The sequence below is a fragment of the Streptomyces sp. TLI_053 genome, from assembly GCF_900105395.1.
Taxonomy (GTDB): domain Bacteria; phylum Actinomycetota; class Actinomycetes; order Streptomycetales; family Streptomycetaceae; genus Kitasatospora.
This window is the reverse complement of sequence record NZ_LT629775.1, coordinates 3143943-3200516: the sequence shown is the minus strand read 5'-3', so window position 1 is coordinate 3200516 and position 56574 is coordinate 3143943. Positions and strand designations below refer to the sequence as shown.

The window sequence follows — 56574 nt, the reverse complement described above, 5'->3', positions numbered from 1 at the left end:
CGATTACGGGGGCACCGCCCGGCCGGAGGCCGGCGGCGAGAACACCCCGGAGCTGGTGATCATCTCCGGCATGTCCGGGGCGGGCCGCTCCACCGCCGCCAAGTGCCTGGAGGACCTGGGCTGGTTCGTGGTGGACAACCTGCCGCCGGCCCTCATCCCGACCATGGTCGACCTCGGAGCCCGCTCCCAGGGCAACGTCGCCCGGATCGGCGCCGTCGTGGACGTCCGCGGCCGGCAGTTCTTCGACGACCTGCTGACCTCGCTGGACGAGCTGGAGAAGCGCGGCGTGCGGCTGCGCGTCGTCTTCCTCGACTCCTCCGACGACGCCCTGGTCCGCCGCTTCGAGAGCGTGCGCCGCCCGCACCCGCTCCAGGGCGACGGCCGGATCGTCGACGGCATCGCCCAGGAGCGCGAGCTGCTGCGCGAGCTCCGCGGCGAGGCCGATCTGGTGATCGACACCTCCAACCTCAACGTCCACCAGCTGCGGGCCAAGCTCGACGCCCAGTTCGCCGACCACGACGAGCCCGAGCTGCGCGCCACCGTGATGTCCTTCGGCTTCAAGTACGGCCTGCCGGTCGACGCCGACCTCGTGGTCGACTGCCGCTTCCTGCCGAACCCGCACTGGGTGCCCGAGCTGCGGGCCAGGACGGGCACCGACGCGGACGTCGCCGACTACGTGTTCCAGCAGCCCGGGGCCAACGAGTTCCTCAACGGCTACGCCGAGCTGCTGCGCATTGTCACCGAGGGCTATCGCCGCGAGGGGAAGCGTTACATGACCCTTGCCGTAGGCTGCACCGGTGGCAAGCACCGCAGCGTCGCGATGTCCGAGCGGCTGACGAAGCGTCTGATCGCGGACGGCGTGGAAACGGTGCTCGTCCACCGTGACATGGGACGGGAGTAGCCGCCGTACCCCCTGCCGGGCCGCCGGCGGAGGTCGGCGGCCCGGCAAGAGGAACGCGAGGTAGGTGTGACGGGATACGTGCCCGGGCGGCAGCTGCAGAACAAGACCGCCGACCGGAGCGGGAGCACGGTCAGGTCGATCCTGACCGGCCGGTCCCGCACCGGGGCGGCCCGCACCGGCCCGGCCCGTCCCCATCAGGCGCCCAGGAGCAATCAGGCTCCGCGGATCACCGCACTCGGCGGCGGTCAGGGCCTGTCGGCCTCGCTCTCCGCGCTGCGCCGGCTCACCACCGACCTCACCGCCGTGGTGACCGTCGCCGACGACGGCGGCTCCAGCGGCCGGCTCCGCGAGGAGCTCGGGGTGCTGCCCCCCGGCGACCTCCGCAAGGCGCTCGCCGCGCTCTGCGGCGACGACGACTGGGGCCGCACCTGGTCCGAGGTGATTCAGCAGCGTTTCACCGGCACCGGTGAGCTCGGCGGCCACGCGGTCGGCAACCTGCTGATCGTCGCGCTCTGGGAGAAGCTCGGGGACCCGGTGGCGGCGCTGGACTGGGTCGGCCGGCTGCTCAACGTCCAGGGCCGGGTGCTGCCGATGTCGGCGGTCCCGCTGGACATCGAGGCGATAGTCCGGGGGCACGACCCGGCCTTCCCCACCGAGCTGGGCGCCGTCCGCGGCCAGGCCAGCGTGGCGGTCACTCCCGGCACCGTGCAGTCCGTCCGGCTCGTTCCGGACGAGCCGCCCGCCGTGCCGGAGGCGGTCACCGCGGTGCGGGAGGCGGACTGGGTCGTGCTGGGCCCCGGGTCCTGGTTCACCAGCGTGCTGCCGCACCTGCTGGTGCCCGAGCTGGTGAAGGCCCTGGTGGAGACCCGCGCCCGCCGCCTGCTCACGCTGAACCTCGCCCCGCAGCCCGGCGAGACCGAGGGCTTCACCCCGCAGCGTCATCTGGACGTCATCGCCGACCACGCCCCCGCGCTCGCGGTGGATGCGATCCTGGTGGACGAGCGCGCCGTCACCGGCGGCGCCTTCGGCCAGGCCGACCTGGCCGGTCTGGAGAAGGCCGCCGAGCGGATGGGCGCCGCACTGGTGCTCGGCCGGGTCGCCCGTACCGACGGCACGCCGCGACACGACCCGGAGCTCTTGGCGGCCGCGTACGACCGGATTTTCCGGACACATGGAAGGATCGGGCCATGGCGATGACTCCAGCGGTGAAGGACGAAATCAGCCGGCTCCCGGTCACCCGGGCCTGCTGCCGCAAGGCGGAGGTGTCGGCGATCCTGCGTTTCGCGGGCGGGCTGCACATCGTGAGCGGCCGCATCGTGATCGAGGCGGAGCTCGACACCGGAGCCGCCGCCCGGCGCCTGCGCAAGGACCTGCTGGAGATCTTCGGACACTCCTCGGACCTGGTCGTGATGGCCCCCGGCGGCCTGCGGCGCGGCAGCCGCTACGTGGTCCGGGTGGTCAAGGACGGCGAGCTGCTCGCGCGCCAGACCGGCCTGGTGGACGGCCGCGGCCGTCCGATCCGGGGTCTGCCCCCGGCCGTGGTCTCCGGCGCCACCTGTGACGCCGAGGCGGCCTGGCGCGGCGCCTTCCTGGCCCACGGCTCGCTCACCGAGCCCGGCCGCTCGTCCTCGCTGGAGATCACCTGCCCCGGTTCGGAGGCCGCCCTCGCCCTGGTCGGCGCCGCCCGCCGGCTCGGCATCCCCGCCAAGGCCCGCGAGGTGCGCGGCGTGGACCGGGTGGTGATCCGCGACGGGGACGCCATCGGCGCACTGCTCACCCGGCTCGGCGCGCACGAGTCGGTGCTGGCCTGGGAGGAGCGCCGGATGCGGCGCGAGGTGCGGGCCACCGCCAACCGGCTGGCCAACTTCGACGACGCCAACCTGCGCCGCTCGGCCCGGGCCGCGGTCGCGGCCGGCGCCCGGGTGGCCCGCGCGCTGGAGATCCTCGGCGAGGAGGTGCCCGAGCACCTGGCCGCCGCCGGCCAGCTGCGGATGCAGCACAAGCAGGCCTCGCTGGAGGAGCTGGGCGCGCTCGCCGACCCGCCGCTCACCAAGGACGCGGTGGCCGGCCGGATCCGCCGGCTGCTGGCGATGGCCGACAAGCGCGCCTCCGAGCTCGGACTGCCGAGCACCGAGGCCAACCTCACCGACGAGATGGCGCTCAGCTGACGCCGCTCCCCGACCGGATCCGGCCGGGGTCTTGACGATCGGACCCGGAGATGATCCACGCGCCGGTGCCCGCCAACGCGGGCACCGGCGCGGTCGTGTCCGGGTGCTGGGACGGGCCGCTGCCGCGGGCCTCGCGCGGGTCGGGACCAACTGCCCGGACGGGCACGGCCGGACGGCCCGAAAACGGTGGGAACACGCGCCACGCCAGGGGTTGCGCAAACGCCTGATGTGCTCCATCCGGCCTCGGAGGGGTAGGGTCATAGGCGGTCGGGGACATCCCAAAATTCCACCCCGTCGGCATAGCGTCCGGCGTACCTAACGAGGAGATCGGTTCGTGACGATCCGGGTAGGCATCAACGGATTCGGCCGCATCGGCCGCAACTTCTTCCGTGCGGTTAAGTCCCAGGGCGCGGACATCGAGATCGTCGGCGTCAATGACCTGACCGACACCAAGACCCTGGCGCACCTGCTCAAGTACGACTCGATCCTGGGCACCTTCCCGGGCGAGGTGTCCCACACCGCGGACAGCATCACCGTCGACGGCACGACCTTCAAGGTCATCGCCGAGCGCGACCCGGCGAACCTCCCCTGGGGCGAGCTGGGCGTCGACATCGTCATCGAGTCGACCGGCATCTTCACCAAGGCCGAGGCGGCGAAGAAGCACGTCACGGCCGGCGCGAAGAAGGTCATCATCTCGGCGCCCGCCACCGACGAGGACATCACCATCGTCATGGGCGTCAACGACGAGAAGTACGACGGCGCCAAGCACACCGTCATCTCCAACGCCTCCTGCACCACCAACTGCGTGGCGCCGCTGGCCAAGGTGCTGAACGAGAACTTCGGCATCGTCAAGGGTCTGATGACCACGGTGCACGCGTACACCAACGACCAGGTCACCCTGGACTTCCCGCACAAGGACCTGCGTCGCGCCCGCGCCGCGGCCCTCAACATCATCCCGACCTCGACGGGTGCCGCCAAGGCCACCGCCCTGGTCCTCCCGGAGCTCAAGGGCAAGCTGGACGGCACCTCGCTGCGCGTCCCGGTCCCGACCGGCTCGATCACCGACCTGGTGGTCACCCTGGAGCGCGACGTCACCGTCGCGGAGGTCAACGAGGCTTTCCAGAAGGCCTCCGAGACCACCCTCAAGGGCATCCTGCAGTACACCGAGGACCCGATCGTCTCCTCCGACATCGTGAACTCGCCGTTCTCCACGATCTTCGACTCGCTGATGACCATGGTCCAGGGCAACCAGGTCAAGGTCTTCGGCTGGTACGACAACGAGTGGGGCTACTCGAACCGCCTCGTCAACCTGACCACCCTCGTCGGTGCCGGGCTCTGACGCAGCGGGAGCTGACGTGAAGTAGGGGGGAGGGCCCGGAAGGCATGTGCGAAGCCGACCGGGCCCTCCGTCTGCGCACCCTCAACTCCCCATGGACGGCACAGCGTTGTGCCGTCCCCTGCTCCACCATCTCGCCAGGAGACCGAAGACCGTGAAGACCATCGAAGATCTGGACGTCGCCGGTAGGCGCGTGTTCGTGCGTGCGGACCTGAACGTCCCGCTTTCCGACGGCACGATCACCGACGACGGCCGGATCCGCGCCGTCGCCCCGACCATCGCCAAGCTCGTCGAACGCGGCGCGAAGGTCGTCGTCGCCTCCCACCTCGGCCGTCCCAAGGGCGCGCCGGACCCGCAGTTCTCCCTCGCGCCGGTGGCCGCCCGCCTCGGCGAGATCCTCGGCCGTCCGGTCGCGTTCGCGACCGACACCGTGGGCGAGAGCGCGAAGGCCACCGTCGCCGCCCTGGCCGACGGCGAGGTCACGCTGCTCGAGAACCTGCGCTTCAACGCCGGTGAGACCAGCAAGGACGACGCCGAGCGCAAGGCCTTCGCCGAGCAGCTCGCCGCGCTGGCCGACCTGTACGTGGGCGACGGCTTCGGCGCGGTGCACCGCAAGCACGCGTCGGTGTTCGACCTGCCGGCCCTGCTGCCGCACGCGGTCGGCGACCTGATCGCCACCGAGGTCGGTGTCCTCAAGCGCCTCACCGAGGAGGTCGAGCGCCCGTACGTGGTGGTGCTCGGCGGTTCCAAGGTCTCGGACAAGGTCGGCGTGATCGACAACCTGCTCGGCAAGGCCGACCGCATCCTGATCGGCGGCGGCATGGCGTACACCTTCCTCAAGGCCAAGGGCCACGAGGTCGGCATCTCGCTGCTGCAGGAGGACCAGATCCCGACGGTGCTGGACTACCTGAAGCGCGGCGAGGAGAGCGGCGTCGAGTTCGTGCTGCCGGTGGACGTCGCGATCTCCGCGAAGTTCCCGGACACGAAGACGCACGCTCCGGTCGAGGACTTCGAGGTCGTCGACGCCGACGGCATCCCGGCGGACAAGGAGGGCCTCGACATCGGCCCGAAGACCCGGGAGCTGTTCGCGGCGAAGCTGGCCGACGCGAAGACGGTGTTCTGGAACGGCCCGGTGGGCGTCTTCGAGCACCCGGCCTTCGCCGAGGGCACCAGGGCGGTCGCGCAGGCCCTGGTCGACAGCGACGCGTTCACCGTGGTCGGTGGCGGCGACTCCGCCGCCGCCGTCCGCATCCTGGGCTTCGACGAGACGAAGTTCGGGCACATCTCGACCGGCGGTGGCGCGAGCCTCGAGTACCTGGAGGGCAAGACCCTCCCCGGTCTCGCCGCACTGGAAGGCTGAATCACGCATGACTGAGCGTCTCCCGCTGATGGCGGGCAACTGGAAGATGAACCTCAACCACCTCGAGGCCATCCAGCACACCCAGAAGCTGGCCTTCGCGCTGGCCGACAAGGACTACGAGGCGGTCGAGGTCGCCGTCCTCGTGCCGTTCACCGACCTGCGGTCGGTGCAGACCCTGGTCGACGGCGACAAGCTGAAGATCAAGTTCGGCTCGCAGGACATCTCGCAGCACGACGGCGGCGCCTACACCGGCGAGATCTCCGGCCCGATGCTGTCCAAGCTGAAGTGCACCTACGCGGTGATCGGCCACTCCGAGCGCCGCGAGTACCACAACGAGACCGACGAGCTGGTCAACGCCAAGGTCAAGGCCGCCTACCGGAACGGGATCACCCCGATCCTGTGCATCGGCGAGCCGCTGGAGATCCGCAAGGCCGGCACCCACGTCGAGTACACCCTGGCCCAGCTCGACGGCGGCCTGAAGGACGTCCCGGCCGACCAGGCCGAGTCGGTCGTCGTCGCCTACGAGCCGGTCTGGGCGATCGGCACCGGCGAGGTGGCGACCCCCGAGGACGCCCAGGAGGTCTGCGCCGCGATCCGCGCCCGGATCGCCGAGCTGTACTCCGCCGAGCTCGCGGACAAGGTCCGGGTGCTGTACGGCGGTTCGGTCAAGTCGTCGAGCGCGGCCGGCCTGATGGCCAAGCCGGACATCGACGGCGGCCTGGTCGGCGGTGCCTCGCTGGACGCCGAGGAGTTCGTCAAGATCGTGCGGTACCGTGAGCAGGCAGTAGGCTAACGCCGCCGCAGCAACGTAGGCTTTGGGGCCGGACCACCCGACGTGGTCCGGCCCCTTCGCCGAAGATACGAGAGAGTTGGTCCCGTCGTGGTTATCGGGTTCTCGATTGCCCTGATCGTCTTCAGCCTGCTGATGATCCTCCTGGTGCTGCTGCACAAGGGGAAGGGCGGCGGCCTGTCGGACATGTTCGGTGGTGGCGCGATGTCCACCGGCGGTGGCTCCGCGGTCGCCGAGCGCAACCTGGACCGCATCACGATCGTGGTCGGTCTGGCCTGGTTCGCCTCGCTGTTCGTGCTCAGCATGGTCCTGAAGTACAAGAGCTGACATACCTCTGACGCCCCGTCGCCCCGCGGCCTATCCTGGAAGGGTCCGGGGCGGAGCCGGTGGTGGCGCATCCTTAACTCCTGCTTACACTAGGACGACTTTCGCCACCGACGCGCATCGCGGCGCGTCGGCGCACCAGCACGCAGGGAGTCAGACCGTGGCAAGTGGCAACGCCATCCGTGGCAGCAGGGTCGGAGCCGGCCCGATGGGTGAGGCGGAGCGCGGCGAATCCGCCCCCCGCAACCGGATCTCCTTCTGGTGTGCCAACAAGCACGAGACCCGGCCGAGCTTCGCGGCCGAGGCGGTCATCCCGGACACCTGGGACTGCCCGCGCTGCGGCTTCCCGGCCGGGCAGGACGAGCACAACCCGCCCGCGCCCTCCCGCAACGAGCCGTACAAGACCCACCTGGCCTACGTCCGCGAGCGGCGCACCGACGCCGACGGCGAGGCGATCCTCGCCGAGGCGCTGGCCAAGCTCCGCGGCGAGATCTGAGCAGCAGGCGAACACCGAAGGGCGCCACCCGTGACGGGTGGCGCCCTTCGGTGTTCCCGAGCCTCAGGCCGAGGCCGGGGGGTACAGCTGGGGCGGCAGCCGGTCCGCGGCGGCGCGGTCCAGCAGCCACAGGGTGCGGCCGGTGCCGTGCGCGCCGGAGGCGGGTGCCTGGAGCTCGCCGGGGCCGGACAGGGCCAGCGCGACCGCGTCCGCCTTGTCCTCGCCGGCCGCCAGCAGCCAGACCTCGCGGGCGGCCCGGATCGCCGGCAGGGTGAGCGAGATCCGGGTCGGCGGAGGCTTCGGCGCGCCGCGCACGCCGACCACCGTCAGCTCGGTCTCCCGCACCCCGGGGTGCTCCGGGAACAGCGAGGCGACATGGGTGTCCGGGCCGACGCCGAGCAGCAGCACGTCGAAGGCGGGCACCCGGAGCCGGTCGGCGGGGCCGGCCGCCTTCGCGAGCTCCTCCGCGTAGCGGGCGGCCGCGGCGTCCACGTCCGAGCCGTCGACGCCGTCCGAGGCGGGCATCTCGTGCACCCGCGCCGGGTCGAGCGGGACGGCGTCCAGCAGCTCGGCGCGGGCCTGGACGGCGTTGCGCTCCGGGTCGGCGGAGGGCAGGAAGCGCTCGTCGCCCCACCAGAGGTCCAGCCGCGCCCAGTCGATCGCGTCGCGCGCCGGGGAGGCGGCGATCGCGGCCAGCAGGGCGTTGCCGTTGCGTCCGCCGGTGAGCACCACCGAGGCGGTGCCGCGGGCGGCCTGGGCGTCCACGATCCGGGTGATCAGCCGGGCCGCGGCCGCCTGGGCCATCAGCTCCTTGTCCCGGTGGACGACCAGCTGCGGGGTGGCCGCGGTCATGCGCCCGCCTTCTTGGCGGCGCGCTTGGCGGCGCCCTTGCGGGCCCCGCCCTCCGGGGCGGTGGCGGCGGCCGTCTCCTCGGCCACGGCCTCCTCGGCGGCCTGCTCGACGGCCGCGCCGGCGGCCTTCGCCGCGGCCGCCGGCTCGGTGGTGTCCGGCTCCTTGAGCCGCTCCACCGGGGTGCGGACGGCCACCGCGTAGATGTCGTCCGGGTCGAGCCGGCGCAGCTCCTCGGCGATCAGCTCCGAGGTCTCGCGCCGCTTGAGCGCCACCTGGCGGTCCGGCGAGCGGGGCATCGAGAGGGTGCCCAGCAGGCCGTCCGGGCGGTCCAGGGTGATGTCCCCGTCCGTGGTGCGCAGGTGCACCGCGGTGATGCCCGGGCCGTTGGTGACGACCCGCTCGACGGGCACGTGCAGCCGGTTGTGCAGCCACAGGCCGAGCAGTTCGACGCTGGGGTTGTAGGACTCGCCCTCGACCACCGCGGAGGTGATCGTGGACGGCCGCTGGTCCAGCGCGGCGGCCAGCATCGAGCGCCAGCCGGTGATCCGGGTCCAGGCCAGGTCGGTGTCGCCCGGGGTGTAGCTCTGGGCCCGCTGGGCGAGCTGGCCGACCGGGGACTCGGCGGTGACCGCGTCGGTGATCCGGCGCTGGGCGAGCGCGCCGAGCGGGTCCTGCGCCGGGTGCAGCGGCGCGTTCTCCGGCCACCAGACCACGACCGGGGCGTCCGGCAGCAGCAGCGGCAGGACGACCGACTGGGCGTGCGCGGCGAGTTCGCCGTGCATGCGCAGGACGACCGTTTCGCCGGAGCCGGCGTCGGAGCCGACCAGGATCTCGGCGTCCAGGCGGGTCTCGGCGCGGGCCCGGGGCGAGCGCCCGGCACGCTTGATGACCGCCAGGGTGCGCGAGGGGTGCTCGCGGGAGGCGTCGTTGGCGGCCCTGAGGGCGTCGTACGCGCTGCCCTCGTCGGTCACGATCACCAGGGTGAGCACCATGCCGGCGGCCGTCGAGCCGCTGGCCCGGCGCGCCTCCATGAGCGCTGCGTTGATCTTGCTGGACGTGGTGTCCGTGAGGTCGGTCTTCATGGCCGGCGCCAGCTCCTGCCGTCTCGTGCGAGCATCTCGTCCGCCTCGGCCGGGCCCCAGGTGCCGGCCGCGTACTCCGCGGGCTTGCCGTGGGCGTCCCAGTACTTCTCGATCGGGTCGAGGATCTGCCAGGAGAGCTCGACCTCCTGGTGGCGCGGGAAGAGGTTGGCGTCGCCGAGCAGCACATCGAGGATGAGCCGCTCGTACGCCTCCGGGGAGGACTCGGTGAAGGACTCGCCGTAGGCGAAGTCCATCGTGACGTCCCGGACCTCGAAGGAGGTGCCCGGCACCTTGGAGCCGAACCGCACGGTGACGCCCTCGTCCGGCTGCACCCGGATGACCAGGGCGTTCTGCCCCAGCTCCTCGGTCGCGTAGGAGTCGAACGGCAGGTACGGGGCGCGCTGGAAGACCACCGCGATCTCGGTGACCCGGCGGCCCAGCCGCTTGCCGGTGCGCAGGTAGAACGGCACCCCGGCCCAGCGGCGGTTGTTGATCTCCAGCTTGATGGCCGCGTAGGTGTCGGTCTTGGAGTCCGGGTTGATGCCGTCCTCGTCGAGGTAGCCGCCGACCTCCTCGCCGCCCTGCCAGCCGGCCGTGTACTGGGCGCGCACGGTGTGCTCGCCCAGGTCGGCCGGGAGCTTGACGGCGCTGAGCACCTTGAGCTTCTCGGCCACCAGCGCCTTCGGGTGGAAGGACGCCGGCTCCTCGATGGCGGTGAGCGCCATCAGCTGGAGCAGGTGGTTCTGGATGACGTCACGGGCGGAGCCGATGCCGTCGTAGTAGCCGGCCCGGCCGCCGATGCCGATGTCCTCGGCCATGGTGATCTGCACGTGGTCGACGTACGACCGGTTCCAGATCGGCTCGAACATCTGGTTGGCGAAGCGGAGCGCCAGGATGTTCTGGACGGTCTCCTTGCCCAGGTAGTGGTCGATCCGGAAGACCTCGTCCCGGGGGAAGACCTCGTGGACGATCCGGTTCAGCTCCTGGGCGGACTCCAGGTCGTGGCCGAAGGGCTTCTCGATGACGGCGCGGCGCCAGGATCCGCTCGGCGGGTCGGCCAGCCCGTGCTTCTTGAGCTGCTGGACGACGGTCGGGAAGAACTTCGGCGGCACGGACAGGTAGAAGGCGAAGTTGCCGCCGGTGCCCTGGGCCTGGTCCAGCTCCTCGATGGTCTCGCGGAGCTTGTCGAAGGCCTCGTCGTCGCCGAAGTCGCCCTGGACGAAACGCATGCCCTTGGCGAGCTGCTGCCAGACCTCCTCGCGGAAGGGGGTGCGGGCGTGCTCCTTGACCGCGTCGTGGACCTCCTTGGCGAAGTCCTCGTCCTCCCACTCGCGGCGGGCGAAGCCGACGAGCGAGAAGCCCGGCGGCAGCAGGCCGCGGTTGGCCAGGTCGTAGATGGCCGGCATGAGCTTCTTGCGGGAGAGGTCGCCGGTGACCCCGAAGATGACCAGGCCGGACGGCCCCGCGATGCGCGGGAGCCGCCGGTCCGAGGGGTCGCGAAGCGGGTTGACGGGTGCCGACGGGAGGTCGTCCGCGTCCTGCACCGGGGTCAACTCGGGGAAATCAGTGCTCACTTGATGGGCTCCGCTTTCGTGCGCCGTTCGCAGGGGGTCACTTCTCGTCGGCGAAGGAGGCGAGCGAGGCGGTGACGGTGTCGAGCAGCTCGTTCCAGGACTGCTCGAACTTCTCGACGCCCTCGTCCTCCAGCACCTGGACGACGTCGTCGTAGTCGACGCCCGCGGCGGCGATGGCGTCCATCACGGCCTTGGCGTCGGCGTAGTTGGGGACGATGGTCCCGCCGGTGACCACACCGTGGTCGTCGGTGGCGTCCAGGGTGGCCTCGGGCATCGTGTTCACGGTGCCGGGGGCGACCAGCTCGGTGACGTAGAGGGTGTCCGGCAGGGCCGGGTCCTTGACGCCGGTGGAGGCCCAGAGCGGACGCTGCGGCTTGGCGCCGGCGGCCTCCAGGGCGGCCCAGCGGGCGCTGCCGGCGCTCTTGCCGTCGACGCTGCCGAAGACCTCCTCGTACGCCTGGTAGGCGAGGCGGGCGTTGGCCAGCGCGGCCTTGGAGCGGAGGTCCTTGGCGTCGCCGCCGATCTTCTCCAGCCGCTTGTCGATCTCGGTGTCCACGCGGGACACGAAGAAGGAGGCGACCGACTCGATCTGGGAGAGGTCCAGGCCCTTGGCCTTGGCGGCCTCCAGGCCGGTCAGGTAGGCCTCCATGACGGCCTTGTAGCGCTCCAGCGAGAAGATCAGCGTGACGTTGACGCTGATGCCCTTGCCGATGACCTCGGCGATCGCGGGCAGACCGGCCTTGGTGGCGGGGATCTTGATGAACACGTTCGGGCGGTCGACCAGCCACCACAGCTGCTTGGCCTCGGCCACCGTGGCGGCGGTCTCGTGGGCGAGCCGCGGGTCGACCTCGATCGACACCCGGCCGTCGCGGCCGTTGGAGGCGTCGTAGACCGGGCGCAGCACGTCGGCGGCGTCACGGACGTCCGAGGTGGTGATCATGCGGACGGCCTCGTCCGTGGTGACCTTGCGGACGGCGAGGTCCTTCAGCTGGCCGTCGTAGGAGCTGTCGCCGCCGCCGATGGCCTTCTGGAAGATGGTCGGGTTGGTGGTCACGCCCACCACGTGCTTGTGCTGCACCAGCTCGGCGAGGTTGCCGCTGTTCAGCCGCTTGCGGCTGAGGTCGTCCAGCCAGATCGCCACGCCTTCGTCGCTGAGGCGCTTCAGTGCGTCGGTCATGGTGCTTCAGTCCTTACGTCTTTTGCTGCTGTGGGGTGTGTGGGGCGGGCCGGGGCGCCGATGTGCGGTCGGCGCCCCGGCCCGGGGGCCGCTAGCGGTTGACGGCCTCGAGCGAGCGGAGCGCGTTGTGGGCCTCGGCCACGACGCGCTCGGCGGTGATGCCGAACTCCTCGAACAGCACCTGGTAGTCGGCGGAGGCGCCGAAGTGCTCCAGCGAGACGATCCGGCCGTGGTCGCCGACCAGCTCGCGCCAGCCCTGGGCGATGCCGGCCTCGACCGAGACGCGGGCCTTGACCGACGGCGGCAGCACGCTGTCGCGGTAGGCCTGGTCCTGCTCCTGGAACCACTCGAAGGACGGGACCGAGACGACCCGGGTGGCGATGCCCTCGGCCTCCAGCACCTCGCGGGCGTCGACGGCCAGCTGGACCTCGGAGCCGGTGCCGAGCAGGATCACCTGCGGGGTGCCGCTGGAGGCCTCGGCCAGGATGTAGCCGCCCTTCGCGGTGCCCTCGGCGGAGCCGTACACCGTGCGGTCGAAGGTCGGGACGTTCTGGCGGGTGAGGGCCAGGCCGACCGGGCCGGGGTGGGTGGTCTGGCGCTCCAGAACGGTGCGCCAGGCGACGGCGGTCTCGTTGGCGTCGGCCGGACGGACCATGGCCAGACCCGGGATGGCGCGCAGCGAGGCCAGGTGCTCGACCGGCTGGTGGGTCGGGCCGTCCTCGCCGAGGCCGATGGAGTCGTGCGTCCACACGTAGGTGACCGGCAGCTTCATCAGGGCGGCCAGGCGGACGGCGGGGCGCATGTAGTCGGCGAAGACCAGGAAGGTGCCGCCGAACACGCGGGTCTTCCCGTGCAGCGCGATGCCGTTCATGGTGGAGCCCATGGCGTGCTCGCGGATGCCGAAGTGGATGGTCCGGCCGTAGGGGCTGGCGGACTTCAGCGGGTTGCCCTCGGGGAGGAAGGAGCTGTCCTCGTCGATGGTGGTGAGGTTGGACTCGGCGAGGTCGGCCGAGCCGCCCCACAGCTCCGGGATCACCTGGCCGAGGGCCTTGAGGGTCTCGCCGCTGGCCTTGCGGGTGGCGACGGCCTTGCCGGCCTCGAAGACCGGGACGGCCTTCTTCCAGCCCTCGGGCAGCTCGCCGGCCGTGATGCGCTCGAACTCGGCGGCGCGGTGCGGGTTGGCGGCGCGCCAGGCGTCGAAGGACTTCTCCCACTCGCCGCGGGCGGCCTTGCCGCGCTTGACGACCAGCCGGGCGTGCTCGATGACCTGGTCGCTGACCTCGAAGGTCTTCTCCGGGTCGAAGCCCAGGACCTTCTTGGTGGCGGCGATCTCGGCGGCGCCGAGCGCGGAGCCGTGCGCCTTGGCGGTGTTCTGGGCGTCCGGGGCCGGCCAGGCGATGATCGTGCGCATAGCGATCATCGACGGGCGGGAGGTCTCGGCCTTGGCGGCGGCGAGGGCGTCGGCGAGCGCGGCGACGTCGATGTCGCCGTTCGACTTCGGGGCGACGCGCTGGACGTGCCAGCCGTACGCCTCGTAGCGCTTGAGGACGTCCTCGGAGAAGGCCGTCTCGGTGTCGCCCTCGATCGAGATGTGGTTGTCGTCGTAGAGCGCGACCAGGTTGCCGAGCTTCTGGTGGCCGGCGAGCGAGGAGGCCTCGGCGGAGATGCCCTCCTCCAGGTCGCCGTCGGAGACGATGGCCCAGACGGTGTGGTCGAACGGCGACTCGCCGGCCGCGGCGTCCGGGTCGAACAGGCCGCGCTCGAAGCGGGCCGCCATCGCCATGCCCACGGCGTTGGCGATGCCCTGGCCGAGCGGGCCGGTGGTGGTCTCGACGCCGGCGGTGTGGCCGTGCTCCGGGTGACCGGGGGTGCGGCTGCCGGCGACCCGGAAGGCCTTGAGGTCGTCGAGCTCCAGGCCGTAGCCGGAGAAGTAGAGCTGGGTGTAGAGGGTCAGGCTGGTGTGCCCGGGGGAGAGGACGAACCGGTCACGGCCGGCCCAGGCCGGGTCGGTCGGGTCGTGGCGCAGGAAGCGCTGGAAGATCAGGTAGGCGGCGGGGGCCAGCGACATGGCCGTCCCCGGGTGTCCGTTGCCGACCTTCTGAACCGCGTCCATCGCCAGGACCCGGGCCGTGTCGACGGTCCGGTCGTCGAGGTCCGACCACTCGAATGCATTCGGCGTCGTGCTCACCCTGTCTCAGGGCTCCTTCCATTGTGAAGAGTGACCCCGTGAGGGACCGGGTCGGCCACGTCGCTGGGGCCGGACGCTGGGTGGTGCCGGTCACGGAGGGTAGATCCCGCTTCTGTGGGCGAGCCTACCGTCCGGCCCGGGGCTCACCCTCCGTGGTGGGAGAACCCTGGCATGTTGGCAGTCATTCCCCGGACATTTCGTGGACGACCGTGCGACCGGGGGCCCGGTCCCTTTGTCCACCCTCGCCCGGATCCGTCCGGTTCGCCTCTCCGGCGCGCGGGACGGGGGACCGGTGGTCCCGGCGGGCCCGGGAGCGGCTTCGCGGACAACGTTCCTGGTGGGGACCGCGGGGGTTCACCCGGGGGTGTGCGTTCCGCCCCGCCGGGGCACCCCGGGGCCGGTGGGGAGATATGGAGCGTCTAAGGTGGCGTGGTACGCGCAGAGCGGACGATTCGGGAACAACGTTCCGGTGGCCGCCTGTGAGGATTCATCTTCAGTTGGGGTGTTAGTGACCGCCGTCGAATCCCGTCCCGCCGGGGTCACCGGGGCGACGCCTGCGCACCGGCCGTTCGGGGCCCGTGTCGGCGCCTTCGTCGCACTGACCAAACCGCGGATCATCGAGCTGCTGCTGATCACCACGGTGCCGGTGATGTTCCTGGCGGAGCGCGGGGTGCCGAACCTCCTGCTGGTGCTGGAGGTGGTCATCGGCGGTTACCTCTCGGCGGGCGGCGCCAACGCCCTCAACATGTACATCGACCGGGACATCGACGCGGTGATGTCCCGCACCGAGCGCCGGCCCATCGTCACCGGCATGGTGTCACCGCGCGAGGCGCTGGTGTTCGGCATCGCGCTCGGTGTGCTGTCGACGCTCTGGCTGGGCCTCCTGGTCAACTGGCTGTCCTCCGCGCTGGCGCTCGGCGCGCTCCTCTTCTATGTGTTCGTCTACACGCTGGGGCTGAAGCGCCGCACCGCGCAGAACATCGTCTGGGGCGGCATCGCCGGCTGCATGCCGGTCTTCGTCGGCTGGGCGGCGATCACGAACTCGCTCTCCTGGTCGGCGCTGGTGCTGTTCCTGGTGATCTTCTTCTGGACGCCGCCGCACTACTGGCCGCTGTCGATGAAGGTCCGCGAGGACTACGCCCGGGCCGGGGTGCCGATGCTGCCGGTGCTCAAGGGCAACCTGGCGGTGGCCAAGCAGATCGTCGCCTACTCCTGGGTGATGGTGGCGGTCTCGCTGCTGCTGTGGCCGCTGGCCGACACCAGCTGGCTGTACCCGGCCGCCGCGGTGGTGCTGGGCGCCTTCTGGCTGAAGGAGGCGCACGCGCTGTACGGGCGGGCGAAGGCCGGTGTGGTCGGCGCCAAGCTGAAGGAGATGCGGCTGTTCCACTGGTCGATCACCTATCTGACGCTGCTGTTCGTGGTGATCGCGGTGGACCCGTTCGTGAAGTGACGCGGTGACGCAGGCGTGAGGAAGGGCCCCGGTCGAGTCGACCGGGGCCCTTCGCGTTCCTGGCGGTGCCGGCCGGGCCGGCGGGCGGCGCGGCGGGAATTGTCAGACAACCCCTAGCGGTCGGGCAGCTCGGAGGGGCCGACGTGGCCGTCCAGCCAGTCCTTGAGCGGCTGCGAGGCGCGCAGGAACCCGGTGATCCGCTCGTACGCGGCGCGGGTGCCCAGCCAGGGTTCGGGAGCCCACTCCTGCCAGGCGATCAGCCCCTTGTGGCGGAGCAGCCCGATCCGCGGGTGGTCCTTGGGGTAGCCGCGCGGGGCGGACTTCAGGGAGTCCCGGCCGACCACCTCCGGCCCGGCCCGGCGGACCCGGTCGGCCACCCGCTCCAGCTCGGCGCCGGAGACGTCCTCGGCGACCGCGCTCCGGTAGCGGTCCAGCTGGTCGGGGGCGAGCCGGTACAGCCCGTTGCCGCAGGCCAGGCCGTCGGCGGAGAGCTGGACGTAGCCGCCGGCCGCCAGGTGGGCGCCGATGTGCGTCTTGTACGGGGACTTGTCCGCGCTGAACCGCACGTCGCGGTTGGGGCGGAAGATCTTTCCCGGCCCGAACTCGGGCTCGAGCTCGTCCAGCAGCCGTTCCATCGGCTCCCGCACGGCCTGCTCGTACCGGTCCTTGTGGGACTGCCAGAAGGTCTTGGAGTTGTCGGCCTCGAGGTGCTCGTAGAAGTCGAGCGCCTCGGCCGGCCAGCCGTCGAAGGTCACCCCACCAGTATGTGGCCCGGTGCACACGGCGCTCCCGTCGCCAGCTCTACTACCGCTCGGTAGCATGCGGGCATGAGCAGCGCAGAGACCGCCACCCCCGCCGCGCCGGACGCCCGTGCCGAGCGCCGCGCCAAGCGCATCGCCAAGAACCTGACCGCCTTCGCCGCGGCGCACGGCGGCAGCGCCGACGGTGTCGTCGAGTACGTCGGCGCGGTCGCCACCCGGATCGTCGTGGTCGGCGCCGACGGCGCCTGGGGCGACCAGGTCGCGCCCAGCTACGCGGTCGGCCGCCGGGCCGCCGAGCTGGCCGGGGTCACCCTGCACGAGAACTTCGAGGGCGAACTCGGTCTGAAGGTGCGCACCGGCGCGTACGAGTGGAAGCGGATGGCCGGCATCCAGATCGGCGGCTGACCCCGCCCCGGCGCACGACGAAGGGCCCCGGTCTCCGTGAGACCGGGGCCCTTCGGCATGTCCGCGCGGGGTCAGGCGGCCGCGGCCTGGGGGGTGCGGGGGGCGGGGGCGTCGGCGGTCGCCGGGGCGTCCTCGCGGGTGCGCAGGGCGAGCGGGATCCGCAGGGCGGCGATCCAGATCAGGGTGGCGCCCAGCATGTGCAGGCCGACCAGCAGCTCCGGGACGTCGGTGAAGTACTGGACGAAGCCGATCACGCCCTGGAGCAGCAGGCCGATCAGCAGCTCGCGGGACCGGGCCCGGGCGGCCGGCGGGGCCTTCACGGCCACGAACACGAAGACCACCGCGATCGAGAGGCCGATCGAGAGGAAGGCCAGGTCGGCGTGGGCCTGGGCGAGCCGGTCGTAGTCCAGCGGGATCCGCGGGACCATCTTGTTGTCCTTGGGCGTGCCGGGGTGGTGGCCGGCGCCGGTGACCAGGGTGCCGGCGGCCACCAGCAGGCCGATCACGCCGACCAGGACCTGGGCGAGCCGCTTGATCGGCTCGGCCACCAGCGGCCGGGCCGGACCGTCGCCCTCCTTGGAGCGCTCCCACATCAGGGTCGCCACCCACACCAGGGCCATCGCCGCGATCAGGTGCAGTGCCACCGTGTAGGGGTTGAGGCCGGTCAGCACGGTGATGCCGCCGAGCACGGCGTTGCTCATCACCAGCCAGAACTGGGCCCAGCCGAGCTTGGTCAGGCCGCGCCGCCGGGGCCGGGCGCAGCGCGCGGCGAGGATCGCCCAGCCGACGGCGGCGCTCAGCACGTAGGTGAGCATCCGGTTGGTGAACTCCACGACGCCGTGGAAGCCCATCTCGGCGGTCGGGGTGAGGCTCTCGTCGGTGCAGCGCGGCCAGGTGGTGCAGCCGAGGCCGGAGGCGGTGAGGCGGACGGCACCGCCGGTGACGACGATCACCACGCTCATCACCAGCGCGGCGAACGCGGCGCGCTTGACCACGGCGGCGGAGGGCTGCCAGCGCTCGGCGAGCAGGGAGAAGGGGGTGGTGTTAGGCACGGCGTCCATGGTATGCGGCCTTACAGCCGATCTTGGGGCGGGGGCGGGCGGAGGCCGTGGGGGCTTCGATGTCGACTTGGCGGTAAAACCACCATGGGCATGACGGGTCAAAAGGGACCATTCGGTCAAGGGGGTCAGTGGTCTTGACCAATTGCCGGTCTGGCCGAAAGAGTGCGGTTTGGTCCATACCTTTTTCCGGACCCCTCCCACACCCCCGCACACAAGCGGAGATCCTGCACATGCGCATATCCGTTCCCGCCGCCGCGCTCGCGCTCGGCGGCTCGTTCGTTCTGGCCGGGCTCGTCGCCCCGGCCGCCGCCCACGCCGTCGCCGAGCCGGGCCAGTGCCTGAGCCTCGGGGTCGCCAACCTCTACGGGGAGTTCGTCGAGGGCGACGACACCCACACGCCGGACGCCGAGGGCGCGGTGGCGGTCGGCGGCAACGCCGACTTCACCGGCGGCTTCTCGGTCGGCCAGGAGCTGACCCCCGAGCAGGTGAAGGCGCTTCCGGGCGGCAACGCCCTGGTCGTCGCCGGCAAGCTCACCGGCAACAACACCCAGGTGATGAAGGGCAACGGCGTCTACGGCTCGAAGGCCGAGGGCGCCGTGGTCCAGGCCCACCAGGGCACGGTCGCCCAGGGCAGGTCGCCGATCGACTTCGCCGCCGAGTTCGCCCGGGTGCGCGCCGTCTCCACCGCCCTGGCCGGTACTCCGCAGACCGCCGGTGCCAAGGTCGAGGCCAAGGGCAAGGAGCTCCACCTCACCAGCGGCGACGCCGCCTTCAACAGCTTCACGGTCTCGGCCGCCGCTCTCCAGGGCGCCACCGACATCTTCGTGAAGGTGCCGGCCGGCTCGGTCACCGTGGTCACCGTCACCGGCGACTCCTACGACATGGCGGCCGCGCGGACCACCGGTTTCCACCTCTGGGACGAGGGCAAGAAGGCCTACGTCCTGGACGACAAGCTGCAGAGCGCGCACGGCGGTGCGGTCCGTTCCAAGCTGCTCTGGAACTTCCCGACCGCCACCAAGGTGGTCAAGAGCAGCCAGGCCGCCTGGTCCGGCACCGTGCTGGCGCCGAACGCCGCGTTCGACCTCGGCTCGGCGGCCCCGGTGAACGGCTCGGTCATCGTCAAGTCGCTGACCGGCAAGGGCGGTGCGGAGACGCACCACTACCCCTTCACCGGCTGCCTGCCGACCACGCCGCCCACCACGCCCCCGACCACGCCGCCGACCACTCCGCCCGCCACCACGCCGCCGGTGGTGCCGCCGACCGGTACGCCGTCGGCGAGCGTCACCCCGAGCACGCCGGGCTCCACCGGGACCCCGAGCACGCCGCCGACCACCCCCGGCGCGACCGGCACCCCGGTGCCCTCGGTGACCCCGGGCGCCTCGGGCAGCCCGTCCGTTCCGGCCACCGCGAAGCCGTCCGCGAGCGCGTCGGCGAGCCCGTCCGCGAGCGGGTCCGCCTCGGCGGCCGTGCCGGGCGCCTCGGCGAGCCCGTCGGCCGGGGCCGTCACCGAGGGTGGCCTCGCCCACACCGGCTCCGGTCCGGTCGTGCCGCTGACGATCGCCGGTGGCGTGGCCCTCGCCGCCGGTGGCGCGCTGGTCCTGGTCGCGCGTCGGCGCAAGGCGGCCGGCCGGGTCTGACCCGTGACGGACCGCTCCGTACTGGTTGAAGGAGCATGACCCGTTTTGCTCCTTCAGGCACCCCTGGTGATCGAAAATGATCACCAGGGGTGCAGTCTTTCGGCCACCCTGACCGTGTCCATTCGGGTCGTCCGCAGCCGTGTTGCCCGAGCTGACGGGCCCGCGAGGCCGCCGAAGCACATCCGAATGTCACCGGAAAGTCGAAATCCGGACGTGCAGTGGGGTGTGGAGCGGTAGGGGGCTGCCGGTAGAGTCCCCCGGACAGTCGTAGCGGGCCCACCGCTGTTCCACTCAATGCGCCTGCTGCACAAGACCGTTCGGAGGGAACTACGAAATGGCGCGACAGCGGCGGCAGATAGGCATCGGCAGTGCGGCGATCGCGGGAACGGCCGTGGCGGCCGTCCTGCTGCCGGTGGCGCTGGCGACCAGTGCCTCGGCCCACGTCCCGACCTGGCAGGTCACCTGCGACAAGATCGTGATCGACCTCGCCAACTACAGCGACAAGGCGGGCGTCAAGAACGCCGTCAGCCTGACCGTCGACGGCGAGAAGCTGCTGGACCAGAAGGAGTTCGGCAAGAGCTTCAAGCAGACCTTCCCGGTGAAGGCCCACAGTGCGCCGATCAAGGCGACGTTCGTGGTGACCACCACCGAGGACCCGAAAAACGGCGACTGGAACAAGACGGAGACGAAGACGATCGAGGTCTGCGCGACCCCGACGCCCACCCCGACTCCCAGCCAGACCGTCACCCCGACGCCGACGCCGACCCCACGGCGACGCAGACCCCCACCCCGTCGCCCACCGCGACGGTGACGCCGACGACGTCGCCCACCGCCACGGTGACGCCGACCCCGCCCCCGGTCACCCCGACCGTGACGCCGAGCCGGTCGTCGACGCCCACGTCCACCCCGTCGACCGCCGCGCCCGTCCCGCCCGTGACGTCCGCGCCGACCCCGGCCGGACCGGCGCTGGCCGCGACCGGTAGCAGCGACGCCACCCCGGTCATCGCGGCAGTCGGCGGTGGTGTCGTGCTCCTCGGCGGCGCGCTCGTCCTGCTCGCCCGCCGCCGCCGCGGCGGCGACCAGGGCTGAGGCGCGGCGCAGGGCCGAGGCGCAGCGCAGGGCTGAGGCCCGGCGCGTCCCGCACCGGGCGGCTCATGGCGGCCCCCCGCTCACCCGAGCGAGGGGCCGCCGTCGTGGGCGGGCGGTGCGGGACGCGCCGGGCGTGACGGTCAGGACACCAGCTTGACGACCGCCTGCGCCGCCGCCTTCCCCGCCGCGGACACGATCGCCTGCACGAGGTCGCCGAGAGCGCCCGCGACGCCCGCCGCGAGAGTGTCCGTCGCGTCCAGGTCGGCCTTGAAGGTGCCGGCGAGGATGCCGTCCCACTTCTCGGTGATCTTCGGATTGTTGCCGGTGAACGTGAAGTCGTCGTTGCGGTCCGGGGTGCCGAAGGGCAGACCGGCGACGGTCCCCTCCGTGTGACCGGAGTGCTGGAAGGTGAACACGGTCCCGTCCGGCGTCATCACGGCGGCGGTGATCGTGTAGTCGATGTTGTCGAAGCCGCTGTCGTGCGCGTGGGTGCTGAACGAGAAGAAGCCGTCCTGCCGCATCACGACGTGCGCCGCGCCTCCGATGGCGATGTCGGTGGTGACGTTCTGGTCGAAGTTCTTGCTCGAGGTGTCGTACCAGAAGCTGTCCTGGACCGAGCTGTCACCGCCGATCCACCAGAGTTCCATGCTGCCGGGGATGCGGGAGACGGCGGTGATGCCGCCGTTGGTGGAGGCGTTTCCGGCGGGGGCGATCTCGTAGCGGGTCCACGGTGCGCCGTCGTACCAGTACGCGCCCTGGACGGAGCCGTTGGCTCCGGTGAACCAGAGTTCCATGCTGCCGGGGATGCGGGAGACGGCGGTGATGCCGCCGTTGGTGGAGGCGTTTCCGGCGGGGGCGATCTCGTAGCGGGTCCACGGTGCGCCGTCGTACCAGTACGCGCCCTGAATGGAGCCGTTGGCTCCGGTGAACCAGAGTTCCATGCTGCCGGGGATGCGGGAGACGGCGGTGATGCCGCCGTTGGTGGAGGCGTTTCCGGCGGGGGCGATCTCGTAGCGGGTCCACGGTGCGCCGTCGTACCAGTACGCGCCCTGAATGGAGCCGTTGGCTCCGGTGAACCAGAGTTCCATGCTGCCGGGGATGCGGGAGACGGCGGTGATGCCGCCGTTGGTGGAGGCGTTTCCGGCGGGGGCGATCTCGTAGCGGGTCCACGGTGCGCCGTCGTACCAGTACGCGCCCTGGACGGAGCCGTTGCCTCCGATCCACCAGAGTTCCATGCTGCCCGGGATGCGCGACACGGCCGTGATGCCGCCGTTGGTGGAGGCGCTCCCGGCGGGGGCGATCTCGTAGCGGGTCCACGGTGCGCCGTCGTACCAGTACGCGCCCTGGACGGAGCCGTTGCCTCCGATCCACCAGAGTTCCATGCTGCCCGGGATGCGCGACACGGCCGTGATGCCGCCGTTGGTGGAGGCGCTCCCGGCGGGCGCGATCTCGTAGCGGGTCCACGGTGCGCCGTCGTACCAGTACGCGCCCTGGACGGAGCCGTTGCCTCCGATCCACCAGACTTCCATGCTGCCCGCGATGCGGGAGACGGCCGCGAGCGCGCTGGACTGCGCCGCGCTGCCGGCCGACGAGAGTGTGAAGCGGTTCCAACTCATCTGGGATCCTCCAGTGCTGCGCCGTCCCGACAGACGGGCCGGGGTGCCCGGCCCGGGCCGCGCGGGCGCCGTCCGGTGTCCCGGTCGGGCGCTCAACGCGTGCTCCCACGTTAGGAATTGGCGGGAGTTCGAGCACGGGGCACCGGTCCTGGTTGTGTCCCGGGACCACGGCACCAGCCGGAGCGCTCCGCCCTGGGACCGCTGACCCGTCGGTGGAACCGTTGGGCGGGGTCCGTTCTGTCGGAGGGTCGGCACATCCGGCCCGGGCCGGGCCGGCGCATCCGGCCCGGCGCATCCGGCCCGGCGCATCCGGCCCGGCCGCACGGAGAACGGCGACGGCCCCCCGGTTCCGGAGAACCGGGGGGCCGTCGTGTCACGCGGTCGAGCGGGGTCTACTCCCAGCGGAAGAAGCGCGCGGCGGCGGCGAGGCCGAGGACGGCCCAGCCGCCCAGCAGGCCGAGGTCGGCCCACGGGACCCCCGCGCCGCCCTGGAGCACCGAGCGCAGACCGTCCGACAGCGCGGCGATCGGCAGCAGCTCCAGCACGGACTGCGCCGCCGCCGGGAACTTCGACAGCGGCACGACCACCCCGCCCGCGAGCAGCAGCAGGACGAAGACCAGGTTGGCGGCCGCCAGCGTCGCCTCCGCCTTGAGCGTGCCGGCCATCAGCAGGCCGAGCCCGGAGAAGGCGGCGGTGCCGAGCACGAGCAGGGCGGCCACGGTGAGCGGGCTGCCCTGCGGCGACCAGCCGAGGGCCAGCGCGATCACCGACAGCAGGGCCACCTGGAGCGCCTCGGTGACCAGGACGCAGCCGGTCTTGGCGGTCAGCAGCGCCCAGCGCGGCAGCGGGCTGGCGCCCAGCCGCTTCAGCACGCCGTAGCGGCGCTCGAAGCCGGTGGCGATGGCCTGCCCGGTGAAGGCCGTCGACATCACGGCGAGCGCGAGCAGTCCCGGCGCGAGGAAGTCGACCCGCTTGCCGGGCCCCTCGACGGCGACGATGTCCACCGCGGAGAAGAGCACCAGCAGCACCGTCGGGATGACCACGGTGAGCAGCAGCTGCTCGCCGTTGCGCAGCAGCATCCGGGTCTCGAACGCCGTCTGGGCGAGCAGCATCCGGCCGACCGGCGCCGCTCCGGGACGGGGGGAGTAGTCGGTCACGAGCGCAGGTCCCGTCCGGTCAGGTCGAGGAAGACGTCTTCGAGGCTGCGGCGCTGCACCGCGAGCCGCTCCGGGAGGATGCCGGTGGCCGCGCACCAGGCGGTGACGGCGGCCAGCAGCTGCGGGTCGACCGGCGCCTCGATGCGGTAGCTCCCGGGAGTGGGCTCGGCGGCGGTGGCGCCCTCGGGCAGTTCCTTGAGCAGGGTGGTGAGGTCGAGCCCGGGCGGGCCGTCGAAGCGCACGCTCGACTCGGCGCCGCCGCGGCACAGCTCCTCCGGGGTGCCGCCGGCGATCACCCGGCCCCGGTCGACGATCGCGACCCGGTCGGCGAGCTGCTCGGCCTCGTCCATGTGGTGGGTGGTGACGACCACGGTGACGCCGTCCCGGCGCAGGTCGCGGACCAGCTCCCAGGTGGCGCGGCGGGCCTGCGGGTCGAGGCCCGCGGTGGGCTCGTCCAGGAAGACCAGCTCGGGGCGGCCGACCACGGCCATCGCCAGGGCGAGCCGCTGCTGCTGGCCGCCGGAGAGCCGGCGGTAGGTGGTGCGGCCGCAGGAGCCCAGGCCGAGCCGTTCGACCAGCGCGTCGACGTCCAGCGGGTGGGCGTGCAGCTTCGCGGTGTGCCGGAGCATCTCGACGGCGCGGGCGCCCGCGTACACGCCGCCGGACTGCAGCATCACGCCGATCCGGGGGCGCAGCTCGGCGTTCTGCGCGACCGGGTCGAGGCCGAGCACCCGGACGGTGCCGGCGTCGGGGCGGCGGTAGCCCTCGCAGGTCTCGACGGTGGTGGTCTTGCCGGCGCCGTTCGGGCCGAGCACGGCGGTGACGGTGCCGCGGGAAATACGCAGGTCGAGACCGTCCACCGCGGTCTTCTCGCCGTAGCGCTTGACCAGCCCGGTGATCTGGACCGCGGGTTCGGATTGCATGCCTGTGAGTCTAAGAGGGGCCAACGGATGGCCCCGACACCGGGTTTGGTGATCATTTCCGCAGGTCAGGTAAGGCTAACCTGCGTGACAGATGCCACGGGTGAGGCCTGGGTCACGGCTTGTCCTGCCGGAAGTAATTACGCAACACTGGTGTTGTGAAAAACATGCGCGAGCACTCCACGCAGCAGGAGGCCGAGTCGGCCCCCGGCTGCGCCGTGCCCGCGACGGCGGCAGAGGTGCTGCTGGAGGGCCATCGGGCCACCCGGGACCGGGTCGCCCGGTCGATCCTGGACCACGGCCCCTCCTCTGCCGCCGACCTGGCGAGCCGGCTCGGCCTCACGACCGCCGCCGTCCGCCGTCACCTGGACGGCCTGACCGCCGCCGGCCTGGTCGAGTCCCGCGAGCAGCGGGTCTACGGCAGCCGCGGCCGGGGCCGTCCGGCCAAGGTCTTCGCCCTGACCGACGGTGGTCGCGACGCCTTCTACCAGGCGTACGACCAGCTCGCCGCCGACGCCCTGCGCTGGATCTCCGACGCGGTCGGCGGCGGCAAGGCCGGGGAGGAGGCGGTCGCCGCCTTCGCCCGGGCCCGGTTCGGCCGGCAGGCGGAGAAGTACGTCGAGGCGCTCAGCTCCGCCGGAGCGGGCGAGCGTACCGAGGCACTGGCCCAGGCGCTCAGTGCCGACGGGTACGCTGCCACGGTGCGGCGGGTCCCGTCTGCCGCGGCCCAGGCCCCGGCGGGCGCCCAGCTCTGCCAGCACCACTGCCCGGTCGCGCACATCGCCGAGCAGTTCCCGCAGCTCTGCGAGGCGGAGACCGAGGTCTTCTCCCAGTTGCTGGGCACCCATGTGCAACGACTGGCCACCATCGCCCACGGCGACGGGGTCTGCACGACCTATGTGCCGGCACCCGGTGCCGCATCGTCGCCCGCCCTGCGCACCGCCGCGGGCCGGGACACCGATGCCGCGCCGACTGCCGGTACGTCCACCGAAGATTCAGCGTCCGCGCGTTAGGAAGCTCGCATGACTGACACCGTTTCGCACCCCGAGCTCGAGGGCCTGGGCAACTACGAGTACGGCTGGGCCGACCCGGACGTGGCCGGCGCCGAGGCCAAGCGCGGGCTCAGCGAGGACGTGGTCCGCGACATCTCGGCGAAGAAGAACGAGTCCGAGTGGATGCTGAACCTGCGCCTCAAGGGCCTGAAGCTGTTCGGAAAGAAGCCCATGCCGACCTGGGGCTCCGACCTCTCCGGCATCGACTTCGACAACATCAAGTACTTCGTCCGCTCCACCGAGAAGCAGGCCGAGTCGTGGGAGGACCTGCCCGCGGACATCAAGGCCACCTACGACAAGCTCGGCATCCCGGAGGCGGAGAAGCAGCGCCTGGTCGCCGGTGTCGCCGCCCAGTACGAGTCCGAGGTCGTCTACCACCAGATCCGCGAGGACCTGGAGGAGCAGGGCGTCATCTTCCTGGACACCGACACCGCGCTGCGCGAGCACCCGGAGATCTTCCAGGAGTACTTCGGCACCGTCATCCCGGTCGGCGACAACAAGTTCGCCGCGCTGAACACGGCCGTGTGGTCCGGCGGCTCCTTCATCTACGTGCCGAAGGGTGTCCACGTCGACATCCCGCTCCAGGCCTACTTCCGGATCAACACCGAGAACATGGGCCAGTTCGAGCGGACGCTGATCATCGTCGACGAGGACGCCTACGTCCACTACGTCGAGGGCTGCACCGCCCCGATCTACTCCTCCGACTCGCTGCACTCCGCGGTCGTGGAGATCATCGTCAAGAAGGGCGGCCGCTGCCGCTACACGACCATCCAGAACTGGTCGAACAACGTCTACAACCTGGTCACCAAGCGCGCCGTGGCGTACGAGGGCGCGACCATGGAGTGGGTCGACGGCAACATCGGCTCCAAGGTCACCATGAAGTACCCGGCCGTCTACCTGATGGGCGAGCACGCCAAGGGCGAGACCCTGTCGATCGCCTTCGCGGGCGAGGGCCAGCACCAGGACGCCGGCGCCAAGATGGTCCACATGGCGCCGAACACCTCCTCCAACATCGTCTCCAAGTCGGTGGCGCGCGGCGGCGGCCGGACCTCCTACCGGGGTCTGATCGAGATCGGCGAGGGCTCCAAGGGCGCCAAGTCCAACGTGCTCTGCGACGCGCTGCTGGTCGACACGATCTCCCGCTCGGACACCTACCCCTACGTGGACGTCCGCGAGGACGACGTGTCCATGGGCCACGAGGCGACCGTCTCCAAGGTCAGCGAGGACCAGCTCTTCTACCTGATGAGCCGCGGCATGACCGAGTTCGAGGCCATGGCGATGATCGTCCGCGGCTTCGTCGAGCCGATCGCGCGCGAGCTCCCGATGGAGTACGCGCTGGAGCTGAACCGGCTGATCGAGCTGCAGATGGAGGGCTCCGTCGGCTGACCCGCCGGCCGCCCGCCGTCCATCGACACTTTTTTGAGGAAGAGAGCACAACGAACAGCCATGGCTGACGTCCAGAACAACTCCGGCTCCACCACCGCCGGTTCGATCGAGGTCGGCACCGCCGGTGCCGGCGCCCAGCTCGCCGGGCCCGGCACCGGTCGGGACAGTGTCCGCCAGCCGATCGACGCGCGCGTCGCGGTCGCGCCGTCCTTCGACGTCGCGGACTTCCCGGTGCCCACCGGCCGCGAGGAGGACTGGCGGTTCACCCCGCTGCACCGCCTCGGCGGCCTGCACGACGGCACCGCCGCCACCGCCGACAAGGGCGAGGACAAGGTCGAGCTGAGCCTGCCCGAGGGGGTCACCGCCGAGACCGTCGGCCGTGACGACGCCCGTCTCGGCAAGGCCGGCAAGCCGGTCGACCGGGTCGCCGCGCAGGCGTTCAGCGCCTTCGAGCAGGCGCTCGTGGTCACCGTCCCCAAGGAGACGGTGCTCACCGAGCCGGTGCGGATCGACGTCCACGGCGAGGGCGGCACCCGCTTCGCGCACGTGGTCGTCGACGTCAAGCCGTTCGCCGAGGCGGTCGTGGTGATCAACCACACCGGCACCGGCACCCGCGCGGCCAACGTCGAGCTGCTGGTCGGCGACGGCGCCAAGCTGACCTTCGTCTCGGTCCAGGACTGGGAGCGCGACGCCGTGCACGTCGCCCAGCAGACCGCGCTGGTCGGCCGCGACGCCTCGCTGAAGTCCGTCGTCGTCACCTTCGGCGGCGACGTGGTGCGGATCCACCCGCGGGTCAACTACGCCGCTCCCGGTGGCGAGGCCGAGCTGTTCGGCCTCTACTTCGCCGACGCCGGCCAGCACCTCGAGCACCGTCTGGTCATCGACCACGACACCCCGCACTGCCGCTCCAACGTCGTCTACAAGGGCGCGCTGCAGGGCCAGGACGCGCACGCGGTGTGGATCGGCGACGTGCTGATCCGCGCCGCCGCCGAGGGCACCGACACCTACGAGCTCAACCGCAACCTGGTGCTCACCGACGGCGCCCGGGTCGACTCGGTGCCGAACCTGGAGATCGAGACCGGCGAGATCGTCGGCGCCGGTCACGCCTCCGCCACCGGCCGCTTCGACGACGAGCAGCTCTTCTACCTGCAGGCCCGCGGCATCCCGGCCGACGAGGCCCGCCGCCTGGTGGTGCGCGGCTTCTTCGCCGAGCTGGTCCAGCAGATCGGTGTCGCCGAGATCCAGGACCACCTCATGGAGAAGATCGAGGCCGAGCTGGAAGCGGCGGTCTGACACCCATGAGCTTCCTTCGCGCCTGTGCGCTGAGCGAACTGGCTGAGGACGTGCCCAAGCGCGTCGACCTCAACGGCGTACCGGTCGCCGTCGTCCGCACCGACGAGGGGGTGTTCGCGGTCAACGACATCTGCTCGCACGCGAACGTCTCGCTCTCCGAGGGCGAGGTCGAGGACTGCATGATCGAGTGCTGGCTGCACGGCTCCAGCTTCGACCTGCGCACCGGCAAGCCCTCCGGCCTGCCCGCCACCCGGCCGGTCGCTGTCTACCCCGTAAAGATCGAAGGGGACGATGTGCTCGTCTCCGTCAACCAGGAGTCCTGAGTACACATGGCTACCCTTGAAATCCGCGACCTGCACGTCTCCGTCGAGGCCGAGAACGGTCCCCGGGAGATCCTGAAGGGCGTCGACCTGACCGTGAAGCAGGGCGAGACCCACGCCATCATGGGTCCGAACGGCTCCGGCAAGTCCACCCTGGCCTACTCCCTGGCCGGCCACCCCAAGTACACCGTCACCGGCGGCTCGGTGCTGCTGGACGGCGAGGACGTCCTGGAGATGTCCGTCGACGAGCGTGCCCGGGCCGGCGTCTTCCTGGCCATGCAGTACCCGGTCGAGGTCCCCGGCGTCTCGGTCTCCAACTTCCTGCGCACCGCCGCCACCGCCGTCCGCGGCGAGGCCCCCAAGCTGCGGCTGTGGGTCAAGGAGGTCAAGGAGGCGATGGCCGGTCTGCAGATGGACCCGGCGTTCGCCGAGCGCAACGTCAACGAGGGCTTCTCCGGCGGTGAGAAGAAGCGCCACGAGATCCTCCAGCTGGAGCTGCTCAAGCCGAAGATCGCGATCCTCGACGAGACCGACTCCGGCCTGGACGTCGACGCGCTGCGGGTCGTCTCCGAGGGCATCAACCGGGTCCGTTCCACCGGGGAGGTGGGCACCCTCCTGGTCACCCACTACACCCGCATCCTGCGGTACATCAAGCCCGACCACGTCCACGTCTTCGCGGGCGGCCGCATCGTCGAGTCCGGCGGCGCCGAGCTGGCCGACAAGCTGGAGGCGGAGGGCTACGAGGCCTATGTGAAGGGTGGCGCGTCCGAGTGACATCCACGCACGAGTCGGCGGTCCTGCCCGGCCTGCTCGACACCGACGCGATCCGCAAGGACTTCCCGGTCCTGCAGCGCCTGCTGCACGACGGCAAGCCGCTGGTCTACCTGGACAACGCGGCCACCTCGCAGAAGCCCCGCCAGGTGCTCGACGCCCTGAACGCCTACTACGAGCGGCACAACGCCAACGTCCACCGCGGCGTGCACGTGCTCGCCGAGGAGGCCACGGCGCTGTACGAGGGCGCCCGGGACAAGGTCGCGGCGTTCGTCAACGCGCCGAGCCGCAACGAGGTGGTGTTCACCAAGAACGCCTCCGAGTCGCTCAACCTGGTCGCCAACATGCTGACCTGGGCGGACGAGCCGTACCGGGTGGACGCCGAGTCCGAGATCGTCATCACGGAGATGGAGCACCACTCCAACATCGTCCCGTGGCAGCTGCTCTCGCAGCGCACCGGCGCGAAGCTGAAGTGGTTCGGGCTGACCGACGAGGGCCGGCTCGACCTGTCGAACATCGACGAGCTGATCACCGAGAAGACCAAGGTGGTCTCCTTCACCCTGGTCTCCAACCTGCTCGGCACGGTCAACCCGGTCGAGGCGATCGTGCGCAAGGCCCAGTCGGTCGGCGCGCTGGTCGTGATCGACGCCTCGCAGGCCGCGCCGCACATGGTGCTGGACGTCCAGGCGCTGGAGGCCGACTTCGTCGCCTTCACCGGCCACAAGATGCTGGCGCCGACCGGCATCGGCGTGCTCTGGGGCCGCCAGGAGCTGCTGGAGGACCTCCCGCCGTTCCTCGGTGGCGGCGAGATGATCGAGACCGTCACCATGGGCTCGTCCACCTACGCCCCGGCGCCGCACAAGTTCGAGGCCGGCACCCCGCCGATCGCCCAGGCGGTCGGGCTGGGCGCGGCCGTCGACTACCTGACCGGCATCGGCATGGAGCGGATCGCCGCCCACGAGCACGCCATCACCGAGTACGCGATCGAGCGGCTGCTCGAGGTCCCGGACCTGCGGATCATCGGCCCGCGCACGGCCGTCGACCGCGGCGCGGCGATCTCGTTCACGCTGGGCGACATCCACCCGCACGACGTGGGCCAGGTGCTGGACGAGCAGGGCATCGCCGTGCGCGTCGGCCACCACTGCGCGCGGCCGGTCTGCCTGCGGTACGGAATTCCCGCGACCACGCGGGCGTCGTTCTACCTGTACTCGACGCCGGGCGAGGTCGACGCGCTCGTGGACGGCCTGCACCACGTCCGGAACTTCTTCGGCTGAGGACGGGGCACGCGACATGAAGCTCGACTCGATGTACCAGGACATCATCCTGGACCACTACCGCAACCCGCACGGCAAGGGGCTGCGGGACGGTGACGCCGAGGTGCACCACGTCAACCCGACGTGCGGCGACGAGATCACCCTGCGGGTGAAGCTCGACGGCTCCACCGTCGTCGACGTCTCCTACGAGTCCCAGGGCTGCTCGATCAGCCAGGCCAGTGCCTCGGTGCTGAACGACCTGGTGGTCGGCAAGTCCGTGGGCGAGGCCCAGGCGGTCCAGGAGGCCTTCCTGGAGCTGATGCAGAGCAAGGGCCAGGGCGAGGGCGACGAGGAGGTGCTGGAGGACGCGGTCGCGTTCGCCGGCGTCTCCAAGTACCCGGCCCGGGTCAAGTGCGCCCTGCTCAGCTGGATGGCCTGGAAGGACGCCACCGCCAAGGCCCTCGCCGAGCACCCCGCCACCGACTGACACCGCAGAGGAGGACACCCGCCATGACCGAAGAGACCACCTCCCCCGCGGAGGAGACCCCGGCCGGCCCGGTCGGCACCAGCGCCGGCACCGTCTCCGTCGAGGACCTCACCGAGGCCCTGATGGACGTCGTCGACCCCGAACTGGGCATCGACGTCGTCAACCTGGGCCTGATCTACGGCGTCCACATCGACGACGCCGACGTGGCCACCATCGACATGACCCTCACCTCGGCGGCCTGCCCGCTGACCGACGTGATCGAGGACCAGGCCAGGACCGCCACCGACGGCCTGGTCAAGGACCTGCGGATCAACTGGGTCTGGATGCCGCCGTGGGGCCCGGACAAGATCACCGACGAGGGCCGCGACCAGCTCCGCGCCCTGGGCTTCAACGTCTGAGGCCCATGGATCGTCAACCCGCTGCCGCGCGAACCTCGGTTCGCGCGGCAGCGGCGTTTCCGGGGTGCACCCGCGTGGGACTCCGTCGTCGAGCAGCTCTACCGCCGTTCCCCACCGTCCACCCCCCACCCGCCTCCCGGCGGGTGCCCACCCCGGGCCCGGTCGCGTGCCGCCCGGCCGGGCGGCACGCGACCGCCGCCGAGTGCATCGGGACGGGCAGGCCCGGCAGCAATGCGTGGGCGAGGTCGGTCCGGGTCGAGCCGCGCTCCAGCCACCGGGCGACGAGGGGCGCGAGTTCGGCGGCTTCGGTCTCACCCGGGCGCAGACGCGGTTCGGACCGGATCGCGCAGAACCGGCCTACCGGTGTTCGGCGGTGAACCGTTCCAGGGTGGGGAAGGTGCCGGTGTCGATTGTGTCGGACGACTCGTACTGATCAAGCCCCATCGTGAAGAGGGCACGGCGGTACTGCCACTTGATGTGCTTGTCCTGCCGTGCGGGGTCGGTGGGTCGCATGAGGGCGAGGAAGAAGAAGCACTTGACGAGCAGGAAGTCGCCCAGGTGCTCGCTGACCCGCTGCCCGATCAGAGACGTGGTGGTCTCGTCGAGTGCGCCGGTGTAGGCGGTGCGCTGTTCCGGTGTGATGCTGTAGCCCTTGCCGCCGCCTTTGAAGGCCACGATGTCGAGCGCGGGGTAGACGTCGTAGCCGAGCGGGACCGGTCCGTGGTGCTGCCAGTCGATGACCCCGGCCCGAAGGACGTTGGGCAGGCCGTAGTCGAGATGCCCGTGCGCCATCGGGAGCCGGGCCAGCCGGTCGAGGGCGTGCTCGACCGCTTCGTGGACGCGCGGGGTGTCGAGGTCCGGGTTCTCCTCGAAGACCTCTGCCGCGAAGGCCGCCTTCGCGAACCACTGCGTAACGGGGAGGGGGTGCCTCGCCTGGGCCTGCAGGAGCTTCGATGCGACGGCGGCCGCCGTGCTGATGACCTGGTAGCTGACCTGACCGTCCCGCCTGGCGTCGGCCAGCGCCTCCTCGTGCAGCGAGGTGTCGCCGATGGCGTGCTCGACGACGAAGTAGCGCCCGTCCTCCGAGCCGCTGTCGATGATCTCCGGCACCGGGTAACCGAGGCCAGCAGCCAGCTCCTGGAACTCGATCTCCGCTCGCAGGTCCTCGCCGCCGGTCCGCTTGTAGAGCAGGCCGTCGGCCGACCTCCACACCGCGCCTCGGGTGGCGGTTCTGTCCTTCACGAACTCCCAGTCACTCATCCATCAATCCTTCCGTGGAGCCGAGTTGACGTGGATCAGATGCGGCTGTGTCGGGCGGGTCACCTGGGGCTGGGCCGACTGGCCCGGGGAAAAGCCGGCCGATGTTTCGACCGGACTTTGGGGGTGGGCGTCTTGGAGGGCGTCTTCAAATGCCGGTGGAAACGGAGAGAGTGGCGTGGACGACCTTGCCGCGCGGCCAGGGGATCACACCCCATCGCTGTTGGGTGAGAAGGCCGACGAGGAACAGCCCCCGGCCGGACTCGGCATCCAGGCCGGCATCGATCAGTACCGGCAGGCTCGCTGACCCGTCCGAGACCAGCAGTCGCACGGTGTCGCAGCTCGCGCGCCGGATGCCGACCATCATGGCTGCCCGGCAGCCGGTCCTCGCCGCGTTGCCCACCAGCTCGGACACGATCAGCTCGGCATCGTCGATCAGGCGCGGAACGTTCCACTCGGTGAGTTTGGTGCGAACCAGGAGGCGGGCGGCGCGGGCGGATTCGGGGGCGTACGGCAGTCGGAGGGTGGCCGGGGTGGAGGGCACACGCGTGAGCGAGAGGCAAGGGCGATGGGGCGTCGACATGCACTCACTGTCGCGACTTGGCCACTGGTCGTGAACGGACGGGAGGTGTCACTTCTCGAAGTCGTACAGGCGTCGAGTGAGACGCTGCGTATCACTCCTCAGCTGATGATCACGGAGGTTCCGAGGATGGACGAGAGCTTGCGCAGCTTGGCCGTGGTGGCGCTGCCCGCGCTCGCCTTCTGCGCGATCACGCCGGGCAGTCCCTGATGGCGAGCCCAGCCGGGCGCGGCCGCGCACACATCGAGCAGGGTGTCCAGGGCGGTGTCGGACTGCCGGGTCTCGGCCTGGGCGAGCGCCACGTCGAGCATCATCCGGTTCCGCGCCGACGGGGTGAGTGAACTCGTGTCGGCGAGCGATGCGAACAGGCCGAGCGCTCTTGCCGGCCGACTGGTAGAGACGGAGATGCCGATCGCCTGCGCCGTAACTGTTGCCGGTCCGAACGCCGTGCCGTTCACCATGACGTCGCGACCCATCCGCGCCGCCACCGCGTGCCCTTGTGACAGCAGATCGTCGGCACCGTCCACGTCCCCCTGGCGGGCGGCGACGACGGCGGCGAAGGTCACGTGCCATCCGTAGGTGGCGAGCATCCCGAGGTCGCGATCTCCGTACCGGGGCTCGATTGACTCGTACGACATGCGGGCGGTCTCCCCCGCTTGGTCGAGGCGGGCGTCCCGCAGGTAGATCCACGATCGGCCCGACGCCACCATGGCCGACCGGGCGGTGTCCCCGGTACGGTCGGCCTCGTGCTGCGCATGGCCGATCCCGGCGTACGCGAGATCACGCGCGCCGAACTGGTTCGCCACGTAGGCGGCGAGCCGGTAGGCGTCGGCGAGGATGCCTGCTGCCGTACCCGTCCGGTCGACCGGCGCCGCCTTCATCGCGGCGGCGGCCTCACGCAGCGCCGGGGCGACGCGGACCCCCGCGCCCACGTAGTCGCCGGAGCGGTAGGCCTCCCAAGCGGCGGCCAGTCCGGCCGCGAGGTCGGCCGACGGCGGGGGCTGTACGTCGATGCCGACGCCGGCGGCGGTGTCGTGAACGGCGCGGGACAGTGCGCGCATCATCGCCCGGTCTGCGCTTTGCATCGCGCGACGGGGAGCCTGTTGGCCGAGGACCACCGATACATCCGTGTGCAGCGCTGCCGAGATGCGAAGCAGGGTCTGGAGGCTGCCACCGAGGTTGCGTTCGGCCTTGCGGATCGTCGCTACGGACAGGCCTGACGCTTCCGCGAGTTGTTCCTGCGTCATGTCCGGCCCGCGCAGGAGCTTGATGCGCTCGCCCGTGGTGTAGTCGGTCCACTGCGTCATCCCTGGTCCCCTTCCGGGTGCACGGCCGTACCCGGAAGGTACCCGCTTCCACGGGCGGGCGGACCGTTCACGCCGCGCCGCGTCCGACGGACGGCCCGAAGGTCAATCCACTGCCGCCCAAACCGCTCCTTCGGGGGAACGGTTCGGGCGGCAGTGGTATATCTGCGACCGGGCGGCCAGGCTGGTGCCGCGACCTCGGAGGGAGCGAAGTCATGTCAGTGGTTGCGTTCGCGCAGTTGCTTCTGCCTGATTCGCCGTACGCCATGTGGGTCCGGGGGGAACTGGAGGAGTACCTCCGGCTCCCGGACGACGGTACGCGGGTGGAGGTTGTCGGAGGGGAGATCGTTGTGTCACCGGCGTCGGTAGTTACGCATGCGGTGTTCCTCGCACACATCGACCGGCCGTTCACACGTGCCACTGTGCCGGACCCGTCCTATCCGTGGCGGGCAATGCAGGGGGTCAAACTGGATCTGGTCGAGACGGGCGACGGCTACATTCCGGATCTCGTCATCGTGCATGCAGAGGTCGAGGAACGCGCGCTGGCCGGGGATATCGCTCGTCTCTATCCGCACGACATTGCCATGGTGGTCGAGGTGACATCGCCGTCGAACGCCCGTCACGACCGTCGCCCCATGTTCGGGCGGCAGGTCAAGCCGACCAAGTGGAACGGCTACGCGCGGAGTGGGGTGCCGTTCTACCTTCTGGTCGACCGTGACCCGCGGCAGCCCGGCGTCAAGCTGTTCGGTGAGCCGAACAAGGCCGAGGCCACGTACGAGGTCCTGGGCGAGTGGAAGTTCGGCGAGGCCGTCCGGCTGCCGGAGCCGTTCAGCATCGAGATCGACACGGATGCCTGGAAGCCCTGGAGCGCGTAAGCCTGGGGAACGCCGCTTGCCTGAGGACCTCGCCGCGCTGGGGTTCGTGCTACTTCGCGGGGTGACGCACTCAGCAGTGGAGGGGGTAGCTGATCCTGTTTCTGGAGGCGGGGTTGGGAGACGGCTGCCGTGCTATTTGTCGGTCTTCGGCCCCCCGGTCCCCTGTGCCCTCTCGTTCCCGGAGGTGCGTTTCCCTGCGGCATCGGCGCCCGCGCGTCCGCTCGGCGGCGTGCGGGCGGGGTTGGGGTGGGCACCCGCCGGAGGGCGGGTGGGGGGTGGACGGTGGGGAACGGTGGGAGAACTGCTCAACGAAGCAGATGATGCGCGGGGTGTTCACCCGGTGGCGGAAATGCCGCTGCCCGGGGCTTCGGAGGAGGTCCCGGGCAGCGGCGTTCGTGCGCAGGGTGTCAGGCGGCCTTGGGCCGGCGCGCCACGGCGAGGGCCAGGGCGGCGCAGAGGCCGGCGGCGAGGAGGGTGAAGCCGCTGGTGGCCGGGAGCAGGCCATAGGCCTTGACGAGGGCGCCGACGGCGACGATGGGGAGCGAGGAGCCCAGGTAGACGATGACCCACAGGGAGCTCAGCTCGGAGCCCCGGCGTTCGGGGTCCATCGCGGCGACGGCGGTGGTGAACAGGGAGCGGAAGGCGATGCCCTGGCACGCGCCGCCCAGGACGCTGCCGATGAAGAGCAGGGCCGGGGTGCCGGTGTACTGGGCGGTGACGACCAGGCCCAGGCCGGTCGCCAGGCCCGCCATGCCGAGGGCGATGACCAGGCGGTCGGCGGTCGGCGGGACGACCAGCTGGGCCAGCGCCGAGGAACCGAGCAGCAGGGCCGCGACGATCGCGCCGACCAGGCGGGAGTCGGTGTTCAGCAGCTTGGCGGAGAAGGCCGGGGCCAGGCTCAGGTAGACGCCGAACACCGCGTAGGAGACGAAGCCGGCCGAGGCCGCCAGCAGGAACTCGCGGCGGCCGGTGCGCGGCAGCCGCAGGCGCTGCGGGCGCAGGTGGGCCGGGGTGGTGATGCGCGGCGGGGAGGCCGGCGGGCGGTTGCGGCCGGGCATCCGGGGGTGGACCAGGGCCAGCGGCACGCAGAGCGCCAGCAGGGCGATCGCGTGCAGCAGGAAGGGCGTGAGCAGCGGGTCGGCGCCGTTGGCGAGCAGGGCGCCGACGACCGGGCCGAGCGCCACGCCGCCCGCCGAACAGGCGAGGGTGAGCTTGGCGGCCAGGGTCGGGCGGTCCGGCATCAGATCGCCGAGGGCGGCCCCGGCGGCGCCGGTGGACAGGCCGACGGCGATGCCCTGGACGGCCCGGCCGGCGGCCAGCTGCCAGAAGCTGCCGGAGGTCGCGAAGACCACGTCGCCCGCGGCGGCGAGGGCGACGGCGGGCAGGATCAGGGCGCGTCGGCCGAGGTGGTCGGACCAGTGGCCGACCACGGCCAGCACCGGGACCAGCGCGAACACGTAGACCGTGAAGAGGATCGTGGTGTCGAGCGGGCCCAGTCCGAGGCGTTGCTGGAGCATCGGGTAGATCGGCGTCGCCAGATTGGCGCCGATCAGCATGAGCAGCAGGCCGGCGGCCACGAGGCCGACGCGGACACCGCGCAGCGCGTTCCAGCGGCTGATCGCGGCGAGCCGGAGCTGGGCGCGGGGCGCGAGCTCCAGGGGAAGCAGGGCCTCCGACAGTCGGCGTCCGTCGAGCTGCGCGGTGCGCAGGCCGGAGCCGGCGGGGGAGAGGTCCGCCATGGCAGGGGTCTCCTGTGGCCGGGCACCACGCGGGTCGGCGGGGTGTGCCGGCGCGCCCGTCCTGGGCGCTGTGGTGGTGGCCTCGGTGCGGGCTCCCTGGTGGTGCAGGTGAGCGAGAGCGGGGCTACGTTGCCCGTCGGCGCGCGCGGGGTTGTGCGCGGTACCGACTTCGAAGGATAAGGGGTGGGCGCGCGCCGACGGCGCGCGCCCCTCGAGGCCGGGCATCGGGGGTGCCCGGCCTATACGCTGAGGTAGTGGGCCGGTACGCGGAGCTGATCTCCGCGGGCCAGGCCCGGCTGACCGCTCGGTGCAGCCCGTGGAGCTCGGTGTAGGGAGAACACGCAACGATGGCCGCACGACGTCGCAGGAACGCCGGCCCCTCGGCGGCGGGGACCCCGGGTGAGGGCGCGGTGCTGCCCGCCGACCTGGAGCTCCAGGATCTGTACGGCGCGTTCGCCGCGCACGGACTGGACGACGAGGACCTCGACGACGCGGCGGTGCTGGTGCCACCGGTCCGGCTGCCGGCCGAGACGGAGCTGGCCGCGCTGGCGAAGGCCGTCCCGATGTTCGACTGGGCGCTGCGGCTGGCCCGCTGGGCGGCCCCGCACCGGGCGGTGGACGAGTTCGGCGACCTGACCGCCCCGGACCGGCTCCCGGCCGCCCGGCTGCTCGGTCTCGCCCCCGAGGAGGGGGACGGGCCGGAGGAGGCGGTGGTCGAGGCGATGCGCGCCTGGTCGCTCGCCTGCGACCTGGACCTCGTCGAGATCGGCACCACGGCGGCCGGCGAGCACGTGGCCGTCCCGGGCCCGGACCTGGAGCCGGCCGAGGAGGGCGACCCCGAGACCGTCCTGGAGCTGTGGCTGACGGCCGCCGGGATCGTCCGCGAGCTGGCGGTGGAGGCGGACTCCCAGGAGCTGGAGCGGGAGGACGACGGGGACGCCGAGGCGGAGGAGGACGAGGAGGGCCTCGGCGAGGTCGAGGACGCCAGGGACGAGGCCGCCGAACTGCTCGACGAGGCTCTCCAGGTGCTGTACGAGACCACGGCCTTCGCCGAGCCGGGCACCGAGACGGTGCCGCTGGGCGTGCTGGCGGCGCTGCTGGTCGTCCCCGAGGGCGAGGAGCCGAGCGACGAGCTGCTGGGCGACATCACCGACGTGATGGTGGCGCTGGACCCGATGCTCGCCGACCTCTCCGAGCTGGGTCTGCTGGACTACCGGCCGATCGACCCCGAGCTCTTCGACGAGGAGGAGGGCGAGGAGCCGACCGGGGCCGGCCCGGACGGCGAGCCGGCGGAACTGGACGAGGCGGAGTCGGCCCGGTTCGGACTGGTCCGGCTCACCCCGCTCGGCCAGTACGGGATCCGCCAGTGGCTGCTGGAGGACGGCTACGACGCGCCGCTGGTCGGCGACCTGGCCGGGGGCGACGCCGCCGAGCTGCTCCGCGGCGTCAGCGAGGCCGCCAATGTGCTGCCCGAGGAGGAGCTGAAGGTCTGGCTCGAAGGACGGGAGCCGGTGGAGGCGGCGCGCGAGCTGCTGGAGGCGGCGCGCGGCAACGACGCGTACGCCCCGATGCGGCGGATGCTCTGCCACTCGGCGCTGACCCTGCTCGGCGCGCCCGCCGAACCGGCCGTGCGGGAGGTGCTGGGAGATCCGGAGCTGGGTGGCGGCGCGGCGTCCTGGCTGGTCGCGCTCGGCGCGGCGGACGTGCCGGCCCCGGACCGCGCGACGGCGCTGTGGACGGTCGTCGACGCCTTCGCGGCCCAGCTGCTGGACACCGGCGGCGATCCGGACCAGCTGCGCGAGCTGGTGGCGGAGCTGCCGGTGACGAAGGATCCGGCGGAGTACCTGGGCGAGCTGTGGCGGGTCGACCACCCGTACACGGCGGACGTGCTGGAGGCGGTCGGCGAGATGCATCCCGACCGGGCGGTGGCGAAGGAGGCCCGCAAGGCGGCGTTCAAGGCGCGCTCCAAGGGCTGAGGGGCGACAGGCCCCCCGCCCCCGCCGGCAGGTGGTGCGGCGGGCGGGGGCTCAGCGGGGCAGGTCGAGCGAGCCGTCCTCGGTGAAGGGGAAGAACGGGTTGTGGGCCAGCTCCCAGAGGTGGCCGTCCGGGTCCTCGAAGTAGCCGGAGTAGCCGCCCCAGCCGGTCGGCGCCGGCGGCTTGACCACCACGGCGCCGGCCTCCACGGCCGTCGCCAGCGCGGCGTCGACCAGGGCCGGGGACTCCAGGTTCACCGCCAGGGTGACGCCCCGGAAGGCCGGCTCGCCCGCGGACGGCACGCCCGCGTCGGCGGCCAGCTCCTCGTGCGGGAAGAGGCCGAGCACGGAGTCGGCGGTGCGGAACCAGACGATCTCCGGGCTGGAGGCGGCGGACCGGTGCCAGCCGAGGGCCTCGTAGAAGCGGGCGCTGCGCTCGAGGTCGGCCACGCCGAGGGTGACGATGCTGAGCCGGGCCGGGAAGTCCGTGGTTGCTGTCATGCCGCCAGCGTAGGGACGGGGACCGACAGCGGCGCCCCGGGCAGGGCCGTCCGGCGGGACGGGCCGGACGGGGCCGGCGGCGGCCGATCGGCGGGGGTGCGCAAAGGGCCTGATGACCCGGCAGGTCGGGCCACGTATCGTTGCCGGGGTCTACGGCACGGCGGGAACGGCGAGGACAGGGGGTGCGGCGCGGGATGACGCGGGCGAGCGGAGGCGGTCGGAGCGGTCGGTACGGGGACGGTGCGGGCACGGTGGACCCGTGCGGCCGCCCGGGGGACTGTCCGCGCGAGTGCCGGGTCGGTGACCTGGAGGAGTTCCTCGGCGGTCAGGAGGACCTCGCCCGCCGGACGCTCGACGCGGCCGACTTCCCGCTGTACGGCGTGGTGCCCGCGACGGGGCCGGGGGGTCCCGTCGCGCTGGTCGCGTTCGGCGGCGGCGCGGATCCGGCCCCGGGCTGGATCGAGGTCGGCACCGGCGACTGGGCCTCGGCGTCCGGCCCCTACGTCACCGTGCGCACCCACCGGCCGGGCGCCGACCGGTACGAGCCGCTGCCCGAGCTCGAGGACGTGGTCGAGGACGAGCGCGACCGGGTCTACGAGCAGCTCGGGGTCGACGAGGGCGACACCCCGGGCCGGGTCAGGGCGCTGCGCGAGTGGATCACCGTCGACGGCCGGGCGCACGCCGTCGAGGTGCACGAGGACCGGCGCGGCCTGTGGTCCGGCGCGCCGCTGCCCGGCTGCTGCCCGATGGGCGGCGCCGAGCCGGTCTGGGCGGGCCGGTTCCGGGTGGACGGGCTGACCGTGACGGTCTGCGGGCGCGGCGTGCCGCCGGGCGGCGTCGAACTGGCCCGGATCCAGGACCCCGAGAGCTGTCTGCGCGGCCGTACCGCGCTGCTGCGCGAGCTGGCGGCCCGGCGCGGCCGCTGCCTGCCGGTGGAGCGGCGCGAGCTGGCCCCGGTCAGCGGCCTGGAGGCGCACCGGGAGGTGATCGCGCACGGCATCAGCGAGGCCGCCGCGGTCGAGGCCCGGCTGCGGTCCGGGCGGCCGCCGCGGCCGCAGCGGGGGGCGCGCGCCGAGGCGGGCGCGCTGCGGTGGGAGGCGGCGGTGCGTCAGCAGATGCGGCTCGCCTCGGAGAGCAGGCCGGAAGCGGCGGAGGCGGTGGCCGCGATGGTGGAGCAGCTCCGGCGGCTGTCCCAGCTGACGCACTGGGTGGTGGGGACACCCGAGGGCGACGCCGCGGTGGAGGAGTCGATCCGGTACTCGGTGTTCGCCAGCGAGGTGGCGAGCCTTCCGGCGCAGCGGGCCTGGCAGCGGGTGCGGAGCGGGGAGCGAGGGGAGCACCGGATGGGTGAGCAGCTGTGGCTGGCGGCCTGGGAGCAGTGGCGGGTGGCGCGGGCCGGGTGCTGAGCCGGTCGGGTGCCGAGCGGGCCGGGTGGCCGGCCCGGGCGGGCGGCGGGCGGTCGGGGCCCGGGCCGGTTGAACGGCGGCCCTCCCGGGCGCCGAACGGGGGGTGGCCGGAGCCCGGCCGGCGGTGTGACCTGTGGGGACATGGCAAAAGTTGAGTCATGGGTTCGAATACGGTCGGCAAATGGCCGCCCTGACGCGGTGTCCCCTTCACCGGGCGTTCACCGGGCGGGCGGAGTCTGCTGGGCGTCGACGACCATTCTCGACACCTCGCAAGCCGCGCACCGGGTCCGCCCGGTCGGCACCCCAGCCTTCAGGAGTGACTGCCATGTCGCTGTCCCGCCGGGACTTCGTCAACCGTTCCACCCTCGTCGGGGCGGGCGTTCTGATCGCCGGCAGCGCGGAGGCCCTGGCCACCGCCCCGGGTGCGATCGCCGCTCCGGCCGGTGGCGAGGCGCCGGTCGCCGAGGCTGTCGAGGGCGAGCGCCTCGCGGTCGGTTACGGCCCGCTGGTCGCCGACACCCAGGGCGGCCTGCTCGCCCTGCCCAAGGGCTTCAAGTACAAGGTCGTGAACCGCGCCGGCGTCACCAAGCTGCGCACCGGTGAGTTCACCCCGAGCAACCACGACGGCACCTCGGCGTTCGAGGACGAGCGCGGCGGCAACCTGCTGGTCGTCAACCACGAGCTGTCCGGCGCCCGCGCCAACTGGCCCAACCCGGTCCCGCTGACCGAGGGCCACGTCTACGACCCGGGCGCGGCCGGCGGCTGCACCATCGTGCACGCCAAGGCCAACGGCACGGTCGAGCAGTGGGTCGGCATCGCCGGCACCTCCACCAACTGCGCCGGCGGCGTCTCCCCGTGGGGCACCTGGCTGTCCGGCGAGGAGACCGAGGACAAGGCCGGCAAGAACGGCTTCACCAAGGACCACGGCTACATCTTCGAGGTCGACCCGTTCGACGACGACTACAACCGCGACCCGCAGCCGATCAAGGCGTTCGGCCGCTACGCCCACGAGGCCGTCGTCGTCGACCCGAAGCGCGCCCACGTGTACCTGACCGAGGACGCCTCCAACCCCAACGGCCTGCTCTTCCGCTGGACCCCGCCGGCCGGCTTCAAGCACGGCCGCTACCAGCTGCGCAAGCTGGCCGCCGACGCCGGTGTGCTGGAGGCCTTCAAGGTCTTCGACGCCCAGGGCAAGTTCATCGACGACCTGTCCCGCGCCACCGCGGTCGGCACCACCTACGGCGTGGACTGGGTCAAGGTCCAGGACCGCGACGCCAAGACCGTCTCCGTCCGCAAGCAGTTCAAGGACGGCGAGGTCACCCGCGCCCGCAAGCTGGAGGGCATGTGGTGGGGTGACGGCGGCTTCTACTTCGTCTCCAGCTTCGCCCGCTCGGAGAGCCCGCTGCAGCACGACGGCCAGGTCTGGTTCTACAGCCCGGTCCGCCGCACCATCACCCTGAAGGTCCTGCTGGGCGTCAACACCGACGTCTGGGGCGACCACGACAACTACGACGGCCCGGACAACATCACCGTCTCGCCCTACGGCGGCATCGTGATCGCCGAGGACGGCGAGGGTGTCTCGCACCTGTTCGGCGCCACCGAGGACGGCCTGACCTTCCCGATCGCCCGCAACGAGCTGAACATCGGCACCGCCGAGAAGCCCGAGTTCAGCGAGTTCACCGGCGTCACCTTCTCGGACGACGGCAAGACCCTGTTCGCCAACATCCAGACCCCGGGCATCCAGCTGGCCATCACCGGCCCGTGGCACCGCCTGAACGAGCACAAGCGCGGCCAGGGCTACGGCCAGTGAGCCGACCGCTGACCGCGAGTGAGTGATCGGGGCCCGCTTCGGCGGGCCCCTTTCGCGTGCCCGGCCGACGCGTCGTTCGCCCGGCCCTCGCGCGCCCGGCCCGGGGCTCAGGAGTCGGCCGGCAGTCGCAGCTGGAGCATCGCCAGCAGCCGCTGCTGCGGCTGGGCCAGGTCGATCCCGGTCAGCTGCTCGGCCCGGCGGACCCGGTACCGCAGGGTGTTCGGGTGGATGTGCAGGGCGTCCGCCGCGACCCGGACCTCGCCCAACGCGTCCAGCCAGGCCAGCACCGACTCGGCGAGCCTGGTCCCGTGCCTGCGGTCGTAGGAGGTCAGCGCGGTGAGCCGCGGGTCGCGCAGGCCGCCGCGCTCCTGGAGCAGCGCCAGCACCTCGCTGACCAGCACCTCCGCCTGGACGTCGATCAGCGCCGCGACCTCCAGGTCGACCCCGCCGCGGCCCATCGCGTCCAGGATCCGGTCCGCCTGCGCGCGCGACTCGGGCACCTGGGCGAGGCCCTCCACGGTCGAACCGATCGCCGCACGCAGCCGGACGCCCAGGTGGTCCCCGGCCGCCTCGACCACCTCGTGCGCCCAGCCGCGCACCGTGGCCATCGGCAGATTGGCGGGCAGGTCGGGCAGCAGCACGTACACCCGGGACTCGATCGGCGCGAGCAGCGCGGCGCGGTGCCGGGCCGCCGTGTGCACCGAGATGAGGCCGGTCACCTCGGCCCGGGTGAGCTCCTCGGTGGTGCCCGCGCTGTACGCCAGCACGGTGGCCGGGTGCCGGACGTCGAGGCCGAGGTGGGTGGCCAGCGACTGCGGGCCGGTGGAACCCTCCAGCAGGCCGGTGAGCAGGGTCCGGGTGAGCCGGACGTCCGCGGACAGCTCCCGGCGGCGGCGCACCAGCTGGGCCGCGGCGACCCGGGCCGCGCCGACCAGCGCCTGTTCGGCCAGCGGCGCGAGCGGCCGGGCGCCCTCCTGCACCCAGATCGTGCCGAGCGGCTGCGCACCGGTCCTGATGCCGATCGCGAGCCGGCGGCGCAGGCCGAGTTCCGGGTGCGGGTCGACCGCGATCACGGTGTCCGAGGTGCGCAGGTGCTGGAAGACGCCCCACTCGCGGAGCTTGGAGAGGTACGGCTCGGGGCCCTGCCAGCCGAGGATGGAGAGCCGGCGCAGGTCGTCGACCTCGTCGGAGTCGGAGGAGCGCGAGTAGGCGAGCACCCGGCTGGAGGTGTCCTCGATCGAGACGATGCCGTTGGTGAGCACCGCGACGGTCTGGGCCAGCGAGAACAGGTCGCCGGCGTTGTGCTCGGGCGATCCGGGCGCGTCCGGGGTGTCCGGGCCGGCGATGATCGCCCGGGCCAGCGAGTCGAGGTGCTCCCAGCGGGTCTCCCGGCGCACCGAGAGCAGCGCCACACCGGCCTCGGTGGCCGCCTCGCGCAGCGCGTCGGCCTGGCCGGGGGCGTCCAGCTTGACGGCGACCGCGGCGGCTCCGGCCCGGCCGGCCGCGCGCAGCGCCGGGAGCGCGGCCCGGCCGCGGGCGCCGATGGCGAGCACGAGTTCGCCCGGGGCGGCGGTGGGCGGGTCCTCGGGGTCGAGGATGGCGACGTCGCGGACCGGGACGTCGAGGCCGTGCGGGGCGGTCTGAAGCTCGACCAGCGGCTCGCCGAGGGACATCAGCAGCTGCCGGAGCGGGAGGCCGGGGGCGGTCATCGGGCCTCCTCAAAGGTGTCCGACCGGGGTGTCCGACGGGCGGCGGGGGGTGGCCGCAGCCGTGGCCGGGGGTGGTGGGGGTGGCCGGCGGGTGGCCGAAGGGTGGCTTTCGTCCGAATCCTTCATCCGGTCGGACAACGCCGTCCGGATGATTTTAGCCGTCCGGCCAATCAAGCGACCCCTGATGCAGGAATAGCGTTCGTCATGTGGCCGTCGTGCGATCCGCGCCGGCTTCCCCCGCAAGGAACGAAGGAGAGCGTGCGCTCATGGATGCTGTGACCCAGGTCCCCGCGCCGGTGAACGAGCCGGTCCACAGCTACGCGCCGGGCAGCCCGGAACGGGCCCGCCTGGAGGCGAAGCTGAAGGAGCTGGGCGGCCAGGAGCCGGTCCAGCTGACCATGACGATCAACGGTGAGCGCCGGATGGGCGGCGGCACCGAGTTCCACGTCGTCCAGCCGCACAACCACGCGGCGAGGCTCGGCACCCTGCGCAACGCCACCCAGGCCGACGCGCAGGAGGCCATCGACACTGCCCTGGCCGCGGCCCCGGCCTGGCAGGCGCTCTCCTTCGACTCCCGCGCCGCGATCTTCCTGCGCGCCGCCGACCTGCTGGCCGGCCCCTGGCGCGAGACCCTGGCCGCCGCCACCATGCTCGGCCAGTCCAAGACCGCGCAGCAGGCCGAGATCGACACCCCCTGCGAGCTGGTCGACTTCCTGCGCTTCAACGTGCACTTCGCCCGCCAGATCATGGCCGAGCAGCCGATCTCCTCGGACGGCGTGTGGAACCGCAGCGACCACCGCCCGCTCGAGGGCTTCGTCTACGCGATCACCCCGTTCAACTTCACCGCCATCGCCGGCAACCTGCCGACCGCGCCGGCGCTGATGGGCAACGTGGTGCTGTGGAAGCCCTCGCCGACCCAGCAGTTCTCCGCGCACCTGCTGATGCAGCTGCTGGAGGCGGCCGGCCTGCCCAAGGGCGTCATCAACATGGTGACCGGTGACGGCCTGGACGTCTCCGCCGTCGCGCTGAAGCACCCGGCGCTGGCCGGCATCCACTTCACCGGCTCCACCGCCACCTTCCAGCACCTGTGGCGCGAGGTCGGCAACAACATCTCCGGCTACCGCACCTACCCGCGGATCGTCGGCGAGACCGGCGGCAAGGACTTCCTGGTCGCCCACCCGTCCGCCGACCGGGCCGTGCTGAAGACCGCGATGACCCGCGGCGCCTTCGAGTTCCAGGGCCAGAAGTGTTCGGCGCTCTCCCGCGCCTACGTCCCGGCCTCGATCTGGGCCGAGCTGAAGGACGAGTTCCGGGACGAGGTCGACGGCCTGACCATGGGCGACGTCACCGACCTGTCGAACTTCATGTCCGCCGTCATCGACGACCGCGCCTTCGCCAAGAACAAGGCCGCGATCGACCGCGCCCAGGCCGACCCGCAGGTCGAGGTCCTGGCCGGCGGCACCTACGACGACAGCGTGGGGTACTTCGTCCGACCGACCGTGCTGGTCTGCCAGGACCCGGCCTCGGAGTACTTCCGCGACGAGTACTTCGGCCCGGTCCTCGCCGTGCACGTCTACGAGGACGATAAGTACGACGAGATGCTGACCCAGATGGAGTCGGTCTCGGACTACGCCCTGACCGGCGCGATCATCTCGCAGGACCGCGAGGCCGTTCAGCACGCGATGCTCAAGCTGCGGAACGCGGCCGGCAACTTCTACATCAACGACAAGCCGACCGGCGCGGTCGTCGGCCAGCAGCCGTTCGGCGGCGCCCGCGCCTCGGGCACCAACGACAAGGCCGGCGCCAAGCAGAACCTCGCGCGGTGGACCTCGACCCGCTCGGTCAAGGAGACCTTCGTCCCGCCGACGGACTACCGCTACCCGCACATGGGCTGACCGTCCCACCGGGACCCGTTCGCGGTCCCCGACGCCCCCGGCCCCGCAACCGGGCGGCGTCCCACGGGCGGCGAGCCGACCACCCCCCTCGGCTCGCCGCCCGTCCTTTCTGCCACCCCTCGGAAACACCAGCTCCAGGAGTCACGATGCTCCGTTCCGCCCTCCTCGCCGCCTCCCGTTCGGCCCAGGTCCGCACCGTCGTCGAGAAGTTCCCGCCGACCCACGCGATAGTCGAGCGCTTCGTCGCCGGCGAGACCCTCGACGACGCCGTCACCGCCTGCGACGACCTCGTCGCGACCGGCCGCAAGGTCACCCTGGACCACCTCGGCGAGGACACCCGCGACGCCGCCCAGGCCGCCGGCACCGCCGAGGCGTACGAGCACCTGCTCGCGGCGCTCAAGGAGACCGGCCTGGCCGCCGGTGCCGAGGTCTCGGTCAAGCTCTCGGCCGTCGGCCAGTTCCTCCCGGTGGACGGCGAGAAGATCGCCCTGGAGAACGCCCGCCGCATCTGCGAGGCCGCCGCCGACGCCGGCACCACGGTGACCCTCGACATGGAGGACCACACCACCACCGACTCCACCCTCGCGATCGCCCGCGAGCTGCGCCAGGACTTCCCCTGGCTCGGGGTCGTCCTCCAGGCCTACCTGCGCCGCACCGAGGCCGACTGCCGCGAGTTCTCCGGCCCCGGTTCGCGGGTGCGCCTGTGCAAGGGCGCCTACAAGGAGCCCGAGTCGGTCGCCTTCCAGGGCAAGCACGAGGTCGACCTCGCGTACGTCCGGGCGCTCAAGGTCCTGATGGCGGGCGAGGGCTACCCGATGATCGCCTCGCACGACCCCAACATGATCAAGATCGCCGGCCAGCTGGCCCAGTGGAACGGCCGCAAGCGGGACTCCTTCGAGTACCAGATGCTCTTCGGCATCCGCCCCGAGGAGCAGCTGCGCCTCGCCGCCGAGGGCAACACCATGCGCGTGTACCTCCCGTACGGCGAGGAGTGGTACGGCTACTTCATGCGCCGCCTCGCCGAGCGCCCGGCCAACCTGACCTTCTTCCTGCGCGCCATGGCCACCCGCGGCTGACCCCGCGCGGCGACCGACCGGCCCGGGTCCCCCTCCCGCGATGGGGGGACCCGGGCCGGTCGCGTCGGCGCCGGTCAGATGAAGGGCTTGGTGTCCAGCTCCAACTCGAACGGGGCGGGGAGGACGAGCGGCTCGCCGAACCCCGCGAGGTGCAGCTCGGTGTACTCGTCGCGCTTGGGCTTCGAGAAGAGGCTGACCTGCGACTTCTCCCGGTCGATGAGGAGATGGAGCGGGATTCCGGCGCGTGCGTAGCAGTGCCGCTTGGCGATCCGGTCCTGGTCCGGCTTGCTGGAGGTCACCTCGGCGGCCATGGCCACACCGTCGGGCTCCATCCAGGGCGGGGCGAAGATGTCTGCCTGTCGGCCGGACGTGCAGGCCGGTTCTGTGGATGGCACGGGTCGTCACCGTAGTGGCGGGACGGGCGGGTCGTGTCGGGAGTGCGGGACTTTCACCCGATCGTGGGAAGGCGGATCGGCGTAGGATCTTCGCGCTGGTGAACTCTGGCGTGTGAGCGAGGAGTTGGCATGGTGCTGAAGCGGTTCGCGGAGCTGTCCACGCCGTTGGTGGCGGACGCCTGCATGCGGGTGGGGGTGGCGTTGCGGGTGGCGCCGGCGGGGGTGGCGGCGGTGGTGCCCGGGAGCCGGGTGGCCGGGCGCGTGCTGCCGGTGCGGCACTACGGGAGCGTGGACGTGTTCCTGGAGGCGTACGGCGCGGCGGAGCCCGGGGACGTCGTGGTGATCGACAACGGCGGGCGGACGGACGAGGCGTGCATCGGGGACCTCGCCGTGCTGGAGGCGCGGGCCGCCGGGGCCGCCGGGGTGGTGGTGTGGGGGCTGCACCGCGACACCCCGGAGCTGGTGGAGATCGGGCTGCCGGTGTTCAGCTACGGCACGCTGCCGCTCGGCCCGGTGCGGCTGGACGGGCGGGAGCCCGAGGCGCTGACGGCGGCCCGGTTCGGTCCGCACCTGGTGGACACCGGGGACGTGGTGTTCGCGGACGCGGACGGTGTGCTGTTCGTGCCGTCCGCGCGGCTGGACGAGGTGCTGGACGCGGCGGCCGGGATCGCCCGCACCGAGCGGGCGCAGGCGGAGCGGATCCGCTCCGGCGACACGCTGCGGCGGCAGACCGCGTTCGCGGAGTACCTGGAACGCCGCGCCGCCGACCCGGGGTACACCTTCCGGCAGCACCTGCGGCGGGTCGGCGGGGCGATCGAGGAGTAGGGCGGGTGCCGCCGGTCAGAGCGCCAGATGCATGACGTACAGGGGGACGTAGCCGTGCACGGGGTGGTGGAAGGCTTCCGGGACGGTGCCGACGATGCGGAAGCCGAGCGACTCGTAGAGCTTCACCGCGTGCTCGTTGGTCGCGACCACGGCGTTGAACTGGATCGCGCGGTAACCGGAGCGGCGGGCCCAGTCGATGCTGTCCAGGACGAGCGCCCGGCCGACGCCGCGGCCGCCGTGCGCCGGGTCCACCATGTAGCTCGCGCCGGCGACGTGGCCGCCGTTGCCCATCTGGTTGCGGTTCGTCTTGGCGGTGCCGAGGACGGCGCCCGTGGTCTCGTCCACGGCGACCACGGTGCGGTGCGGTTCGGGCAGCAGCCACCACTCCCGGCCCTGCTCGAAGTCGAGGTCGAGCGGGTAGGTGAACGTCTCGCCGGCCGCGACGATGGCGTGGAAGAACGGCCAGATGCCCGGCCAGTCCTCGGTGGTGGCTTCCCTGATCAGCATCCGGACATGATGCGCGGCGGACGGCGGGAGGTCCAGTCGTTTTCTCCCGCCGCCCGACCGGCCGTCAGAGCATCGAGGCGGCCGGCTTGACCATCGCCCGGGCGGTCTTGGCGTCGACGTACTCGCCGATCGCGGTCATCACCCACTCGCCCGAGTACTGGCGGACCAGCTTGCACATCACCACGCCGGTGCGGGACTCGGAGTGGGTGAGGTCGAAGCGGACCAGCTCCTGGCCGGTGCCGGCGTCGACCAGACGGCAGTACGCGTTCTTGACCTCGGTGAACTTCTGACCGGAGAAGGAGTTCACCACGAAGACCAGGCCGCACACCTCCTGCGGCAGCCCGTTGAGGCGGACGGTGATCGACTCGTCGTCACCGCCGCCCTCGCCGGTCAGGTTGTCGCCGGAGTGGACGATCGCGCCGTTGAAGATGCCCAGCTTCATGAACCAGGCGGTGTCCAGCTTCTCGCGCTTGCCGTCGAAGGCGAGGCAGGAGGCGTCGAGGTCGATGTTGCGGCCGCGGCCGGCGGGCTCCCAGCCGAGGCCCATCCGGATCGAGGAGAGGAAGGGCTTGCCGTTCTTCTCCAGCGAGACCGAACCGCCCTTGGTGAGGCTGACCCGGCCCTTGTCCAGGGTGACCTTGGTGAGGGACGGCGCCGCGGCGGCGGGCGGGGCCGGGGGCATCGGGGGCGCGCTCTGCGGCATCGGCGGGGCGGAGGCCATGGCGAGCCGGGGGTCGACCGGGCCGGCGGCCGGCGGCGGGGTCGGCGCGGCGGCGGCCGGGGCGGGCGGGGGCGGCGCGACCTGGGTGACCGGGGCGGCGGCCGCCGGAGCCGGCTGCTCCTCGACCGAGACACCGAAGTCGGTGGCGATGCCGGCCAGACCGTTCGCGTAACCCTGGCCGACCGCGCGAACCTTCCAGGCGCCGTTGCGCTGGTAGACCTCGACCACGATCAGTGCGGTCTCCCGGCCGAGCGCCGGCGAGGTGAAGGTGACCAGGACCTCGCCGGTGGCGGCGTCGCGGACGGTCGCGGTCGGCTCCATGCCCGCGAAGGTGGCGCCGGCCTCGTCGGGACTGGCGGTCACCACGATCTTGCTGATCCCGGCCGGGACGGCGGCGGTGTCGACGATGATGGCGTCCGGGCTGCCCGCGGCGGCCGGGCGGTGGGTCACCCCGGGCCCGTTGGGGGCGTTGTAGAAGACGAAGTCGTCGTCCGAACGGACCTTGCCGGCATCGGTCAGCAGCAGGCCCGAGACGTCCAGCGCCTTGGGTGCGGTGACCTCGACGGTCACCCGCGCGGCGGTCAACGGGGCATTGCCGCCCTGGGTCAGGACCGTGGACACGAACTCCTCCTGGGAATGACGTGGTGCGGGGCCGGCCCCGGCGGTGGGGCGGCTGTGCCGACTGGCGACCACAGTAACGAACGAGGTCGGCCGGATGAGCCCGATCGGGCCGCTGACCTGTCGGGTTGTCCGACCGGAGCGGACCGGGCCGGACGGGGGTGGTGCGGCGGTGCCGGAGCCGCTCAGCGGGCGGGTGCGGGTGCGGGTGCCGCTACCGGCGCGGACGCCGGCGTGGTGGCGCCGGGACGGCTGCCGGTGCCGGACGGTGCCGCGAAGCCGCCGAGGGCGGCGACGGCGCGCGGCCGGTCGATCCCGAAGGCACTGGCCTTCCAGCACTCGGCGGTCCGGGGCGCGGCGCGGCGCGGTGCGGGCGGGCGGATGCCGAGCACGGCGAAGGTGTACCGGCCGGGGCGGACGTCGGTGCCGGGCGGGGTGGTGAAGCGGTACACCGCCGAGCCGCGTTCCTGGTGGGCGGTGATCACGACGCCGGTCAGGTCCGTCCAGACGGTGCCGGCGCCGGGGGCCAGCGCGCCCGGGGCGAGCCGGAACTCGGCCTGGAGCGCGGTCAGCGGCTCGGTGACGGTCAGTGCGAGCAGGTGGCGGGTGCCGTCGCGGCCGAGCGGCTGGACCAGGGCCGCGCCGCTGAGCGCCAGGTCGTCGGTGCTGTCGGTGCCGCCCTTGCCGCCCGTCTCGCCCCGGTCACCCTTTTCGCCGGTGCCGCCGGTGGCGCCCTTCCCGTCGGTGGCGCCCTTCCCGTCGGTGCTGTCGGTGCCGCCGGTTCCGGGGTCGGCGAGGATCTCGCCGGTCCGGTCCGGCGGGGTCGGTGCCGGGGTGCCCGGGACGGGGGCGAGCGGGCGGGCCGCGGTCGGCGAGGGGGAGGGCGCGGGGGTGGCCGGGGCCGTCGTGCCGGTCGCCGGCTCCCCGGCGGGCCGGTCGGCGGTCGGCCGGTCGGCGTTGCGGGAGGCGGGCTGCTCCTCGGCGGGCTGCCCGGCGGCGAGGGTGTCCTGGCCGCCGCCGACGGTACCGGTGCCGCCCTGCCCCCCGGCGGGCTCGCCGGTCACGCCGTGCCGGGGCGGCGGGCCCTCGGCGAGCGGTACGCCGCTGGGGGATCCGCCGCGGGGCGCGGCCGGGGTGGTGGACCGCGGGCCGGTGGTGCTCCCCGGGGCGCGGGGGCCGGTCGGGCCGGGCAGGGGGACGGCAGGGGTGGCCGGGGGACGGCCCGCGGTGGCGTCCGCGGTGCCGGTCTCCCGGTCGGCCGTGGTGCCCGAGGCGGGACCGGACGCGGTGCCGGAGGCGGTGCCCGAGCCGCTGTCGGGGCCGACGGCCGGGCTCGGCGGCGGGGCGCTGGAACCGACCCTGGAGACCCCGGCCCGGCGGCCCACACCCTGCTGTTCGCTGAGCAGCAGGGTGGTGGCGATGCTGATCCCCACGACGGTGGACATCGCCATCGCGGCGCCGGAGAATCGCAGGGTGGGCAGTCGTAGGCGGCCGCCGAACGGGCCGGGCCGTCCGTGCCGGCCGTGCCTGGTGCGGTGACGGTCGTGCGGGTACGCCGCGTCCTGCCCGGTGTCCTCGGACGGACCCACCGGACCCCTCCCTCCCCTGAAGTCGCCGTTGCGGTCGCCGCATTCTCCCACGTACCGACGGCGGCGCCGGTGCCGCCGACCGGGCGGACGGCCGCCGGCCGGCCCGGTGCGGCCGGCCCGACCGGGATCCGGTCGGGGGCGTCGTCCGGGACGCGTCCGGGCCCGGCCCGAGTGTCCCCCCGGGGCCGAGCGTGCGGAGTCCGCCGGGTGCGCGCGCGGGCGTGCGCCGGCAGGGGGACGAGCGTAGCAGCGGGCACCCGGGCGGTGGCCAGAGCCTGGACCGAATGGATCAAATCCGTGGACAACCCTTTGGCCAGCGGAAGTTGACGGTCCGTCTGACAAGGGCGGCAACGGGCCCGGTAAGGGACCCCGGGAGCGTTCGGGGATTATTGCAACCCCCTTGCAACCCTTGCCGGTCCGTCGCGCGGTGGCGCAGTCTGGAGGGCATTCCACGCCGTCCCGGAGAGACCGTCATGCCGCCCGACCCGCTGCCAGCACCCTCCAGTGCCCCTCTCGCCGCTACCCCCACGGGCGGCGAAGAGGCAGGCTCCACCGCCGCTCCGGCGGCGGTGGAGGAGGTGCTGTCCCTGCGGATCTCGCTGGGCGAGGAGGTGGTCGGAGAGGTCCGTACGCGGTTCCGGTTCGACGCCGCGCGCCCGTACGAGGTGCTGCTGACGTTCCATCTGGGGCGGCCGGACGAGGCCGACTGGGTGTTCTCGCGCGAACTGCTGCGCGACGGCCTGCGCTCGTTGAGCGGTCAGGGCGACGTCAAGCTGTGGCCGGCCTACTGTCCGTGCCACGGCTCGACGTTGCACCTGGCGCTGGAGTCCCCGCACGGCAGCGCGCTGCTGGAGGTCTCCAAGCCGAAGGTCCGGGCCTGGCTGGACCGGACGTACGCGCTGGTCTCGGAGGAGGCGGAGCGGGCCCACGGGCCGAGCGACGCCGAGCTGACCGCGCTGCTGTCCGGCGGCCGCTGAGCCCGGGGCGGGCGGTGCGCCCGGACCGGTGATGTGCTCGGACCGGTGATGCGCTCAGGCCGGCGGCAGCGGGACCCGGCCGGTCCGCGGGGCCGGCAGCTGGCCCGGTGGGGGCGGGGGCCCGGGGAGCCGGACGGTGCCGCCCGCGAGTCCCGCGCGGAGCCTGCGCACGGCCGGACCGGAGGAGGACGGCAGCAGGTCGTACGGGTCCTCAGGCCCGGCCACGCCGACCAGCACCGATTCGGCGAAGCGGTAGGGCCGGTGGGCCAGCAGGCCGCCCAGGTGGCGGCGGAGCCGGGAGAGTTCGGCCCGCACCGTCACCGTCCTGGCCGGGTCCCCGAACAGCGCGTCGGCCAGCTGGGCCGCGCTGAGGCCGTTCCGTTCGGTGGCGAGCAGCAGCAGCAGTTCGGCGTGGCGGGGGCTGAGCGCGTGCGACCAGCTGCCGGCCGCGCCGTGCACCGACAGCGCCGGACTGCCCGGCCGGCGCAGGTCGAGCCGGACCCGGGCGCCCTCGGCCTGTTCGGCGAGCAGGCCGCCGAGGCCGCCGGGCCCGTCGGGAGCGCCGGGGTCGTCCGGATCCTCGGGGTCCGCGGCCGGTGCCGGCGCGGCGCTGCGGAGCGGCACCGGGCGGACCAGCCAGCCGTCGGCGAGCGGCTCGATCACGCATTCGCCCAGGCTGGGCAGCCAGTGCACGGCGGCGGTGCTCCAGCCCTCGGCGGGCAGTCGCAGCCGGGCCGGTGGTGGCAGGCCCGCCGCGGCGGCCGTCCAGCCGGCCGCGTCGACGACCAGGGCGGGTCCGTTCACCCGGGCCAGCATCGGGGCGGCGAGGGTGCGCAGGTGGTGCAGTGATTCGAGGCGGCGGGCGCGCAGTTCGGTCTCGGCGAGCTTGGCGGCGGTGGCGGTGAGCTGGAGCAGGTAGGGGCGGACGGAGTGGGCCGGGCCGCTGAGGTTGATGGCGCCGATCAGCCGGCCGGTGCCGGGGTCGTGCACGGGGGCGGCGACGCAGGTCCACGAGTGGTGGCTGCGCAGGTAGTGCTCGGCGGAGTGGACCTGCATCGGGCGCTGGGCGCGCAGGGCGGCGGCGATCCCGTTGGTGCCGACGCTCTCCTCGATCCACCGGGCGCCGGTGAGGAAGCCGATCCGGTCGGCGCTGCGGCGCAGTCCGCGCTCGCCCTCCTGCCAGAGGATGTGGCCGTCCGCGTCGGCGATGGCGAGGATCAGCGGTGGCTGGCCGGGCTGTTCGAGCAGGGTGTCGCGGAGGACGGGGAGCAGCGGGTCGAGGCCGCTGGTGCGGCGGCGGTGTTCGATCTCGGCGGGGCCGAGGTGGACGGCGGCGGCGCCGGCGTCGGGGTCGAGGCCGATCCGGCGCAGGCGTTCCCAGGAGTCGCCGATCTCGGGGCGGGGCTGGAACAGGGACGGGTCGTCGGGGCCGGTGTCGCGGGTGGCGGCGCGGGCGGCGGCCTCGGCGAGGGCGCGTTCGTGGACCTTGGCCAGTTCCGCAGCCGTCTGCGGAGTACGACGCTCGGGTCGTCGGGTCTGCCGTCCTGGCTGCCGCACTCGGTTCGCTCCTCGCCGCCGTCCGAGGGCGCGCCGGGGTCGACGCGCTGACGAAAGAGTACGGGCGCCACCCGTTCCTGGGGATGGGGTCTGCCAACTCGGAATACCCGGTGGTATGGAAGTGGACATGCCAATGACCGGGAGTGTCCGGACGGGGTGGGAAGGGGTCCGGCGAGGGGCGGGAGCGGTGGGCGGGTGCCCGGTTCCGGGGCGGTCGGGGCGGGCGGCCGCAAGCGGGCGCGCGGGGCCTGCGGGGTGCGCGCCCGGCGCACGGGTGCGTAGCAGGGGCGCGTGTCCGAATGCTGGTCACAGTGGCCGGCGGGGGGTGGGCGGCGGCCGGCTCGGGCGCGCCCGGTATCGACCGTTATCCGGTACAGATCTTCGTTCTGGTAGTAGTTGTCCTCATGCTCCCGATTGTTTGCGAACTGTTCGGTGACCGGCGGTACCGCCGTCACGCCGGTGCCGACCGGTGACGGCGCCGCTCCCGACCCCGGTACTGCTCCCGGCGCAGGCGGCGGTGCACGAGGCGGCGGCGTCGGGCCTTCCGGTGCCCGGCGTTCCGGTGTCCGGCGTTCCTGCGTCCGGCGTTCCGGTGCCCGGCATGCCGCTGCACGAGCTGGCCGTGTACGACGGCAGTGGCGTCTCCGGCGGCCTGTACAGCCGGGTGGTCGGCTGGGCGGACGCCGCGCCGCACTGGCTGGACCGGGTGGTCGCGCTCTGGTCGCTGCTCGGCCTCGGGCTCTTCGCGCTGCTGATGCTCGCCGCCTGGTGGCGGGCGCGCGGGGGCGGGCCGGCCGTGATGGCCCGGGTGCTGGCCGCGGCGCCGGTCGTCCTGCTCGCCTACGCGGTGAACTCCGCTTTCAAGGGAGTGGTGGAGGAGGTCCGGCCGTGCGCGCAGCTGCGGGTGCGGGACACCCTGGAGAGCTGCCCGGGGCCCGGTGACTGGTCCTTCCCGAGCAACCACACCGTGATCGCGTTCGCGGCCGCCGCCGCGCTGCTGCTCGTCGACCGGCGGATCGGCGCGGTGGCCGCCGTGGCCGCCGTGCTGATGGGTGCCTCCCGGGTCTGGGTGGGGGTGCACTATCCGCACGACGTCCTGGTGGGGGCGGTGGTCGGCGTGCTGGTGGCGGTGCCGCTGGTGCTCGCGGCCGGCCGGGCCGGGCCGCTGGTGGCACACGCCCGCACCGGTCCGCTGCGGCCGCTGCTGGGCACGGGGGCCGCGGCGGCGGTCGCCGGCCCGGGCCGGCCGGTCGGGGTGCGGCGGGACTGAGCGGTCCCGGCCGGGCCTGCCAGTGGGGGAGGGACCGGGCGGCCCGGAACCGGCAGGCCGGACGCTGTCCCGGCCCTTGTGCGGCAGGGGTGCCGGGGAAGAGCATGTGAGCCGGGCGCGGCGGCCCCCGACGGGGGTACCCGCCCGGCTCAGTCGTGCCAGGGCGCCGCGCGCCGGGCGTGCCAGTGGAGGGAAGTGCTGCTCATGCCGTACCGACTCGACATCACCCAGGGGGACTGGCCGGCCGAGGAGCTCGGCAAGGGCGTCGAGGGCCTGCTGGCCGAGGCGATGGTGCTCACCCTGGCGACGGCGGGCCACGAGCACGGCCCGCACGCCAACCTCGCCTTCTTCGCCTACGACGACGACCTCGTCCTCTACTTCGTCAGTGAGCGCGCCACCCGCCACAGCCACCACCTGGCCGAGGAGGCCAGGGCGGCGGCCACCGTGTTCCTGCCGCCGCCGGTCTTCGGCGAGCAGCTGCGCGGACTCCAGCTGACCGGCAGCGCGGGAGAGGCGTGGGGGCGGCAGGCCGAGTCGGCGCTGGCCGCCTACCAGGGGCGGTACCCGGCCTTCGCGCGGGACGAGGAGGTGCGGCGGCAGTTCCTGACCGGTGGCGGGGCGGCGGCGCTGTACCGGTTCCAGGTGGAGGGGCTGACGGCGGTGGACGAGCCGAAGTTCGGCCGGCG

The 56574-nt window shown here is 72.5% G+C and carries 52 protein-coding genes (2 of these 52 running past the window's edge); 31 read left to right on the top strand and 21 right to left on the bottom strand.

Going from position 1 to position 56574, the window contains the following annotated elements; genetic code table 11:
* The 8 genes from rapZ to BLU95_RS12545 form a co-directional block, all read left to right on the top strand.
* Nucleotides 1-901 carry the 3' portion of an RNase adapter RapZ gene (rapZ, locus tag BLU95_RS12580; RefSeq protein ID WP_369826124.1) on the top strand. It extends 11 nt beyond the left edge of the window, so 901 of the gene's 912 nt are visible here — the last part of the coding sequence; the start codon falls outside the window, past its left edge; the stop codon is at nt 899-901.
* Nucleotides 902-994: 93 nt separating this feature from the next.
* Nucleotides 995-2098: a gluconeogenesis factor YvcK family protein gene (locus BLU95_RS12575; protein WP_093864832.1), complete on the top strand. Its 1104-nt coding sequence runs from the start codon at nt 995-997 to the stop codon at nt 2096-2098.
* Nucleotides 2089-3069, top strand: coding sequence for a DNA-binding protein WhiA (whiA, locus tag BLU95_RS12570; protein ID WP_030394969.1), 981 nt, complete (start codon nt 2089-2091; stop codon nt 3067-3069). The genes BLU95_RS12575 and whiA overlap by 10 nt, the downstream gene beginning before the upstream one ends.
* A gap of 334 nt (nt 3070-3403) precedes the next feature.
* Entirely contained in the window at nt 3404-4408 is a 1005-nt protein-coding gene (gap, locus tag BLU95_RS12565; protein WP_030394968.1) for a type I glyceraldehyde-3-phosphate dehydrogenase, read from the top strand.
* A 151-nt stretch (nt 4409-4559) separates the two neighbouring features.
* Nucleotides 4560-5765 carry a phosphoglycerate kinase gene (locus BLU95_RS12560; protein ID WP_093860101.1) on the top strand — a complete coding sequence of 402 codons (1206 nt, stop codon included), beginning with the start codon at nt 4560-4562 and terminating at the stop codon, nt 5763-5765.
* A 7-nt stretch (nt 5766-5772) separates the two neighbouring features.
* Nucleotides 5773-6558 (top strand): triose-phosphate isomerase, encoded by a 786-nt coding sequence (gene tpiA, locus BLU95_RS12555; protein WP_093860100.1) that lies wholly within the window; start codon nt 5773-5775, stop codon nt 6556-6558.
* An 87-nt stretch (nt 6559-6645) separates the two neighbouring features.
* The gene (gene secG, locus BLU95_RS12550) at nt 6646-6882 is read left to right on the top strand and encodes a preprotein translocase subunit SecG (RefSeq protein ID WP_093860099.1); all 237 of its coding nucleotides are present in this window, start codon (nt 6646-6648) and stop codon (nt 6880-6882) included.
* 205 nt (nt 6883-7087) lie between these two features.
* Nucleotides 7088-7375 carry an RNA polymerase-binding protein RbpA gene (locus BLU95_RS12545; protein ID WP_030308030.1) on the top strand — a complete coding sequence of 96 codons (288 nt, stop codon included), beginning with the start codon at nt 7088-7090 and terminating at the stop codon, nt 7373-7375.
* 63 nt (nt 7376-7438) lie between these two features.
* Here BLU95_RS12545 and pgl read toward each other — a convergent pair whose 3' ends face one another.
* The 5 genes from pgl to tkt form a co-directional block, all read right to left on the bottom strand.
* Complete coding sequence (gene pgl, locus BLU95_RS12540; protein ID WP_093860098.1) at nt 7439-8227, bottom strand: 6-phosphogluconolactonase; 789 nt, start codon at nt 8225-8227, stop codon at nt 7439-7441.
* Complete coding sequence (gene opcA / locus BLU95_RS12535; RefSeq protein ID WP_093860097.1) at nt 8224-9309, bottom strand: glucose-6-phosphate dehydrogenase assembly protein OpcA; 1086 nt, start codon at nt 9307-9309, stop codon at nt 8224-8226. Before opcA ends, pgl begins: the two co-directional genes overlap by 4 nt.
* Nucleotides 9306-10853: a glucose-6-phosphate dehydrogenase gene (gene zwf, locus BLU95_RS12530; protein WP_093864831.1), complete on the bottom strand. Its 1548-nt coding sequence runs from the start codon at nt 10851-10853 to the stop codon at nt 9306-9308. Before zwf ends, opcA begins: the two co-directional genes overlap by 4 nt.
* A gap of 67 nt (nt 10854-10920) precedes the next feature.
* On the bottom strand, nt 10921-12060 hold the full coding sequence (tal, locus tag BLU95_RS12525) for a transaldolase (RefSeq protein WP_093860096.1): 1140 nt from the start codon (nt 12058-12060) through the stop codon (nt 10921-10923).
* A 91-nt stretch (nt 12061-12151) separates the two neighbouring features.
* The gene (tkt, locus tag BLU95_RS12520) at nt 12152-14248 is read right to left on the bottom strand and encodes a transketolase (RefSeq protein WP_093860095.1); all 2097 of its coding nucleotides are present in this window, start codon (nt 14246-14248) and stop codon (nt 12152-12154) included.
* A 508-nt stretch (nt 14249-14756) separates the two neighbouring features.
* Here tkt and BLU95_RS12515 point away from each other — a divergent pair.
* A complete protein-coding gene (locus BLU95_RS12515; protein WP_093860094.1) occupies nt 14757-15698 on the top strand; it encodes a heme o synthase in 942 nt (313 codons plus the stop codon).
* 113 nt (nt 15699-15811) lie between these two features.
* On the opposite strand, the gene BLU95_RS12510 is transcribed toward BLU95_RS12515, so the two are convergent.
* Nucleotides 15812-16453, bottom strand: a complete 642-nt coding sequence (locus tag BLU95_RS12510; protein ID WP_231978536.1) for a DUF2461 domain-containing protein — start codon at nt 16451-16453, stop codon at nt 15812-15814.
* Between the two features lie 72 nt (nt 16454-16525).
* On the opposite strand from BLU95_RS12510, the gene BLU95_RS12505 reads away from it, so the two are divergent.
* On the top strand, nt 16526-16864 hold the full coding sequence (locus tag BLU95_RS12505; protein ID WP_093860092.1) for a hypothetical protein: 339 nt from the start codon (nt 16526-16528) through the stop codon (nt 16862-16864).
* 71 nt (nt 16865-16935) lie between these two features.
* Here the strand turns inward: BLU95_RS12505 and BLU95_RS12500 are convergent, their stop codons facing one another.
* The gene (locus BLU95_RS12500) at nt 16936-17925 is read right to left on the bottom strand and encodes a COX15/CtaA family protein (RefSeq protein ID WP_093860091.1); all 990 of its coding nucleotides are present in this window, start codon (nt 17923-17925) and stop codon (nt 16936-16938) included.
* Nucleotides 17926-18155: 230 nt separating this feature from the next.
* Between BLU95_RS12500 and BLU95_RS12495 the strand changes: the two genes are divergently transcribed.
* The 3 genes from BLU95_RS12495 to BLU95_RS42250 all read left to right on the top strand — a co-directional run bounded on the left by BLU95_RS12495 (nt 18156) and on the right by BLU95_RS42250 (nt 20651).
* On the top strand, nt 18156-19562 hold the full coding sequence (locus BLU95_RS12495; protein WP_093860090.1) for a choice-of-anchor A family protein: 1407 nt from the start codon (nt 18156-18158) through the stop codon (nt 19560-19562).
* A gap of 334 nt (nt 19563-19896) precedes the next feature.
* Nucleotides 19897-20373, top strand: a complete 477-nt coding sequence (locus tag BLU95_RS42255; RefSeq protein ID WP_159424872.1) for a hypothetical protein — start codon at nt 19897-19899, stop codon at nt 20371-20373.
* A 122-nt stretch (nt 20374-20495) separates the two neighbouring features.
* Nucleotides 20496-20651: an LAETG motif-containing sortase-dependent surface protein gene (locus BLU95_RS42250; protein ID WP_159424871.1), complete on the top strand. Its 156-nt coding sequence runs from the start codon at nt 20496-20498 to the stop codon at nt 20649-20651.
* 140 nt (nt 20652-20791) lie between these two features.
* On the opposite strand, the gene BLU95_RS12485 is transcribed toward BLU95_RS42250, so the two are convergent.
* The 3 genes from BLU95_RS12485 to BLU95_RS12475 form a co-directional block, all read right to left on the bottom strand.
* Nucleotides 20792-22267, bottom strand: a complete 1476-nt coding sequence (locus BLU95_RS12485; RefSeq protein ID WP_197698754.1) for a PLL family lectin — start codon at nt 22265-22267, stop codon at nt 20792-20794.
* Between the two features lie 392 nt (nt 22268-22659).
* Nucleotides 22660-23379 carry an ABC transporter permease gene (locus BLU95_RS12480; protein WP_093864830.1) on the bottom strand — a complete coding sequence of 240 codons (720 nt, stop codon included), beginning with the start codon at nt 23377-23379 and terminating at the stop codon, nt 22660-22662.
* Between the two features lie 41 nt (nt 23380-23420).
* Nucleotides 23421-24347, bottom strand: coding sequence for an ABC transporter ATP-binding protein (locus BLU95_RS12475; protein WP_093860088.1), 927 nt, complete (start codon nt 24345-24347; stop codon nt 23421-23423).
* Nucleotides 24348-24511: 164 nt separating this feature from the next.
* Here BLU95_RS12475 and BLU95_RS12470 point away from each other — a divergent pair, with 164 nt between their 5' ends.
* From BLU95_RS12470 to BLU95_RS12435, 8 genes are read left to right on the top strand one after another with little or no spacing between them, the layout of a single operon-like run.
* Nucleotides 24512-25357, top strand: a complete 846-nt coding sequence (locus BLU95_RS12470) for a helix-turn-helix transcriptional regulator (protein WP_093860087.1) — start codon at nt 24512-24514, stop codon at nt 25355-25357.
* Between the two features lie 9 nt (nt 25358-25366).
* The gene (sufB, locus tag BLU95_RS12465; protein ID WP_093860086.1) at nt 25367-26782 is read left to right on the top strand and encodes a Fe-S cluster assembly protein SufB; all 1416 of its coding nucleotides are present in this window, start codon (nt 25367-25369) and stop codon (nt 26780-26782) included.
* A 60-nt stretch (nt 26783-26842) separates the two neighbouring features.
* Complete coding sequence (gene sufD, locus BLU95_RS12460; protein WP_093860085.1) at nt 26843-28075, top strand: Fe-S cluster assembly protein SufD; 1233 nt, start codon at nt 26843-26845, stop codon at nt 28073-28075.
* Between the two features lie 5 nt (nt 28076-28080).
* A complete protein-coding gene (locus BLU95_RS12455; protein WP_030394948.1) occupies nt 28081-28398 on the top strand; it encodes a bifunctional 3-phenylpropionate/cinnamic acid dioxygenase ferredoxin subunit in 318 nt (105 codons plus the stop codon).
* A 6-nt stretch (nt 28399-28404) separates the two neighbouring features.
* A complete protein-coding gene (sufC, locus tag BLU95_RS12450) occupies nt 28405-29169 on the top strand; it encodes a Fe-S cluster assembly ATPase SufC (RefSeq protein WP_093860084.1) in 765 nt (254 codons plus the stop codon).
* Between the two features lie 23 nt (nt 29170-29192).
* Nucleotides 29193-30440 (top strand): cysteine desulfurase, encoded by a 1248-nt coding sequence (locus BLU95_RS12445; protein WP_173862256.1) that lies wholly within the window; start codon nt 29193-29195, stop codon nt 30438-30440.
* A 16-nt stretch (nt 30441-30456) separates the two neighbouring features.
* Nucleotides 30457-30906, top strand: a complete 450-nt coding sequence (sufU, locus tag BLU95_RS12440) for a Fe-S cluster assembly sulfur transfer protein SufU (RefSeq protein WP_093860082.1) — start codon at nt 30457-30459, stop codon at nt 30904-30906.
* A 23-nt stretch (nt 30907-30929) separates the two neighbouring features.
* Nucleotides 30930-31304 (top strand): metal-sulfur cluster assembly factor, encoded by a 375-nt coding sequence (locus BLU95_RS12435; RefSeq protein ID WP_093860081.1) that lies wholly within the window; start codon nt 30930-30932, stop codon nt 31302-31304.
* Nucleotides 31305-31661: 357 nt separating this feature from the next.
* On the opposite strand, the gene BLU95_RS12430 is transcribed toward BLU95_RS12435, so the two are convergent.
* The 3 genes from BLU95_RS12430 to BLU95_RS12420 all read right to left on the bottom strand — a co-directional run bounded on the left by BLU95_RS12430 (nt 31662) and on the right by BLU95_RS12420 (nt 34448).
* Entirely contained in the window at nt 31662-32564 is a 903-nt protein-coding gene (locus BLU95_RS12430) for a phosphotransferase (RefSeq protein ID WP_093860080.1), read from the bottom strand.
* A 145-nt stretch (nt 32565-32709) separates the two neighbouring features.
* Nucleotides 32710-33144: an ATP-binding protein gene (locus BLU95_RS12425; RefSeq protein ID WP_159424870.1), complete on the bottom strand. Its 435-nt coding sequence runs from the start codon at nt 33142-33144 to the stop codon at nt 32710-32712.
* A gap of 98 nt (nt 33145-33242) precedes the next feature.
* Nucleotides 33243-34448 carry a helix-turn-helix domain-containing protein gene (locus BLU95_RS12420; RefSeq protein WP_093860078.1) on the bottom strand — a complete coding sequence of 402 codons (1206 nt, stop codon included), beginning with the start codon at nt 34446-34448 and terminating at the stop codon, nt 33243-33245.
* A 212-nt stretch (nt 34449-34660) separates the two neighbouring features.
* Here BLU95_RS12420 and BLU95_RS12415 point away from each other — a divergent pair, with 212 nt between their 5' ends.
* Nucleotides 34661-35320, top strand: coding sequence for a Uma2 family endonuclease (locus BLU95_RS12415; protein ID WP_093860077.1), 660 nt, complete (start codon nt 34661-34663; stop codon nt 35318-35320).
* Between the two features lie 407 nt (nt 35321-35727).
* Here BLU95_RS12415 and BLU95_RS12410 read toward each other — a convergent pair whose 3' ends face one another.
* Nucleotides 35728-37059 carry an MFS transporter gene (locus BLU95_RS12410; protein WP_093860076.1) on the bottom strand — a complete coding sequence of 444 codons (1332 nt, stop codon included), beginning with the start codon at nt 37057-37059 and terminating at the stop codon, nt 35728-35730.
* Nucleotides 37060-37406: 347 nt separating this feature from the next.
* On the opposite strand from BLU95_RS12410, the gene BLU95_RS12405 reads away from it, so the two are divergent.
* Nucleotides 37407-39035 (top strand): hypothetical protein, encoded by a 1629-nt coding sequence (locus BLU95_RS12405; RefSeq protein ID WP_231978535.1) that lies wholly within the window; start codon nt 37407-37409, stop codon nt 39033-39035.
* A 51-nt stretch (nt 39036-39086) separates the two neighbouring features.
* Here BLU95_RS12405 and BLU95_RS12400 read toward each other — a convergent pair whose 3' ends face one another.
* On the bottom strand, nt 39087-39533 hold the full coding sequence (locus BLU95_RS12400; protein WP_093860075.1) for a VOC family protein: 447 nt from the start codon (nt 39531-39533) through the stop codon (nt 39087-39089).
* 251 nt (nt 39534-39784) lie between these two features.
* Here BLU95_RS12400 and BLU95_RS12395 point away from each other — a divergent pair, with 251 nt between their 5' ends.
* Nucleotides 39785-40939, top strand: a complete 1155-nt coding sequence (locus BLU95_RS12395) for a hypothetical protein (RefSeq protein WP_093860074.1) — start codon at nt 39785-39787, stop codon at nt 40937-40939.
* Between the two features lie 325 nt (nt 40940-41264).
* The gene (locus BLU95_RS12390; protein WP_093860073.1) at nt 41265-42749 is read left to right on the top strand and encodes an alkaline phosphatase PhoX; all 1485 of its coding nucleotides are present in this window, start codon (nt 41265-41267) and stop codon (nt 42747-42749) included.
* A 107-nt stretch (nt 42750-42856) separates the two neighbouring features.
* Here BLU95_RS12390 and BLU95_RS12385 read toward each other — a convergent pair whose 3' ends face one another.
* Nucleotides 42857-44458, bottom strand: coding sequence for a PucR family transcriptional regulator (locus BLU95_RS12385; RefSeq protein ID WP_093860072.1), 1602 nt, complete (start codon nt 44456-44458; stop codon nt 42857-42859).
* Between the two features lie 266 nt (nt 44459-44724).
* Between BLU95_RS12385 and pruA the strand changes: the two genes are divergently transcribed.
* Both pruA and BLU95_RS12375 read left to right on the top strand, forming a co-directional pair.
* Nucleotides 44725-46353 (top strand): L-glutamate gamma-semialdehyde dehydrogenase, encoded by a 1629-nt coding sequence (pruA, locus tag BLU95_RS12380; protein WP_093860071.1) that lies wholly within the window; start codon nt 44725-44727, stop codon nt 46351-46353.
* A 146-nt stretch (nt 46354-46499) separates the two neighbouring features.
* Nucleotides 46500-47429, top strand: a complete 930-nt coding sequence (locus tag BLU95_RS12375) for a proline dehydrogenase family protein (RefSeq protein ID WP_093860070.1) — start codon at nt 46500-46502, stop codon at nt 47427-47429.
* A 74-nt stretch (nt 47430-47503) separates the two neighbouring features.
* Here BLU95_RS12375 and BLU95_RS12370 read toward each other — a convergent pair whose 3' ends face one another.
* Nucleotides 47504-47824 carry a Uma2 family endonuclease gene (locus BLU95_RS12370; protein WP_231978534.1) on the bottom strand — a complete coding sequence of 107 codons (321 nt, stop codon included), beginning with the start codon at nt 47822-47824 and terminating at the stop codon, nt 47504-47506.
* Between the two features lie 129 nt (nt 47825-47953).
* Here BLU95_RS12370 and BLU95_RS12365 point away from each other — a divergent pair, with 129 nt between their 5' ends.
* Complete coding sequence (locus tag BLU95_RS12365) at nt 47954-48649, top strand: RraA family protein (RefSeq protein ID WP_400746057.1); 696 nt, start codon at nt 47954-47956, stop codon at nt 48647-48649.
* A gap of 15 nt (nt 48650-48664) precedes the next feature.
* Here BLU95_RS12365 and BLU95_RS12360 read toward each other — a convergent pair whose 3' ends face one another.
* From BLU95_RS12360 to BLU95_RS42245, 3 genes are all read right to left on the bottom strand, one after another.
* On the bottom strand, nt 48665-49156 hold the full coding sequence (locus tag BLU95_RS12360) for a GNAT family N-acetyltransferase (protein WP_093860068.1): 492 nt from the start codon (nt 49154-49156) through the stop codon (nt 48665-48667).
* Nucleotides 49157-49220: 64 nt separating this feature from the next.
* Nucleotides 49221-50486, bottom strand: a complete 1266-nt coding sequence (locus tag BLU95_RS12355; protein ID WP_093864827.1) for a TerD family protein — start codon at nt 50484-50486, stop codon at nt 49221-49223.
* 194 nt (nt 50487-50680) lie between these two features.
* Nucleotides 50681-52084, bottom strand: coding sequence for a hypothetical protein (locus tag BLU95_RS42245; protein WP_093860067.1), 1404 nt, complete (start codon nt 52082-52084; stop codon nt 50681-50683).
* A gap of 473 nt (nt 52085-52557) precedes the next feature.
* Here BLU95_RS42245 and BLU95_RS12345 point away from each other — a divergent pair, with 473 nt between their 5' ends.
* Nucleotides 52558-53061 (top strand): SsgA family sporulation/cell division regulator, encoded by a 504-nt coding sequence (locus tag BLU95_RS12345; protein ID WP_159424869.1) that lies wholly within the window; start codon nt 52558-52560, stop codon nt 53059-53061.
* Nucleotides 53062-53115: 54 nt separating this feature from the next.
* On the opposite strand, the gene BLU95_RS12340 is transcribed toward BLU95_RS12345, so the two are convergent.
* Nucleotides 53116-54618 (bottom strand): GAF domain-containing protein, encoded by a 1503-nt coding sequence (locus BLU95_RS12340; protein ID WP_197698753.1) that lies wholly within the window; start codon nt 54616-54618, stop codon nt 53116-53118.
* A 601-nt stretch (nt 54619-55219) separates the two neighbouring features.
* Here BLU95_RS12340 and BLU95_RS12335 point away from each other — a divergent pair.
* Together BLU95_RS12335 and BLU95_RS12330 are read left to right on the top strand one after the other, a co-directional pair.
* The gene (locus BLU95_RS12335) at nt 55220-55888 is read left to right on the top strand and encodes a phosphatase PAP2 family protein (protein ID WP_093864826.1); all 669 of its coding nucleotides are present in this window, start codon (nt 55220-55222) and stop codon (nt 55886-55888) included.
* Between the two features lie 204 nt (nt 55889-56092).
* A protein-coding gene (locus BLU95_RS12330) for a pyridoxamine 5'-phosphate oxidase family protein (RefSeq protein WP_159424868.1) crosses the window boundary here: on the top strand, nt 56093-56574 show its 5' portion. 31 nt of this gene lie beyond the right edge of the window; only the first 482 of its 513 coding nucleotides appear in the window; its start codon is at nt 56093-56095; the stop codon falls past the right edge of the window.

Coding starts and splice junctions, on each gene's coding strand:
- BLU95_RS12415 (WP_093860077.1), top strand. CDS start 34,661: ATGTCAGTGGTTGCGTTCGCGCAGTTGCTTCTGCCTGATTCGCCGTAC.
- BLU95_RS12425 (WP_159424870.1), bottom strand. CDS start 33,144: ATGTCGACGCCCCATCGCCCTTGCCTCTCGCTCACGCGTGTGCCCTCC.
- pruA (WP_093860071.1), top strand. CDS start 44,725: ATGGATGCTGTGACCCAGGTCCCCGCGCCGGTGAACGAGCCGGTCCAC.
- opcA (WP_093860097.1), bottom strand. CDS start 9,309: ATGAAGACCGACCTCACGGACACCACGTCCAGCAAGATCAACGCAGCG.
- BLU95_RS12335 (WP_093864826.1), top strand. CDS start 55,220: ATGCCGCTGCACGAGCTGGCCGTGTACGACGGCAGTGGCGTCTCCGGC.
- BLU95_RS12470 (WP_093860087.1), top strand. CDS start 24,512: ATGCGCGAGCACTCCACGCAGCAGGAGGCCGAGTCGGCCCCCGGCTGC.
- BLU95_RS12505 (WP_093860092.1), top strand. CDS start 16,526: ATGAGCAGCGCAGAGACCGCCACCCCCGCCGCGCCGGACGCCCGTGCC.
- BLU95_RS12475 (WP_093860088.1), bottom strand. CDS start 24,347: ATGCAATCCGAACCCGCGGTCCAGATCACCGGGCTGGTCAAGCGCTAC.
- BLU95_RS12495 (WP_093860090.1), top strand. CDS start 18,156: ATGCGCATATCCGTTCCCGCCGCCGCGCTCGCGCTCGGCGGCTCGTTC.
- BLU95_RS12455 (WP_030394948.1), top strand. CDS start 28,081: ATGAGCTTCCTTCGCGCCTGTGCGCTGAGCGAACTGGCTGAGGACGTG.
- BLU95_RS12390 (WP_093860073.1), top strand. CDS start 41,265: ATGTCGCTGTCCCGCCGGGACTTCGTCAACCGTTCCACCCTCGTCGGG.
- BLU95_RS12375 (WP_093860070.1), top strand. CDS start 46,500: ATGCTCCGTTCCGCCCTCCTCGCCGCCTCCCGTTCGGCCCAGGTCCGC.
- BLU95_RS12385 (WP_093860072.1), bottom strand. CDS start 44,458: ATGACCGCCCCCGGCCTCCCGCTCCGGCAGCTGCTGATGTCCCTCGGC.
- tpiA (WP_093860100.1), top strand. CDS start 5,773: ATGACTGAGCGTCTCCCGCTGATGGCGGGCAACTGGAAGATGAACCTC.
- BLU95_RS12365 (WP_400746057.1), top strand. CDS start 47,954: ATGGTGCTGAAGCGGTTCGCGGAGCTGTCCACGCCGTTGGTGGCGGAC.
- BLU95_RS12480 (WP_093864830.1), bottom strand. CDS start 23,379: ATGCTGCTCGCCCAGACGGCGTTCGAGACCCGGATGCTGCTGCGCAAC.
- sufC (WP_093860084.1), top strand. CDS start 28,405: ATGGCTACCCTTGAAATCCGCGACCTGCACGTCTCCGTCGAGGCCGAG.
- pgl (WP_093860098.1), bottom strand. CDS start 8,227: ATGACCGCGGCCACCCCGCAGCTGGTCGTCCACCGGGACAAGGAGCTG.
- BLU95_RS42255 (WP_159424872.1), top strand. CDS start 19,897: ATGGCGCGACAGCGGCGGCAGATAGGCATCGGCAGTGCGGCGATCGCG.
- BLU95_RS12435 (WP_093860081.1), top strand. CDS start 30,930: ATGACCGAAGAGACCACCTCCCCCGCGGAGGAGACCCCGGCCGGCCCG.
- BLU95_RS12485 (WP_197698754.1), bottom strand. CDS start 22,267: ATGAGTTGGAACCGCTTCACACTCTCGTCGGCCGGCAGCGCGGCGCAG.
- sufU (WP_093860082.1), top strand. CDS start 30,457: ATGAAGCTCGACTCGATGTACCAGGACATCATCCTGGACCACTACCGC.
- BLU95_RS12430 (WP_093860080.1), bottom strand. CDS start 32,564: ATGAGTGACTGGGAGTTCGTGAAGGACAGAACCGCCACCCGAGGCGCG.
- BLU95_RS12500 (WP_093860091.1), bottom strand. CDS start 17,925: ATGGACGCCGTGCCTAACACCACCCCCTTCTCCCTGCTCGCCGAGCGC.
- BLU95_RS12345 (WP_159424869.1), top strand. CDS start 52,558: ATGCCGCCCGACCCGCTGCCAGCACCCTCCAGTGCCCCTCTCGCCGCT.
- sufD (WP_093860085.1), top strand. CDS start 26,843: ATGGCTGACGTCCAGAACAACTCCGGCTCCACCACCGCCGGTTCGATC.
- BLU95_RS12400 (WP_093860075.1), bottom strand. CDS start 39,533: ATGACAGCAACCACGGACTTCCCGGCCCGGCTCAGCATCGTCACCCTC.
- sufB (WP_093860086.1), top strand. CDS start 25,367: ATGACTGACACCGTTTCGCACCCCGAGCTCGAGGGCCTGGGCAACTAC.
- BLU95_RS12545 (WP_030308030.1), top strand. CDS start 7,088: ATGGGTGAGGCGGAGCGCGGCGAATCCGCCCCCCGCAACCGGATCTCC.
- BLU95_RS12420 (WP_093860078.1), bottom strand. CDS start 34,448: ATGACGCAGTGGACCGACTACACCACGGGCGAGCGCATCAAGCTCCTG.
- BLU95_RS12410 (WP_093860076.1), bottom strand. CDS start 37,059: ATGGCGGACCTCTCCCCCGCCGGCTCCGGCCTGCGCACCGCGCAGCTC.
- BLU95_RS12405 (WP_231978535.1), top strand. CDS start 37,407: ATGGCCGCACGACGTCGCAGGAACGCCGGCCCCTCGGCGGCGGGGACC.
- BLU95_RS12360 (WP_093860068.1), bottom strand. CDS start 49,156: ATGCTGATCAGGGAAGCCACCACCGAGGACTGGCCGGGCATCTGGCCG.
- whiA (WP_030394969.1), top strand. CDS start 2,089: ATGGCGATGACTCCAGCGGTGAAGGACGAAATCAGCCGGCTCCCGGTC.
- tal (WP_093860096.1), bottom strand. CDS start 12,060: ATGACCGACGCACTGAAGCGCCTCAGCGACGAAGGCGTGGCGATCTGG.